The organism is Bradyrhizobium nitroreducens, from assembly GCF_002776695.1.
Lineage (GTDB): Bacteria > Pseudomonadota > Alphaproteobacteria > Rhizobiales > Xanthobacteraceae > Bradyrhizobium > Bradyrhizobium nitroreducens.
Genome location: NZ_LFJC01000003.1, coordinates 5,994,013 through 6,051,683, shown reverse-complemented (window position 1 = coordinate 6,051,683; position 57,671 = coordinate 5,994,013). Strand labels below are relative to the sequence as shown.

Sequence of the window (57,671 nt, the reverse complement as noted above, 5' to 3'; positions counted from 1 at the left end):
AAAGTCGGTCAGCAAGGTTCCCGCATTGGATATTGAAATGATTGATGTTTCGACCGCATTTGGCAGGGCAGGCGCGCGCCCTCGCAACGGGTCGGTCGCGGCCCCGCCGTTCAGGCCGTACCAGACTGGCGCAAGCGGGACAGGAAGGTCGTTCCGAAACACCAGCTCGCAGCGGTCGCCGCGCTTGAGACGGACGTTCCTGAGGTGGCTTACGGCGGCCAGCTCCCAGATTGGTGTAGCTGGCTGCCCGGGCCGGAGAATGAGGGTTGACGACCTGGCCTGAAGGGCAATCTGGGCGGACACGGGCGGGGTTGCGCCGCCCGCCAACAGCCCGGCCGCGGAAGCGCCGAGGGAGGCGCCAAGGGAGGCGCCAAGCCCGGCCAAAACGTCGCGCCGATTGGGGTCCAGGATCCGCGGTTTCATGGCCCCGATCCGGACCATGCCGCGCTGGATAAGTCCAGCCGTCGTGCCTACTTGAAGCCTGCCTCCATCAGGCCATTTTTTTGCTGCGAACAGTCAGGCGCATGCTATAAGCCCGGCCGCCCGCGGCATCGCGGCCGGTCTTGATGCAAATTCACGCGGGCGTGGCGGAACTGGTAGACGCGCTGGATTTAGGTTCCAGTGACGAAAGTTGTGGGGGTTCGAGTCCCTCCGCCCGCACCAAGCGCTTATCGCGTTTGCACGGATTACGAGACCTGCTTTCGCGCGGATGTTTGTCCGCTGGGGGCCGGTCCGATGAAGCACCGGCGGTGAGGCGATTGCCTCGCGCCGGATCGATTAATGACAGCGTCCCGACGCATGCGCGCCGGGACCGAACGAGAAGAAGATTGGACGCCATGCAGGTCACAGAGACCCTCTCGGAAGGTTTGAAGCACGAGTTCAAGATCAGCGTTCCCGCGTCTGATCTCGACGCCAAGGCCGGTGCCAAGCTCGTTGACCTCAAGGACAAGGTCCGCATCAACGGCTTCCGCCCCGGCAAGGTGCCGGTCGCTCACCTGAAGAAGGTCTACGGCCGCTCGGTGATGGCCGAGACCATCGACCAGACCATCCGCGACACCAACACGCAGCTGTTCTCCGAGCGCGGCTTCCGCCTTGCGACCGAGCCGAAGATCACCATGCCGAGCGAGCAGGCCGAGGTCGAGGAGCTGCTGAGCGGCAAGACCGATCTGACCTACACGGTCGCGATCGAGGTGGTGCCGGCGATCGCGCTTGCCGATTTCAAGACCTTCCAGGTCGAGAAGCCCGTCGCCGACGTCAGCGACGCCGACGTCGACGAGGCGATCAAGCGTATCGCCGACAGCAACCGCGGCTATGCCGCGAAGGCCGAGGGCGCCAAGGCCGAATCCGGCGACCGCGTCACCATCAACTTCAAGGGCAGCATCAACGGCGAAGTCTTCGAGGGCGGCACCGGTGAAGGCATCCAGGTCGTGATCGGCTCCAACACCTTCATCCCGGGCTTCGAGGAGCAGCTGATCGGCATCGGTGCCGGCGAGACCCGCACGCTGAAAGTGTCGTTCCCGAAGAACTACATGAACGAGAAGCTCGCCGGCCAGCCGGCCGAGTTCGAGACCACCGCGACCACGATCGAGGCGCCGCAGGACGTTGCGATCGACGACGAGTTCGCCAAGAGCCTCGGCCTCGAATCGCTGGACAAGCTGAAGGAAGCCGCGCGCGAGCGTCTGGTTGCCGAGTTCGCCGGCGCGACGCGCCAGCGCGTCAAGCGCGCGCTGCTCGACCGCCTCGACGAGGCGCATCGCTTCGAGGCGCCGCCCTCGCTGGTCGACGAAGAGTTCAATCTGATGTGGAACTCGGTCAACGCCGAGATGGCCTCGGCCGGCAAGACCTTCGCCGACGAGGACACCACCGAGGACAAGGCCAAGGAAGAGTACCGCAAGATCGCCGACCGCCGCGTGCGGCTCGGCCTCGTGCTCTCCGAGATCGGCGAGAAGAACAAGATCACCGTGACCGACGACGAGGTCGGCCGCGCCGTGATCGAGCGCGCGCGCTCGATGCCCGGCCGCGAGAAGGAGGTCTGGGACTATTACCGCAGCAACGCCCAGGCGTTGGCCCAGCTTCGCGCACCGATCTATGAGGACAAGGTCGTCGACTTCATCCTCGAGCTCGCCAACGTGACCGAGAAGAAGGTTTCGCGCGAGGATCTCTACAAGGACGACGAGGCGGAAAAGACCGCAGCCTGAAGGGTTTGAGGCAGGCATCTATTAAGGATGATCGGCGAAGGGGTCCAGCTAGCCAGATGGCCGGCTGGGCCTCTTTGTGCGAATCAGCTTCAACTGCCCGACGGATTAAGCCTTAATTCGCTCCGCACTTGTCAGAAGCGAATTGGGCTATATCTGTCGGTACGCCCTGTACCCGAGTCTTCCGCCTAAAAGTCTTCCGCTAAAAGTGCTCTACACCAACAAGTCCTGCATCACGGGACGTCCGTCGGCCTTCCGGCAAATCCAGCCCAACTGGCAGCCACGACAGGCGATGTCCACGTCCGAAAAACCTAGGTGACTCATGCGCGATCCGGTTGAAACCTACATGAACCTCGTGCCCATGGTGGTCGAGCAGACCAACCGTGGCGAGCGCGCCTACGACATCTTCTCGCGCCTCTTGAAGGAGCGCATCATCTTCCTGACCGGACCGGTCGAGGACGGCATGTCGACGCTGGTCGTCGCGCAGCTTTTGTTCCTCGAGGCCGAGAATCCGAAGAAGGAAATCTCGATGTACATCAACTCGCCGGGCGGCGTGGTGACCTCGGGCCTCGCGATCTACGACACGATGCAGTTCATCCGCCCGCCGGTCTCGACGCTGTGCACGGGCCAGGCTGCCTCGATGGGTTCGCTGCTGCTGGCCGCCGGCGAGAAGGACATGCGCTTCTCGCTGCCGAACGCGCGCATCATGGTGCACCAGCCCTCCGGCGGCTTCCAGGGCCAGGCCACCGACATCATGCTGCACGCCCAGGAAATCCTGAACCTGAAGAAGCGGCTCAACGAGATCTACGTCAAGCACACCGGCCAGACCTACAAGTCGATCGAGGACGCGCTGGAACGCGACAAGTTCCTGACCGCGAACGACGCCAAGGAGTTCGGCCTGGTCGACAAGGTCATCGACAAGCGCGCTGAGGAACCGGCAGCGGCGAAGACCCAGTAACACTACTGGGGTGGCGGCGATCCCTCGGCAAGCCCTTGGGACCGCCGGTGACTTAATCAGGTGGCGTTCACGCTATGGACGCGTGTACGCCTTGCAAAACGCAGTTTTGCGCCCTGCGACAGGCAGAAAGTTCCGCTTTCGTGCTTGTTTTTCGTGGCAATCCAGCAACGGCGGGGTGATTTCGGTCACTTCGCCCGTGCCAACGCCGGAAATCACGGTATTGTCACGGGTAGCCGGCGACCCCCGATTAGCGAATTCTTGATAGTCGGGTGACAGCATGGTTGGCTACGAATGATCGGCTATGATCGCGGAGAATCGAGCGACCGTGATTCGCACGGGATGTAATGCGTAGGGTCTTTTTTGGTACGGAATTTGCTCTACTTAAGCTTCATGCCGGCCATCGTGCCGGAATGGAGCGATCGAGCGGAACGGGATCGAACCGCGGACGGAGACATGAATGAGTAAGGTCGGCACGAGCGACTCCAAGAACACGCTATATTGCTCGTTCTGCGGCAAGAGCCAGCACGAAGTCCGCAAACTGATCGCGGGTCCCACGGTCTTCATCTGCGACGAGTGCGTCGAGCTCTGCATGGACATCATCCGCGAGGAGAACAAATCCTCGCTGGTCAAGTCGCGCGACGGCATTCCGACGCCGAAGGAAATCTGCAAGGTGCTGGACGATTACGTCATCGGCCAGAGCCATGCGAAGAAGGTCCTCTCGGTCGCGGTGCACAACCACTACAAGCGCCTCAACCACCAGACCAAGCACAACGACGTCGAGCTCGCGAAGTCGAACATCCTGCTGATCGGCCCGACCGGTTCGGGCAAGACGCTGCTCGCGCAGACGCTCGCCCGCATCCTGGACGTGCCGTTCACGATGGCGGACGCGACGACGCTGACCGAGGCCGGCTATGTCGGCGAGGACGTCGAGAACATCATCCTGAAGCTGCTCCAGGCCGCCGACTACAACGTCGAGCGCGCCCAGCGCGGCATCGTCTACATCGACGAAATCGACAAGATCAGCCGCAAGTCCGACAATCCCTCGATCACGCGCGACGTGTCGGGTGAGGGCGTGCAGCAGGCGCTGCTCAAGATCATGGAAGGCACGGTGGCTTCGGTCCCGCCGCAGGGCGGCCGCAAGCATCCGCAGCAGGAATTCCTGCAGGTGGACACCACTAACATCCTGTTCATCTGCGGCGGTGCGTTCGCCGGCCTCGAGAAGATCATCTCGGCGCGCGGCCGGTCGACCTCGATCGGTTTCGCGGCCCAGGTGATGGCGCCCGAAGACCGCCGGACCGGCGAGATCTTCCGTCACGTCGAGCCTGAGGACCTCCTGAAGTACGGCCTCATCCCGGAATTCGTCGGCCGTCTGCCCGTCGTGGCGACGCTCGAGGATCTGGACGAGACCTCGCTGAAGAAGATCCTGACAGAGCCGAAGAACGCGCTGGTGAAACAGTACCAGCGGCTGTTCGAGATGGAGAACATCGAGCTGACCTTCGCCGACGAGGCGCTTGGCGCGGTCGCCCGCAAGGCGATCGAGCGCAAGACCGGCGCGCGAGGCCTGCGTTCGATCCTCGAAGCGATCCTGCTCGAGACCATGTTCGACCTGCCGGGCCTGGAAGGTGTGGAAGAAGTCGTGATTTCCCGCGAAGTCGTGGAAGGCACGGCCCGTCCGCTCTACATCTACGCCGATCGGACCGATCGCGCCGTCGAGAACGCCAGCGCCTGATCTGGCGGCGCTGGAACGCTCCTTTTGTACCTTCAAGTGGGGCTGCGGACGAGTATCTCCGCAGCCGGTGTTGCGTCGCTTACCGCGTTGCGTAAGCGCCTGATGGCGCGCGTTTTTCAATGACTTGACACCCCCCCGGTCGATAGCCACCTAATGTCGGCGGCGAGCGAAAATTCTCTTCAAGATTCGCCTCAGTTCCGATCCGGCAAGGCCGGTCCAACCTTCGACTGGTAGGCCGGTTTGTGGATCACCTCGGCACCTTGTGGCGGTTGCGCATGAAGACGGCGGGCTGCGTGCAAGGGGGCAAACCAAAAGGAAAAGGCCATGACTAATCCAAAACCGCGGCCAACCATCGTCCATGGCGAAACGCACGCCTATCCCGTGCTGCCATTGCGCGACATCGTCGTCTTCCCGCACATGATCGTTCCGCTCTTCGTCGGCCGCGAGAAGTCGATCCGCGCGCTTGAAGAGGTGATGAAGAACGACGCGCTGATCATGCTCGCGACGCAGAAGAATGCGTCCGATGACGATCCGGCGCCCGATGCCATTTACGAGACCGGTACGCTCGCCAGCGTGCTCCAGCTCTTGAAGCTTCCCGATGGCACCGTGAAGGTGCTGGTCGAGGGGCTCGAGCGTGCGCGCGTGCAGAAGTACACTGATCGCGCCGACTATTACGAAGCAACCGCAATTGCGCTCGCCGACACCGATGCGAAGTCGGTCGAGGCGGAAGCGCTGGCGCGCTCGGTCGTGTCCGACTTCGAGAGCTATGTGAAGCTCAACAAGAAGATCTCGGCCGAGGTCGTCGGCGTCGTGCAGGCGATCACCGACTTCGCCAAGCTCGCCGACACCGTCGCCTCGCATCTCGCGGTCAAGATCGCGGACCGCCAGGGCATCCTGGAGACGCTGTCCGTCACCACGCGCCTGGAGAAGGTGCTGGGCCTGATGGAGAGCGAGATCTCGGTGCTGCAGGTCGAGAAGCGCATCCGCTCGCGCGTCAAGCGCCAGATGGAGAAGACCCAGCGCGAGTATTATCTCAACGAGCAGATGAAGGCGATCCAGAAGGAACTCGGCGACGACGACGGTCGCGACGAGCTCGCCGATCTCGAAGAGAAGATCTCCAAGACCAAGCTCTCCAAGGAAGCGCGCGAAAAGGCGCAGCATGAATTGAAGAAGCTGCGCCAGATGTCGCCGATGTCCGCGGAAGCGACCGTCGTGCGCAACTATCTGGATTGGCTGCTGTCGATCCCGTGGAACAAGAAGTCCAAGGTGAAGAAGGACCTGGAGCAGGCGCAGGCCATCCTGGATTCCGATCACTACGGGCTGGAGAAGGTCAAGGAACGCATCGTCGAGTATCTGGCGGTGCAGTCGCGCGCCAACAAGCTGACGGGCCCGATCCTGTGCCTCGTCGGACCTCCCGGCGTCGGCAAGACCTCGCTCGGCAAGTCGATCGCGAAGGCGACGGGACGCGAGTTCGTGCGCGTCTCGCTCGGCGGCGTGCGCGACGAGGCCGAGATCCGCGGTCACCGCCGCACCTATATCGGCTCGATGCCCGGCAAGATCATCCAGTCGATGCGCAAGGCGAAATCGTCCAATCCGCTGTTCCTGCTGGACGAGATCGACAAGATGGGCGCCGATTTCCGCGGCGATCCGTCGTCGGCTCTGCTCGAGGTTCTCGATCCCGAGCAGAACGGAACGTTCAACGACCACTATCTCGAGGTCGACTACGATCTGTCCAACGTGATGTTCATCACCACCGCGAATACGCTCAATATTCCCGGACCGCTGATGGACCGCATGGAGATCATCCGGATCGCGGGCTACACCGAGAACGAGAAGGTCGAGATCGCGCGCAAGCATCTGATCCCGAACGCGGTGTCCAAGCACGGCCTGGACTCCAAGGAATTCTCGATCGACGACGACGCGCTGCTGCTTCTGATCCGCCGCTACACCCGCGAAGCGGGCGTGCGTAATCTGGAGCGTGAGCTCTCCACACTCGCCCGCAAGGCGGTGAAGGAGCTGATGATCTCCAAGAAGAAGTCGGTCAAGGTCACCGAGAAGACTCTGGAAGAGCTGCTCGGCGTGCCGAAGTACCGCTTCGGCGAGATCGAGAGCGAGCCGCAGGTCGGCATCGTCACCGGCCTTGCCTGGACCGATGTCGGCGGCGAGCTGCTGACCATCGAAGGCGTCATGATGCCCGGCAAGGGCAAGATGACGGTCACGGGCAATTTGCGTGACGTGATGAAGGAGTCGATCTCCGCGGCGGCGTCCTATGTCCGCTCGCGCGCGATCAACTACGGCATCGAGCCGCCGATGTTCGACCGCCGCGACATCCACGTCCACGTGCCCGAAGGCGCGACGCCGAAGGACGGTCCGTCCGCGGGCGTTGCGATGGCCACCGCGATCATCTCGGTCATGACCGGCATCCCGGTCCGCCACGATGTCGCGATGACCGGCGAGATCACGCTGCGCGGCCGCGTGCTGCCGATCGGCGGCCTGAAGGAGAAGCTGCTGGCTGCGGCCCGCGGCGGCATCAAGACGGTGCTGATCCCCGAGGACAACGCCAAGGATCTCACGGAGATTTCCGATGCGATCAAGGGCGGCATGGAGATCATCCCGGTCTCCCGTCTCGACGACGTCATCGCCAAGGCGCTGGTGAAGAAGCCGACGCCGATCGTCTGGGAAGAGGACACCAAGGTGACGGTGAAGCCCGACGGCGACGAAGCCGCCGGCGGCCTGACCGCTCACTGATCTCGAGCGAAAGATGATAAAACGGCGCCTTCGGGCGCCGTTTTTGTTTTCGGGAGGGGACCAGGCGATGCAGATCGACGGGCAATGCCATTGCGGCAAGATCAGCTACGCGGCCGAGATCGACCCGGAGGCGGTCTCGGTGTGTCACTGCACCGACTGTCAGACCCTGACCGGCTCGCCGTTCCGTGTGACGGCTGTCTGTTCCGGGGCCGACGTCCGCCTCACCGCCGGCACGCCCAAGGTCTACGGCAAGCGCGGCGACAACGGCCGGATGCGCTTCCAGCACTTCTGCACCGATTGCGGTTCCCCGCTGTTCACCAGCGGCGAGGGCGACCAGGCCGACGATTGGGGCATCCGCTGGGGCTCGATCCGCCAGCGCGACAAATTGCGCCCCGTCAGGCAGATCTGGTGCCAGTCCGCGGCGGTCTGGATCGACGCGGTGCCGCTGCTGCCGGGCCGCCCGCAGGATTGAGGTCGGGCTTGCCCAGCAAGGGCGGGTAGGGATAAAGAGGCGGCGAGGGGCGGTTAGCTCAGCTGGTTAGAGCATCTCGTTTACACCGAGAGGGTCCGCGGTTCGAATCCGTGACCGCCCACCAGCCTTCGTTCGCTTCGCGAGCTACGGCTCGGCAAGTCGGCACACTCGGCAAGTCGGCGCACTCGGCAAGTGAGCAGAACTCGGCAAGGCATCACACCGAATTCGGTAGAGCGAAGCGAGGGAAGGTTTGTCGTCGAGGACGAATTGCACGCCGAGCCCCAAGGGCGATTTCCGACACGCCAACAGGCTCTCGCAGAATTGCAGCGGCTCGCCGCGACGCTCGGCCGATCGCCGCGCGTGCAGGAGAGCCCGCTCGGTCCGATCGCCGAGGTGCTGATCGACCGCGCCACGATCGCTACCTCGACTTGCGCCGGGTCTTTGTGGTGGACTAGATTGTGCTCATGATCCAAGGTTTCGCCCTGATTGTCCTGCCGTTTGCTGCGGTTTTGCTATGGATCGGCTTGCGGCGCACAGCTCCGCTGAGCGTTACCGTGGCGGAAGCCTTGGAATTGGGGGCGATTGTCTGGATCGGGCTTTTCGCGCTGTTAGCGACACTGTATTTCAGGACCCATTGATGATGCGACATATCCTCGAGGCCACCGCTGCTCCTCGAGGCCATCGCTGCGGTTTGGCGGGAATACCGTCCACCCGCTCGCGAAAGGCGAATGATCAAGGCCCGCTGCCGCTGGGCTTCGCGTGTGCGCGCGGCAGCCATGGAACACTATCCCGAGCAACTGCGGGACCAAAGCGCGATGAGATTTGGATGAATCGTCATCGCGCTTTAGGTTGTTGTTTGCGCATGATCTTTCCGGAAAACCGCTTCGCACTTTTCCGGATCATGCTTTAAGGGCCAAACGGCCTTCGATCACAGACCGCCGATCCACCGAGCAAAAGGTGGCGGCGGTCTTTCCTTGGGATCGCTTGCCGGTTCCCTCGGCGGTCGTTCAATCGGATCCGAAACGGGCAGCCGCCGGCACTCCACCGCCACCATGCACCTCGAGACAACCTGCCAAGACTACCGCCTCAGAGAGAGGCGGCCGAGGCCTTCTCCGAAGCCGGTTCCCTCTCAGGTCACCAGGAAGTTGCCATTGTGCAGCTGGCCGCTCGCATTCTGCAGGCTCACATCCATGTCGCTCGTTCCATCGCCATCGATATCGATCTGGAGATAGTCGTTACCCGGCCCGACATTCTGCAGATGGGCCGAAGCCTGGTTACCGCCGAGCAAAGCTGCCCCATCCACATATTCGATGTGGCCGCCGGCGACGTTGATGCCCGAGAACGTGAAGCTGTCATTGCCAGCGTCGAAATTGTGAATGGTATCGGCAGCACCGGCAGCGGAGTCTGCGGTGCTGACGAAGCGGAAGTTGTCATGGCCTGCGCTGGCGAAGATCTCGTCCGCCCCCACGCCGGCGGTAATCGTCGTGCTGCCCGACGTGTTGCCGATCGTGATCCGGTCGAAACTCGCGGAACCGTTGATGGTTTCGACATTGGTCACCGTGATGTCGAAGACATTCATGTTGAAGTTCAGGGTGTCGTTGCCGTCGCCGAGATCAATCACGTTCGCCGGGCTGCCCTGCAACGTCAGAACGTCGTCCGACGAGCTGCCGTTGAGCAGGTTCACGTTCCACAGATTGTCGAACGAGTTGCTGCCTTCGGCGAGATTCAGGACGTTCGCCGTTCCGTCTCCGAGATTGACCGTCACGCCGGACACGGTGTTCAGCAGCGTGACCATATCGTCGGACGGATTGAGACCGCCGGTGAAATCACTGCCGTTGAGATTTTCGACGCCGCTGATGCTGAGCGAATTGACGCCATTGGCGAGGGAGACCCAATCGTTTCCACCGCCCAGGTCGATGGCGATGCCGTTGACGTCATTGGTCAGACTGATTGAATTTTCACCCGAATTGCCGTTGATGTGCTCGACGCCCGTCGCGGCAAAGGCCGCGAAGTTTCCGTTCAGGACGATCGTGTCCTCGCCATCGCCGAGGTCGATCGCGACGCCGTTGGCAGCCGCGATCGCACCGGTGACGGTCAGGGTGTCCAGGCTCGCGGTTCCGTACACGTGGTTGACGTCGTAGATGTTCACGAACGAGTTGGCGCCGGCCGCGAGATACATCGTATTGTCGCCGTTGCCGAGGCTGATGTTCAGGCCCGTGACCGTCGTCGACAGCGTGAGCACGTCGTTCACGCCGGGCACCGCGCCGTAATCGGTTCCGCCGATATTCTCGACGCCAATCAGGCTGAGCGTGTTGGCACCGCCCGCGAGGCTGAGCTGATCGTTGCCGCCGCCGAGATCGACGACCAGCCCGTTGGCATTCGTCGTGAGGTTGACGAACTCGTCGCTGCCAGTGCCGGTCACGTTCTCGACGCCGGCGAGATTGAGCGTGTAGCCGTTGCCGAAGGTGCCGTTGAGCAGGACGGTGTCGCCCGTCCCCGCACCCAGATTGAGCGCATGTCCGAAGATGTTGCTTCCGACGCGAAGATAATCGTCTGCAGCCGTTCCAATCACGGGTGCTGAGTTGGAGAACTGCTGCGTCGAGAGATCGATCGGATTTCCCAAGGTACCCGCCGACTGCAGCACGATGGCATTGCTGAACTGCAGCACTTCGACATCGGTCAAGGTGTCGGTGCCGTCACGTCCCGCAACATTGTCTTGAACCTGGATCGTAGCCGCCGTCGTGATGGTGTACTGCGATTGCGTGCCCGAGAAGATCGCCATGTCGGTGCCGGCACCGCCGTCGATCGCATCGTCGCCGCCCTGGCCGGTAATGCCGTCATTGCCGCCGCCGGCATTGATCGTGTCGCCGGCACCGCCGCCGAAGAAGAACTCGTTGTTCGAGCTGCCGACCAGCAGGTCGGCCTGGTTCGAACCCTGGACGCTGTTGACGCCGCCGGCGATGACATCGGCGCCGGCCGCGCCGCTCACAATTCCCGTTGAAAGGTCGACGGAAACTCCGCCCCCGCTCGCCTGGGAATACGAGACCCGCGTATTGCCGTTACCGGTGATGGTGTCGTTGCCGAGCAGGCCTTCGAACAGGTTGAAGGTACCGAACGATCCGGCCGAGGTGACGCCGGTGAAGCCTGTGGCATTGTAGACGTCGTTCAGGCTGCTGCCGGTCGCGCTGTTGACGCCGACATAGGTGTCGGTACCGATCGAGCTGCCGCCGGTTGCAGTCCCCGCCTGCAGATTGATGGTCACCGCATCGGTCGCGCTAGAATAGATGATCCGGGTGTTGCCGTTGCCGGTGATCGTGTCGTTGCCGGCCAGACCTTCGAACTGGTTGAAATTGCCGTTGTTGCCGACGTTGTTGGTTGCGGCATTCTGGAAGCCGACGGCACCGAAATTCGTGGCCGTGAAGACATCGTTGAAGTTGGTGCCCTGGGCCCCCTCGATCCCGCGGAGCGTATCGTTGCCGATCGAGGCGTCGCCGGTCGCGGTGCCCGCCGTGAAGTCGATGGTAACAGGTCCGGTCGAGAAGTAGAGGTTGTTGTAGCTGGCGATGTCGAATCCACCGCGGCCGTCGATGAAATCGTCGCCGGCAAAGCCGGTGAACGTCTCCGTCGTCGTTGTAATGTTGCTGCCGCGGATGGTGTCGTTGAACATCGACCCCATCACGGCGTTGACACCGCTGAACGTATCGTTACCCGTGGAATCATCACCACTTGCGGTACCTGTACCGGGTGTCGCGCCGGTCTGCAGGTCAACGACCACCGCGCCGGTCGCATTGGTGAAGGCAACGCGCGTGCTTCCGTTGCCAACGATGCTGTCGTCACCTCCCATGCCGATGAATTCGTTGAAGGTCCCGTTCGATCCGGCATTTGTGCTGCCCGAGCCGAAGCCGACGGCATTGAACGTGTCGGCTTTGGTCGAGCCGCGCACGGATTCGACCGATCGCAGCGTGTCGGTGCCGACCGTTGCGGCGTCGCCCGTCACAATTCCCGAAGCCAGCTGAACGTTGATACCGCCCACTGCGGCCGGGTCGAGCGCGTAGTCCGCCCGATCGAAGCCAGCCCGGCCGTCGATGAAGTCGTCGCCGGCGCGGCCTTCGAAGATTTCCACGGTCCCCGGACCATTGGTGCTGCCCAGCAGTTGGTCCGCAGAGCCGGAGCCGACAACGCCCCCGAAGCCCGAGCCCACCAGGGTATCGGTGCCGACCGAACCATCTCCGGTCGCCGAATGCGCCGCCAGATCGACGGTCACGCTGCCCGTTGCGCTGGCGTAGGAGATGCGCGTCAGGAGCGCACCCAGACTATTCATCGCTCCCGTGATGCTGTCGTTCCCGCCGCGGCCTTCGAACTCGTTGAAGCCCGCGTTGGTGCCGGCAATGCCGGTATCGCCGGTGAAGCCGGTCGCGTTGAACGTGTCGGCATAGTCGCTGCCCACGATGGCCTCAACGTTCACCAGCGTGTCAGTGCCGACGCCTGGTCCCGTCACGGAGCCTGCCGCGAGATTTGCGGTAATGCCTCCGGTTGCCGCGACATAGTCGGCGCGGTCGAAGCCGAGGCCGCCATCGAGCAGATCATTGCCGTCGAGGCCCTTGAGGCGGTCGTTGCCGGCGAGACCGCTCAGATTATCGGCGTAGGCGGTACCGACCAGCGTATTTGCGCCGGCATCGCCGGTGAGGTGCACGCCTTGCCCCAGGATGAAGTCGGCGGCCGTGAGGTTCGCCAGCGTCACGTTCAGCAGTGTGAGAGTGTCACCATTGCCGAAGTTGATGACCGTGTTCAACCCTTGTTGTGTGGCAAGCGCCTGAATGTCGGCGAGGGTCGAGACACCGGGGATCCCCGTGAGGTCGATCTTGTCGGCGTCTATCTGCAGGAAGTCGACGATGGTGTCGGCGCCGCCGCCGGCGGCATAGACGAAGGTGTCAGCGCCGGTGCCGCCGTTCAGGACGTCGCTGCCGGCGCCGCCGCTGAGCCGGTCGTTGCCGCTGTTGCCGGACAGCTGGTCGCTGCCGTTGGAACCGGTGATCGTGTCGTCGAAGTTCGAGCCCGAAACGTTTGTCACCCCCGTGATGGTGTCGTGCCCCACGGAACCGTCGCCATCCGCGGTGCCGTTCACGAGGTTGACGATCACGCCAGAGGTCGCGTTGGCGAACTGGATCTGCGTGCTGCCGTTGCCGATGATGGTGTCGTTGCCGCCCTGGCCCTGCACGACGTTGAAGCCGGCGAACCCGGTTGCGTCGAACACATCGGCGAAGTTGCTGCCGGTCGCGCTGTTGACACCGGAGAACGTGTCGTGGCCGACCGAGGCATCGCCGCTGGCCGTTCCAGCCTGGAAGTTGACGGCGACGCCAGCCGTCGCATTGCCGTAGAGGATGCGTGTGTTGCCGTTGCCAGTGATCTGGTCGTCGCCGCCCAGGCCCTCGAACTGGTTGAAGGTGCCGTTGTTGCCGATATTGAGCGCGCCGACCTGCCCGTAGCCCGTCGCCACATAGGTGTCGGCATAGCCCGTGCCCTGAACACCCTCGATCGAACGCAGCGTATCCGTGCCGATCGACGCGTCGCCCGTCGCAGTACCCGCCGCCATGTCAACGGTGACACCACTCGTGACCGTGCTGAGGCTGTTGTAGATCGCAGTGTCGAAGCCGCCGCGGCCGTCGATATAGTCGTCGCCGCCGAGACCGGTGAAGTTGTTGTTGAAGCTGCTGCCGAGCAGCGTGTCCGAGTAGGTCGAGCCCTGCACCGCATTGACACCAGTGAAGGTATCGGTGCCCTCGGTCGCACCGGTGGCGCTGCCGGCAACCGTGACCGCATTGGTCGTCCCGATGGCGCTGGTCTCGAGGTCGACGCTGACGCTCGAGGCCGCGATCTGGTAGTTCAGACGGGTGAAGCCGTTGCCGATGATGGTGTCGTTGCCGCCGGCGCCGGCGAAGTCGTTGAAGGTTCCGGAGGAGCCGACATTGGTTGCCCCGGCCTGGCCGAATCCGGTGGCATCAAACGTGTCGTCGAAATTGGTGCCGCGGGCGGCCTCGACGCTGCGTATCGTATCGGTGCCCACGGTTGCGTCGCCGTTCACGGTGCCTGCGGCGAGGTGAACATAGATGCCCGACGTGGTCGTCGTATCCGAATTGTAGGTGACCTGGTCGTAGCCGCCGCGGCCATCGATATAGTCGTCCCCCCCGCGACCTTCATAGGTCTCATACGTGAAGGACGCATTGTTGCTGCCGTAGATCGTGTCGTTGTAGCCGGAGCCCCAGATCGTCGAGACGTTGGAGAAGGTGTCGTGGCCGACGGAGGCGTCGCCATCCGCCGTCCCTGCAGCGATGTCGACGGCAACCGCACTGGTTGCCCCGAGATAGGACAGACGGGTCACGATCTGGCCCAGGGCGTTGATATCGCCGACGACGCTGTCGTTGCCGCCGCGCCCTTCAAACTCGCTCTGGCCGGTGGCGACGCCGGGCAGACCGGTCGAACCGATGAAGCCGGCCGCGTTGAACGTGTCGGCAAAATCGCTGCCGATCACCCCCTCGATGTTGACGAGCGTGTCCGTTCCGACGCCCGCCCCCGAGGCGGTGCCGGCCGCGAGGTTGACGATGATGCCGCCCGTAGCAGCGGCATAGATGGCCCGGTCGAAGCCAAATCCACCGTCGAGAAGGTCGAGACCGTCGCCGCCCTCAAGCTTGTCGTTACCCCCGAGGGCAACGATCGTGTCGTTGTGCGCCGTACCCACCAACGTATTGGGATTGTCGTCTCCCATGATCGGCGTTCCGAACACGAAGTCGCTAGCGGTGAGATTGCCGAGATTGACGTTCTGCAAATACAGCGTGTTGCCGCCCCCGAAGTCCAGGCTCGTGTCTGAACCGATTTGTGTCGCGTGAGCCTGCACGTCGGCAAGGCTGAACACTCCGTTGACGCCGGTCAGATCTATCTTGTCACCATCGCTATGGAGAAAGTCCTGGACGTAGTCCGAACCATCGCCGGTCGCGTAGATAAAGGTATCGGCACCGGTACCACCGCTCAGATAGTCGTTCCCGGCACCGCCATCGAGGACGTCGTTGCCGGCATTGCCGAACAGGGCGTTGTCACCGCCGCCACTGGTGAGGATGTCATTGAATATCGTGCCCTGGACAGCCCTGACGCCGCCCGTGATCGTGTCATGCCCCACCGACGCATCGCCGTCGACGGTTCCTGCGGCAAGGTTGACGACAACACCACCCGTCGGATTGCCGAACGTGATCTGCGTATCGCCGTTTCCGGTGATGGTGTCGTTGCCGGCACCGCCCATGAAGTTGTTGAACGTTCCGTAGACGCTGTTGAAGCCCGTCGCGTCGTAAACGTCGGCAAAGTTGCTGCCGACAACCTGGTTGACGCCGGTGAAGGTATCATGGCCGACGCTACCGTCACCGCTCGCGGTGCCCGCCGCCAGATGGACCGTCACGCCCGAGGTGGTGGCATTGCCATACTGAATTTGAGTGTTGCCATTGCCGATGACCTGATCGTCGCCACCCAGGCCCTGGAATATATTGAAATTGTTGTTCGGGCCGACAAATCCGGTCGCGTCGTAAAGATCGGCGAAATTGCTGCCGTTGACGGCGTTGACATTGGTGAAGCTGTCATGGCCGACGGACACATCGCCCGTGACCGTGCCGGCACTCATGTTGATGGTCACACCGCCCGTAGCGCTGCCGTAGATTAGCCTCGTGCTGCCGTTGCCCGTGACGACATCGTCCCCGCCGAGACCTTCGAAATTGTTGGAAGCGCCGTTGTTGCCGACGTTGAGTGCGCCAGCCTGACCAAAGCCTGTCGCATCATAGGAATCGGCGAAGATTGTGCCCTGAACGCCCTCGATCGAGCGCAGGCCATCGGTGCCCGTCGAGGCGTCGCCGGTGACCGTGCCGCTCGCCATGTTGACGCTGACACCCCCCGTGACGAAGGTCAGGTTGCTGTATTGAGCGGTGTCGAACCCGGCGCCTCCGTCGATCTGATCGTTTCCGGCGAGCCCCATAAAGACTTCGCTGGCACCGCTCCCGTTGATGACGTCGCCAAACAGCGATCCCATCACCGCATTGACACCCGTGAAATGATCGGTGCCGACCTGCGCGATGTCGCCGGCCGCGGTACCGTGGGCCGTTCCCAGGGCGAGATCGACCGTCACGCCGTCGAGCGCCAGGGTGTACTGGATCCGGGTCGAGCCATTTCCGCTGATCGTATCGTCGCCGCCCATACCTTCGAAGTTGTTGAAAGTGCCGAACGAGCCGGCATTGGTGCTCACGCCGCTGAAACCGACGGCGCTGTAGGTGTCGGCGAAATTCGTTCCGCGCACGGCCTCGACCGAACGCAACGTGTCGGTACCGACCGAGCTATCTCCCGTGACAATGCCGGCGGCGAGGTTGACCGTAATGCCAGATGTCGTCGTCGGGTCGTTATTATAGGTCGCAAAATCGTAGCCGCCGCGGCCGTCGATCAGGTCATTACCGCCGCGGGCATCGTACTGCTCGTAAGTGCCGCTCGGATTGTCGCTGCCGCGCAGAGTGTCGGCATAGGCGGAGCCGACGATCGCGTTGATGGCGCTGAACGTATCGTGTCCGACCGAAGCATTGCCGTCGGCGGTTCCCGCAGCGATGTCGACCGTCACGGCCGCCGTGGCACTGGCATAGGATACTCGTCCCAGGATTTCACCGGACGCATTGACTGAGCCGATGATAGTATCGTCTCCGCCCCTGCCCTCGAACTCGGCCAAGCCGATCGCGGCTCCCGGAATCCCGCTGTCGCCCAGAAACCCGGTAGCATTAAACGTATCAGCAAAGTCGCTGCCGACCGCGCCTTCGATGTTGACGAGCGTGTCCGTTCCGACGCCCGGTCCAGATGCCGTGCCTGCCGTAAGATTGACGGAAACACCACCGGTCGCGTCGGCATAGATCGCTCGGTCGAAGCCCAGACCGCCATCCAGATAATCACTGCCGCCCAGACCCTGAAGCCGATCATTGCCGCCGAGGCCGCTGATGGCTTCGGCGTTCGCCGTGCCGACGAGCGTATTCGGATTGTCGTCGCCGACGATCGGTGCCGCCGGCGTGCCGAACAGGAAGTCGCTCGCCGTCAGGCTGTTCAGGTTGACGTTCTGAAGCGTGAGGCCCTCAGTCGCGCTGAACGTGATGACGGTATTGGGGCCGCTCTGCATCGCATGCGATTGCAGATCGGCAAGGCTGAAGATGCCGTAGACACCGGTCAGATCGATCTTGTCCTGGCCAGGGACGAAGTCCTGGATGAAGTCGAAGCCGCCGCCGGTCGCATAGACGAAGGTGTCCGCACCGGCGCCGCCGCTGAGGAAGTCGTTGCCGGCGCGACCGTCGAGGGTGTCGTTGCCGACGTTGCCAGAGAGACTGTCGTTGCCGGTGCTGCCGATGATGGTGTCGTTGAAATTGGATCCCGCCACGTTGAACACACCACCGGTGATGGTGTCGTGGCCGACCGAGCCGTCGCCGTCGACCGTGCCCGCAGTGAGGTTGACGGTCACGCCGCCGGTCGCATTGCCGAACTGGATCTGGGTATTGCCGTTGCCGGTAATGATGTCGTTTCCGGCGTTGCCCTGGAACGAATTGAAATTCGCGTTGGGACCGGTGAAACCGGTCGCGTCGTAAACATCGGCAAAATTGCTGCCGAACGCACTGTTGACGCCCGTGAAGCTATCCTGGCCGGTCGAGCCGTCGCCGGTAGCGGTGCCGCCCGCGAGATTGATGGTCACGCCGCCGGTCGCGTTGACGAAGATCAGGCGCGTGTTGCCGTTGCCGGTGATCTGGTCATCGCCGCCAAGGCCTTCGAACTGGTTGAAGGTGCCGTTGTTACCGACATTGGCCCCCGTCGTACCGTAACCGGTCGCATTATATGTGTCGTCGAAGTTGGTGCCCTGGATACCTTCGATCGAACGTAACGTATCCGTACCGTTCGACACATCTCCGGTGACGATGCCGGCCGCCATATTGACGGTGATGCTGCCCGTGATGAAGAAGATATTGTTGTAGGACGAGACGTCGAATCCACCACGGCCGTCGATGTAGTCGTTGCCGGCAAGGCCGGTGAACGTGTCGTTGGTCGCGCCGCCCAGCAGCGTGTCGTCGAACATCGAAGCCTGGACGGCGTTGACGCCGGTGAATTGATCGGTGCCGACCGATGAATCGCCGGTGGCAAAGCCGGTGACGAAGTCGACGTTGACGCCGCCGGTCGCATTATTGAAACCGAGCCGCGTGAAGCCGTTGCCGGTGATGAGGTCGTCGCCACCGTTGCCGGTGAACTCGTTGAACGTCCCGTTCGAGCCGGCATTGATGCTGCCCGAGCCGAAGCCGGAGGCATTGTAGGTATCGGCGAAGTTGGTGCCGCGGATCGCCTCGATCCCGCGCAACGTATCGGTTCCGATGGTCGAATCGCCGGTCACGACGCCGCCAGCCAGATTGACCGCAATTCCCGTCGTGGTGTTCGGATCGACGTTGTAGTCCACGCGGTCATAACCGCCGCGGCCGTCGATATAGTCGTTGCCCGCAAAGCCCGAATACACCTCCGCGGTGAACATCGGATTGTTGCTGCCCAGAATCGTATCGTTGTAGGCGGAGCCCCAGACGCCGTTGAAGCCCGAGCCAACGAGCGTGTCGTGGCCCACCGACGCATCACCCTGCGCATAGCCGGCTGCGAGATCCACCGTCACCGCCCCGGTGGCGCTGACATAGGAGACGCGCGTCAGCTCGGCTCCCTGGCTGTTGGTGTTGCTGATGATCGTGTCGTCGCCGCCCTTGCCTTCGAACTCGTTGTAGCCGACCGGGCTGCCCGGGACATGAGCGTCGCCGATGAAGCCGGCGCCGTTGAACGTATCGGCAAAGTTGCTGCCGATGGCCGCCTCGATGTTGACGAGCGTGTCGGTCCCCACGCCTGCACCGCTCGCCGTCCCCAATGCGAGGTTGATCGTGACGCCGCCAGTCGCGTCCGTATAGACAGCGCGGTCGAAGCCGGGACCGCCGTCGAGGATATCATCGCCGGAACCGCCGGTGAGATAGTCCCTGCCGGCGCCGCCGAACAGGATGTCGTTCCCGTCACCGCCGCTGATGCGATCGTTGCCGTCCTGGCCATCGATCAGATCATTGCCGCTTCCGCCGGACAGCACGTCATCGCCGAGCGAGCCGAACAAGGTGCTCCCGATCGGGGTCAGCACGGCATTGGCAACCTCTGTGTCGAGGTGATCGACAAAGCGGCCCGTAAGCTGATCGATGGAACCTTGATCCGTGAAGTCGGTCGAAGCCAGTTGATCGGCGGCCGCACCTTGGGCGACCTGACCGGCTTGCGCCAGCTCGGTGACGTTCGTGGCCGTCTGGATGCTGTCGTTCGCGGCAGCAACGACCTGGATAACCGTCGCAGCAGCGGCTGTGCTGACTCCGGACAGCGTGACAACACTCTGAACCGTGTTCGAAGACGCCAGATCGAAGGCCGGCGCGTTGGGCACGGTCTGGGATGCGGTAATGGCCCCCGCAATTGCTGAAATGACCGCATCCGGTGCCACGCCGACGGCCGACACCTGAGCCACCGTGCTTTGGACCTGGATGGCCGCCGCAAGCACCGCCGTCGCCGTCGCATCGCCACTCACCGCAGCAGGCACCGGGTCGTACGAGAGAAGGTCGATCGGGTTTTGGGGATCAGAGAGGAGATTGACGTTGAACGCGGCCGCAATGGCGCCGATGGCCTGGTCCACCGTCAGCGGATGCTCATCTCCTGCCGTGCTGTCGACCAAAGCGACGATCAGCGTCGTCAGCGGCGTGATGACGGTGGAGCCCTCCGGCGCCCGCAGCACACCCGCGACCTGCAAGCCCGTCGAGATATCGACACCGCCGATGCTCACGAGCGGGCCGGATCCGCCCGCCAGCGTAAAGCTGCCGTCCGCCCGCGTGGTCGTGAACGCCTCGCCGGCGTCGAGTATCCCGTTGTTGTTGGCGTCGGCAAAGACGGTCGCGCCGCCGATATAGCCGTCGATATCCAGCGCGTTGATCTCGTTGGCGCCTGAATTCACCGTCAGCGCAAGATCGGCCGTGCTCACGGCCTGATGAACGCCGTCGTCGGAGATGGCGGTGATGTGCAGGGTGAACGGATCGGGGCTGCCGACGGCATGGTTCGGAATCAGCACGACGTTCTGGATCGAGTCGCCCGTCACAAGCCACGTGCCGTCGCCGATCGCTGCGCCGTTCTGGACCGTAAAGCTCGACGGCACGCCCTCGATCTTCACCGACAGGGTGCTGCCCAGGTCGATCTTGCTTGCGGCAATGTGCAGCGTGATGTTCTGATCGGCGTTACCCGAGGAGTCCTGGACGCTCAGATTTGGCGCGTCCTGCGCGCCGTGGATGTCGAAGCTGATGCTCTTCGTGGTGCCGTCGACCGACCTGACCGTGAACGTCTCCGTCTTGACGTCGTTGGCGCCGAGATACTGGACCGCCGTGTTGTCGACCGAATAGCTGTAATGGCCATCGGCCTGCAGCGTCACCGTGCCGAGATTGCCGGACGCCGTGATCTGGCCGGCCTGGAACGCGGCCTGGTTCTGGTCGGCATCGCTGATGGTCAGTTGGCCGGATGCCGTAAGTTGGCCGTCCTCGGTGACGTCGTGCTGGGTGGGGCCGCCGATGACTGCGGCGTCGTTGATGCCGTGGATCGTGAACGTCACGTCCTTGGTCGTGCCGTCCAGGGCCTTGACGGTGAAGGTCTCGTCGCGGGTCTCTCCCTGGCCGAGATATTGAACGAGGCCGTTGGCGACCGAATAGCTGTAGGCGCCATTGGCGCCGATGGTCAGCGTCCCGAGATTGCCGGGCGCCGAGGCGACGACGGTCTGGAACGAATTCTGATTCAGGTCGACATCGTTGATCGACAGCGTGCCGGACGCCGTCAGGACGCCGTCCTCGGTGACGTCGTGCTGATCGGGATTGCCGATCACGGCTGCGTCGTTGGTACCCGTGATGTTCACCACGATGTCACGGGTGGCGGTGCCGTCGGCGGAGGCGACCGTCAGGGTGTCGGTGACCTGCTGCCCTGCGGCGAGCGGGTTCGACTTCACGGGATCGAGCGTATAGGTCCAGGCGCCCGTGGCCGCATTGAAAGTGAAATTGCCATAGGTGCCGGCCAGCGAGACCGGGACTGCGAAATGGTCCTGGCCGGTGTCGGCATCAAGCACCGCAAGCTTGCCCGACGCGCTGGGATCGCCGGCGATGCTTCCGGCCTCGGTCACGGAAATGTCCTGGCTCCCCGATACCGTGATCGTGGCCGCGTCGTTGTTGCCGGTGATGGTCACCGCGAGCGTCGACGAACCTGTTCCACCGTGATTGTCGGCATTCGTGTAGGTGAACTGCTCCGTCACCTGCTGGCCTGCGGCGAGCGCTTGCACGGAGGCGCTGGAATTGTTGAGCGTATAGGTGTAGGCGCCGGTCGCCTTGGTGACCACCAGCGTTCCATAGGTGCCGACGACGGTGATCGTGGTGCCGTTGTCCGTGCCTCCCGCCACGGCCGACACGGTGTGGGTATCACTGGCATCGGCGTCCGTGTCGTTTGCGAGCAGATTGCCGCTGGCAATCGTCGTCACGTCCTCCTTGACGGAGGCGGTGTCCGCGACCGCGACCGGCGCATGGTTGGTCGGGCCTTCGATGACGACTTCCACCTTTTCGATCGAGGCGACGGCGAGATCGAAGCTCCTGAACGCATAGTCCGCGCTGCCATAGCGCGCGATAAGGGCCTGGATGGCCGCAAGATCGGACCTGAACGAAGCCGAGTTCGCCATCGCTTGCGTCACGACGAGACGAAGTGTGTCCTGGCCCCTGCCGCCGTCGTAGATATCGACCGAGCCCACGTTCTCCGAAGCACGATAGATCAGGATGTCGTTGCCGTTGCCGCCGCTGACGAGGTCGGTGCCGGCGCCGCCGTCGATGATATCGTCGCCATTATCGCCGGAGATCAGGTCGTTGCCCGCCCCACCGAGCAGCGTATCGTTACCGTTGCCACCGAAAATGATGTCGTTGCCGGTGCCGCCATCCACCGTGTCGTTGCCATTGCCGGCGTCGATGATGTCGTTGCCCGAGCCGGCACTGATGTTGTCGTTGCCGTTGCCGCCCTGAATGAGATCATTCCCCGCCCCGGCGCCGACGGTATCGTCGCCATTCTTCGCATTGATGATGTCAGACGCGCTGGTGCCGGTGATCTGATCGTTTGCGTTGGTGCCGTTAATGATCATGGCGATTCATCTTTCTCGATGGGGCAACAGGCATTGTTCGCGAGCGCGCGGAAGCGACGTCGCGTTGTGCGGATGGAGAAATGTTCAATCGTCGAAAACGAAACGCGGTATGGACGCGACGCGTGACATCGTGCGGTCGCTCATGGTGAGCCCCTCCCGTAACCTTCTTGATTTCTTGGGTTCGCCGTCAGCCCAACGGCGTGAGTTTGAAATGAAATGGTCTTGTTATTGTTCGACGCCTTGCTCCGTTGCCCGGCATCGCCTGGATTCTCGCAATTGCAATTTCCGACCGTCGAAAAGACTTTTCTGATAATTGCAAATTGTTTCCACTGTTGCGTGACTGCGTCAAGACAGCACAGCGGCTAACCTTAAGCGGGGTGTGGACTGGACAGCGCAGCCTGGGATGCGCGCGCACCCAACCGGCGGTCGCGCCCGATTTCGGTAACCCGCGAGATCGAAGCTTTGCGGGACTGCCGCACATTAAGGGCTCCAACGAAGCGATCGCACTTCGCCCCGGATCGGGAGTGACGAGATCGCCCAGGCTGCCAATCCAGCCAGCTACCACCACTGATGGCGCCCGCATGCCGTTCGCGCCTCGCCGCGCCGAGCCTCCTGCGACACTCTGCCGCACCTCAATCTCACCGCGGATCGGCGCCGTGAGCGGAGCAGCAACACCGAAGACCATTTGGCTCTCGCAGGGCAACGTCATCTCGATTCCCGAAATGAAGACTATTCCTCGTTCATGGAATAGCGCCGGTACGTCGTGACGCATGACCCGAATGGGTCATCCGGCACCTGGTAGCGCCATCCGTGCGGACATTATCCGGTTAGACTTTGGTTTAGCGCCGACTCTCAGGAAAAACCGGCAAAGGGCTTGCGTCGGGCTGCCTCCTCGCGAAGCATGACGGGTCAGGGAAACGCACAGAAGGCCCGACATGAGCGAGTGTCCGCATGGCATGCAGCGGGAGATGCACGCCGGCTTGCAGCACGTGACCAAGGGCTCGGCGGAGGGGGACCGCGCGTGAAGGCGAGTAAGATTGACGATGGGGAGCTTTCGAAGGTCCTCGATCGACTTGGCGAGGCTGCCGTAAATCCGGAAGCCTGGCGCGGCATCATGGACGACATCTGCAAGGCGGTTGGAGCCTCAGCGGCCATACTCCTTCAGAGCGACATCAGGACGCCGGACGTCCCACGCACGGAATCGATCGCCGAAGCCACCGACTTCTACTTCAGGAATAATTGGCATTTGAGGGACCCGCGCGCCAAGGGTTTTCCGCGCATGATGGCGGGCGAGGTCGTGACCGATCTCGATGTGATGAGCGCTGAGCAGATTCGTGCCGATCCCATGTACAACGAGGTGCTGTTTCCATTCGGATACCGTTGGTTTGCCGGCATCGGCTTCTGGGCTGGCAGCGCGGCGTGGGCCTTGACGCTCCAGCGAACTGGCCGCGAAGGCTCCTTCGCGGCGCGCGACAAGGAGCTACTGGCCCAATTGGCGCCGCGCCTGACCGAAACCGCCACGCTCGCCACAGTGGTTGGACGGGCGGCACTGACCTCGATGACCGACGTCCTCGACCGGGTCCGACAGCCCGCCTTGATCCTCAACCGGGAGGGAATGGTCCTGCGCACGAACGCGGCGGCCGATCGCGGCTTCGACGACGAGATCCGCGTTAGGGAGCGGCGTCTCATTCTCCGCGACAAGCAGGCGATGACGAGGTTCGATCAGTTGATCGGCATGATCCGATCGACGCCGGACGCTGCCGCCATCCCCGCCTCTCCCATCCTCATTCGGCGGACGATGAAGCCCCCGGTCGTGTTGCGGACCCTGCCAGTGGACGGCGCGGCGCGTTCCGTCTTCCTCGGCGCGCGCGTCCTGCTAATCCTGTCCAACCTCACGCCGCGCCCGGCGCCGGACCCGGTGCTGATCGGCCAGGCGTTCGATCTCACCCCGGCGGAATCCCGCCTGGCCGCCCTGCTTGCAACCGGCACATCGATCGCCGGCGCGGCCGAACACCTGAACATCTCGCGCGAAACGGCCCGCAACCACCTCAAGTCGATCTTCTCGAAGACGGGAGTTCATCGCCAGTCGGAGCTGGTCACGCTGGTTTCGCAGCTGGGGTGAGGATCTGGTTTGTCTCCGTCGGCCGAGATCGCGCTTCCTTAAACCGCTCGCGGCCCGGGCCTCGTGCGCGGATCGCCTGGAGATCAACGTCACGCGCGCATGGCGGCCAACTCTTCGAGAAGCGCGACGGTAGCCGTCAGGCTTCTGCTCGGCGGCGTCATCTGATTGGCCATCTCGCGCGCCCGAGTGGCGCATCCTGGCGCCAGAACGGTCCGTAGATCATGTCGAAGGGTCTCCGCGGTCGTTGCAGTGAACCGACGTGAGGTACCCACTCCCAGGCGTTTGATCTGTGTCGCCCATACCGGTTGGTCGGCGCCGATCCAGAGGACAAGAGTCGGAACGCCGGAGCGCACGCTCGCGGCCGTGGTGCCGGAGCCGCCATGGTGAACGATGGCGCGGCAGCGCGGTAAGACCGTGGCGTGATTGACCGAGGGCACGATCATGACGTCCCGTGTCGGGGCCGTGCCTTCAAGGGGCAGGATTCCAGAACAGATCAGCGCACGCTCACCGAGTTCCCGGCACGCATTTGCGATCATCTCAACGGTCTCGGCCGGCTTGTCGACCGGCATGCTGCCGAACCCGAAGTAAATTGGCCGGCAGCCGGCGCCGATCCAGGAATTCACGGAATCATCGAAGCGGGTGGCGGATTCCAAAGCCATCGTTCCCACCAACGGTCTCTTCCAGCCCCATTGCGCCTCAAGTCCGGGAAAGAACACCTTGTCATAGGCTTGAATCTCCAGCGCGCCGGATTCGACGATCTGACGCACGGCACGAATTCTGGAGTGCGGAAGCCCCAGAGCCCGGCGCTGTTCATCATAGGCCGGCCGCAACAGGCGCCAATGCAACCACTCGGCAACCGACCACAGGGGCGCGACCAAACTCTGGGGTAATCGAAACGGCAGGATGTGGTTGTTCGCCCTGACGGGGAAGTAATGCAGGGCGGCAAGCGGCACTCCCTGGGCCTCGGCAACGTTTGCGGCCAGCTCCTGATAGGTCGTACCGCTGAGGATCACATCGGCGCCGGCGGCCAAACGGGTGAGGGTCGCGCTCATGTCCGTCCAGCCCTCGACGAGGTACTCCCGCGCTTGGCGCAGCACCTTGACCGGATTGCGCAACTCGAACCAGTCGTGGAAAACCTCCGCCTCGAGCTGCCGTTGGGAATCGGGGCCGTAAGAACTCACCGAACCTAGACCGGCCAACTCGGCGAACCCGACGAGATTGGGAGGCACGGCCATCCTCACGTCGTGCCCGCGGCGCTGCAGCTCACGCGCCACCGCAGTTGCAGGCTCGATGTCTCCTCGTGTCCCGTGGACTGCGATAGCAAACTTTATGGCCCGCTCCGGTTTTCGCGGTGTCGAGTTATGGCGATCGCGTCGGCGCGGCTGCCAGCGGCTATGTCTCACGCTCGAAGAAGATTTGGAGAATACGAAATCACGGATGTCAAGGGCGACCCTTTAATGCTAATTGACAGTGGTCAAGCGCATGGCTTACGGCTTTCTGGATAGGATATTTCCTTAAAAGTCTGCGCTATTTTGTTCGGAAGTCCATGATCAAACCATGACTTTGCCCCAAGCCCTGAGCGACGGCGCATCCGACGCCTCCGATCTGTCCGGCCTCGCAATCGACCGTAGCGCTGGCTCGCGGCGGCGCAGACAATTCCGCCGTACCCTGGGACGGGTCTTTCTCGTCGCGCTGCTCGTCGGTATCGCCGGCGCGATCTGGATGTGGCGCCGGCATTCGCAGATCGTCGTCGAGACGGCGGTCGTCTACTCCATCTATCCGTCGCAGGCGCTGACGCTGCTGAACGCGACGGGGTACGTCGTCGCGCAACGCAAGGCGTCCGTCGCCTCGAAGGCGACGGGCCGTCTCGAATGGCTCGGTGTGCTTGAAGGCAGCAAGGTGCACGAGGGTGAGGTGATCGCCCGGATCGAAAGCAGCGACACGGTGGCGGTGCGCGACCAGGCAGCCGCCAACGTGCAGGTTGCGGAAGCCAACCTTGCCCAGGGACGGGCGGAGCTCACGCAGGCTGAAATCGCGTTCAAGCGTTCCGAGGCCCTCGGCGAGAAGAACATCATCAGCGACTCGACGCGCGAAAGCGCCGAGGCACGCCTCGCCAAGGCACGCGCTGCCTTTGCCGGATACGGGGCCGCCATTGCCGCGGCGCAGGCCAATCTCCGCGCCTCCGAAGTTGCCGTCGGACAGACCCAGATCCGAGCGCCGTTCGACGGCGTCGTCCTCACCCGGCACGCCAACGTGGGCGACACGATCACGCCGTTCTCGCAGGCGGTCGACACCAAGGGCGCGGTCGTCACCATCGCCGACATGGACTCGCTGGAGGTGGAAGCCGACGTGGCGGAGTCGTCTTATCTCAGCATCCACGTCGGGCAACCGGTCGAGATCCAGCTGGACGCGATCCCCGGCGAGCGTTTCGAGGGCCTGGTCAGCCGGATGGTGCCGACCGTCGATCGCGCCAAGGCCTCGACCCTCGTGAAAGCCCGGTTCGTGCAGCGCGACCCGAGAATGCTTCCGGACATGAGCGCCAAGGTCGCTTTCCTCGAGCGTGAAGTATCCGAACCGGAGCGCAAGCCTGTTCTTGCGGTGCCGATGGCTGCTGTCTTCGAGCTCGATGGGCGACAGCATCTTTTCGTCGTCGAGGATGGCAAGGCCCGACTGCGCAGTGTGGATCTCGGCGCGAAGGTGGGCGACCAGATCGAGGTCCGCGACCTCAAAGCCGGCACCCGCGTCGTGGTTCGGCCGCTGGAAGATCTCGTCGACGGGCGCGCAGTAAAGCAGGCGACGAAGTGACCGTGCTTCACCTCTCCGAGGCGCGGACCGGAGAAGACGTGCTGATCGCGCTGAGCGACGTGAGCAAGAGCTACCGGCGAGGCGCACAGATCGTCCCGGTTCTTTCCAGACTCACCTTCGACATCCGTCGCAAGGAGTTCCTCGCCCTGATGGGCCCGTCGGGGTCGGGCAAATCGACGATGCTCAACCTGATCGCCGGCATCGATAGTCCGGATCACGGCTCGATCAAGGTGGGCGGCGAGGACATCACGCTCCTTCCGGAAGCAGAACTCGCCGACTGGCGCGCGGCGAACGTGGGCTTCATCTTCCAGTTCTACAATTTGATGCCCGTGCTCACGGCGCTCGAGAACGTCGAGCTGCCTCTCACGCTCACGGATCTGGGGCGGCGCGAACGCCGAGACCGCGCGCAATTCGCGCTCGGCCTGGTCGGCCTCAGCGATCGCGTCAAGCATTTGCCCTCGGAACTATCGGGGGGACAACAGCAGCGCGTGGCGATCGCGCGGGCGATCGTGACCGACCCGACGTTGCTGGTGGCCGATGAGCCGACAGGTGACCTCGACCGGCAGTCGGCGAAGGAGGTGCTCGAGATCATGCAGCGGTTGAACCGCGACATGGGCAAGACGATCGTCATGGTCACGCACGATCACCGCGCCGCCGCGCATGCGAAACGCATCATGAGCCTGGAGAAGGGCGATCTTTCCTATCTGGTGGAGCAGCGCCTTGAGTGAGTGCCGGTCATGAGCCAGTGGCTCACGCTCGTGGCGCGCAACATCTTGCGCCACCGGCTGCGCACGTCGCTGACGCTCGTCGGGCTCATTGTCGCGATCCTCGCCTTCGGCGTGCTCCAGACCGTCGTCAAAACGTGGTATGCGGGGGTGGACGGCGCCGTGCCTTCGCGGCTGCTGACCCGAAACGCCGTCTCCTTTACGCTGCCGCTGCCGAAATCCTATCAGAAGCGCATCAGCGCCGTCGAAGGCGTGCGGCGCGTCACTCATCTGAGCTGGTTCGGCGGCGTCTACAAGGATTCGAAGAACTTCTTTCCCCAGTTTGCGATCGATGCCGCGAGCTATCTCGACATGTTCCCCGAGATCCTGGTTCCGGACGATGTGCGGCGCGCCTTCCTGCACGAGCGCCGCGGCGCGATTGTCGGGCGCAAGCTCGCCAGACGCTACGGCTTCAAGCCCGGCGACGTGATCCAGCTGCGCGGGACCATCTTCCCCGGCAATTGGGAGTTCTTGATCTGCGGCGTCTTCGACGGCCGGGATCCCAAGACCGACACGTCGCAGCTCTTCTTCCGCTGGGACTACCTGAACGAAACATTGCGCGTGCGCTCCAAGGCACAAGCCGACCAGGTGGGCGTGTTCGCCGTGGACGTCGCCGGCCTGGATAGCGTCGCGGACGTCAGTCAGGCCATCGACCAAGTGTTTCGAAACTCGCTCGCCGAGACGCTCACCGAGACCGAGCGCGCGTTCCAGATCGGCTTCGTAAAGCAGACCGAGGCAATCCTCATTTCCATTCGTGTCGTCTCCTTCGTGGTGATCTTCATCATCCTGGCGGTCATGGCGAACACCATGGCGATGACGGCCCGCGAGCGGCTCCGCGAATATGCCACTCTGAAAGCCATCGGCTTCAGCCCCGGCTACGTGGCGCGATTGATCCTCGGGGAATCCATCCTGATAGCTTCGATCGGCGGTGCGATCGGCATCGGGCTCACGCCTCCGGTCGCCGCGCACCTTGCCGAGCTCTCCGCCACGCTGTTCCCGACGCTGATCGTGAGCGCCAACACTGTCATGCTGCAGGCACTTGCGGCGGTGGTGGTCGGAATCCTGGCCGCGGTCCTGCCGATGCGCAGGGCAGCCCGCGTCAACATCGTCGACGGCCTTCGGGCGTTGGGCTGACCATGCCGTTGCTGCTCTCCTACAGCTTGCGAAACCTGCAGGAGCGCAAGCTCACCAATTTGCTGACCGCGACGGGCATGGCCCTCGTGGTGTTCGTCTACGCTGCCGTGCTCATGCTCGACTCCGGACTGAAACAGACGCTCGTCGCGACCGGCGAAGACACGAATGTCATCTTCGTGCGCCGCTCTGCGGAAGTCGAGATCCAGAGCCTGATCGACCGCCGGCAGGCCAGGATCATCGAAAGCCAGCCCGAAATCGTCATCGGGGCCGAAGGCGCGCCGCTCGTATCGAAGGAGGTGGCGGTTTTGATCGCGCAGCCAAGGCGCAAGACCAGGCAGGCGAGCAACCTCTTGATCCGCGGGGTCGGTCCGGCCGCCTTGGCCGTGCGCCCGCAAGTGCGGATCGCCGAGGGGCGCATGTTTCGTCCGGGATCGAACGAGATCGTCATTGGCCGAGCCCTCGCGGGACGCTTCGAAGACGTCGAGATCGGATCGAGCCTCCGGTTTGCTCAGCGGGAGTGGAGGATCGTGGGCCGGTTCGACGCGCGCGGCAGCGGGTTCGATTCCGAGATCTGGGGCGATAGCGAACAGCTCATGCAATCGTTCCGTCGAGACTTCTTCTCTTCGATCACGGTACGGCTGGCCGATCGCTCCGGCTTCGACGCCCTCAAGGCGCGCCTCGAAGCGGATCCCCGCCTTACCATCGAGGCCAAGCGCGAGCGCATCTTCTATGAGGAGCAGTCACGCCTGCTCTCAGGGTTTATTCAGGTTCTCGGGCTCACGCTCTCGGTGATGTTCTCGCTCGGCGCGGTCATCGGCGCGACGATTACCATGTACGCGGCCGTGGCCAGCCGCATGATGGAAGTAGGAGTGCTGCGCGCGCTCGGGTTTCGGCGCTCACGGATCCTGATTGCATTCCTTGTCGAGGCGCTGCTGCTCGCGCTGATCGGTTGGGCCTTTGGAATCCTATTCGCGTCACTGATGACGCAGGTGAAGATCACGACGCTCAACTGGACATCGCTCTCCGAGCTCGCATTTCGGTTTGTACTGACGCCCGGGATCGTGCTGAAATCGCTCGTTTTCGCTCTCGTGATGGGCTTCCTCGGCGGTTTCCTGCCGGCGGTGCGAGCCGCCCGCATGAAGATCGTCGACGCGCTGCGCGTCGCTTGAACGTGAAACCTAGGTTCTCCATCTCGATCGTGGCGCGATATTCCGTCTTCGGTTATCGTCAGCTCGCCGTCCCGTATATGCACATATCCCGGAGCGCATCGCGCACGAAGGGCGCCAACTGAGCACGGGTCGTTACGCGGTCTGGCGCGTATCCGGACACGGTCATGAATAGCCGCTCGCCGACGCGGTAGCACGGGATGAATAGCACGCCTCCCAGCCGCTCGAGCTCCGAAGCTGTATAGCACTCCAGCAACGAAATCTGCAGGAGCGATGCCTCGCCGCAGGGGCGGTTCACGTCGAGCGGCAATTCGCCGATCAGGCTGCAGCCAACAGGCAGGTCCGCCCCGAGCGCCTCCCGCTCCAGGCGGCGCGCCAGCCACAGCGGCACATAGGGGATCAGCGGAAACAATGGCGATAGATCGTCGCCGTTTCGGATCAGCGAGGCCAGTGCGGCCTTGAGATCCCGTTGCAAGGTGCGCGGATCGCTGCGGCAAGCATCGGGGTCCGCCATCACCGTGATCGACCGCAGCGCGTTGCCGCGCCGATCATTCGAATGACGGTCGCTGACCGGCAACACCAGTTTCACGCGTCCTGATGCGTCCACGCGATCCATCCTGAAAGCGAGCCGTGCCGCGAACGCCATGATCAGCGTGTTGCTCGCGACGCCCAGATCCGACGCACGCTGCTGGCACACTCCTGCGTCGATGACCACCTGCACGAGCGGCACGTCCACTGCCGGCTCAAACTGAGACCGGCTTCGCGCGCCAGGCCTCGAGCGCGGCAAGCTCGCCCGCCGCTTGCCCGAGCGCTGCGTGAGAGCCACCACAGCGCGCCAAACACCAGGCAGGGCGCGCAGGCTCTCGACGCTGTCGCGCGCCAGCATCAGGGGAGACCCTCGCCAAGATGGAGGCGAGAACCCGCAGCCGAGACGTCGACCGGCCACCGCGTCGGCAATGGCTTGGCTGGTGGCCTGCATGTCGGCGATCGTGTGCGACACCAGCAGTGTCAACGCGCAGCCACCGCCTTCCAGCGCCTGGACTGCCAAGCGCCAGCCTGGACCACGCTCGGGATCCACGGGCAGATCCAGCAGCACGCGTCGCAACCTTGAGAGAGACTCGCGAGGGAGCGGATCGCGAAACCACGCCACCGGGCCTGGCACGGGGTTGGCCACCCAACGGTGCCGCCCCCATGGCAATGGTGAACGCTGCACGAGGCGTCCGAGCAATCCCTGTGCGAGCCGCTCGCTGAATTGCGTCACGGCGGTCTCATCGATCGCGTGAGGATATAGCCAAGTGACTTGCAGCGCCGGCCCGCGCCCAAGCGCCCGCAGTCCGACGAACGAGGCCTGGTCCATATAGCACAGAACGTCATTCGCCCCGGCATCGGGGACGCTCGCCCCGGCGCGGGATCCGCTCCGCCTTTTGCTGGCAGAAGCGCTCACCCCTCAGGCCCCCCGGCGTCTTGCTGCACGATGTGACCGCCGCAAATCACGGCTCTATCTCCTATCGATTGGGAATAGCCGGCTCCCGAGACGCGTCGGGATCAGGCATCAATGACCGCCTCCAGTCCAAAATCGGCAAGCGTTCGAGAGACCAGCAGGCGAAGTTCGTCCGCGGTGGTTGGGGCGGGTCGCAATTGGCAGGCCTCGATGCAAAGAGAAATAGTCTTGTTGTAGTGGGAGGCCACGACGACGAGATGACCGTGGGAACGCTCCAAGTCCTGGCGCGTGACGTTGACATCCACCGCTCGTGTCAGCACGTGCCGGCACGGTGCGCCGTCGATGCGCGCGAGCCCTTCCGGCAGCATTCCAAGATCTGAACAGCTTACCGGCAGCTCATCGGCATAATCAAACAACCTGTTCACGAGCGTCCTTGCGGCAGTGCGGGGCATCCAGGCGACGGCGGGCAGCAACGAGGTCAGGACATCGGTCTGCTTCTTCCTCGCGCCACGAAGCAGCGCCCTCGCTGCATTCACGGGCTCCAGATCCGCGGTCAGGCCTTCGGGCGCGACATTCATCATATGGAATTCGATCGCCAGAGCACGTTCGTCGGCCAGACCACGCCTTCGGCTTCTTGGGACCAGCAGGCTGACAGCGCCATCAGATGAGCGGCGACGGCCCAGATGCGATGCCAGCGACGCCACGAAGCCCGGCAGCAGCGTATTCATGCCACCACCGAGCCGCTGCTCACACGCGAACCAAACACGCGATTCAGCGGTCACCGCGACAGCTGGAAGCTCCACGATCGCTGACGGGCCGTGAAGTGCTTCTGCGGCCGTTCCGGCTGGACCTTCTCCGGAGGTGACGGGTCTCGACCAGCTCGCCAGCCCAATCCGAGCGAGCGCGGCAACTGTGCGTGGAGCGTCGGCGAGGATCTGCCACGCGTCCGACACGCACCCGGACAGCCGCCCGCGAGCGCCTTGAGGCAAGTACCGATTCGGGACGCCCGTGCCGTTCACGGCAGCCGCGATGACGCGCAAGGCGCCCATGCCGTCGAGTACCAAATGCGATCCGACGATGCTCACGGCCGTGCTGCCATCGTCGAATGGCTGAATGGCCATTCGCCCGGGGGGACCCTGGACAGGGTCCACCCGCGCGCGCGCATGCTGGTTGGCCCAGTGCAGCAGCTGCGATCGTGGCAGCAAGTCCGAGCTATGCTCGAACGGAATGGACCCTGCGAGCGGCTTCACCCAACGCGGCCTGCCCCATGGCAGAGGTGACGGCTCGATGAGCCGGTTGAATGACAGGGCGGTGAGCCTTTCGTATGTTTGCACCAGCGCATCGAGGTTCACGTCACGATCGTAGAGCCAGAGACATTGCATCAACTGGCTCCGGCCGGTGACCCTGAACAATTCGTAGGCCAGTTGGTCGAGCCAGGCGAGGCGGTGCCTTGCGTAGGTGGAGGTGCCGGCCGTGCTCGTCTCAAGCATCGAAAAACTCGCCCGCGAGCTCGTAACCGGCCAAAAGACGCTCGACGAGCGTACGAAGATGCCGAGGCTCCGTTACCACGCCAGGCTGGTAGGCAACGAAGCTCAGGGCGATGAATCCCGGTATGGCGCCGGCGAAGAGCGTGGCCACGCCTTGACGCGCTTCGATCGCTCGGCGCGCGACCGCGCGGTCGATGCCACGAAAGCAGATTCGATCAGCCGCTTTGCCATCGATCTGGAGTACGTCCTTGGGCAAGTCGCCCAAGTTCGAACACGTGACCGGCAGGTCTGCGAGCGCGCCAAGCGCCAGATGGCTGGCAGCCGAAAATGCGCGTCTGGGCACAAAGGGTACCAAGGGCAGCAGTGCAGCAAGCCGATTAGGCTCACGTCTGGTTCGCAGCAGCGTAGTCCGCAGACGCCGCTGCAACGCATACAAGCCTCCGCGCGTTTCATCGACACGCACCTTCAATGTGGCGAGCGCGACGCTGTTTCCGCCGGTGTGCGACAGACCTTCGCGCTGGTTCACAGGGATCAGCAGGGTCACTCCATCGTCGCGGACGCGACCGAGCGCCTCGGCGAACGCCGCGGTTATCGAGGCCAGGAGCGTGAGACGGGCCGCTCCGCGGCTCCGTGCCCTGGCGTCCCAGATCGACATGGGCACGCGTATGAAGACCGACGGAAACACGACCATACGGTCATCTGCGGCTGGCGACACCGGCGATGCGGCGGGTGTGTTGGACGGGCCGGGCGAGGTGTATGCCGTACGGGCCAGTTGGCCGAGCGCTCGAAATGTCGCGGGCGCGTCACGTGCAATGCGCTGGAGCTCAGCTCGCAGCGTTGTCGCGGCACGCTGCAGCGTCGAAACTCCAGGATAGATTGGAATCCGCCGTTCCCCGCGCACAGCGTCGCTCACGGCCCTTGCAATCGTCACTCCGTCTGCGATGCAGTGCGACACCACAAGCGAGACCAGCGTGGAGCCATCGGTAAAGGCCTGGCTCGTCAAGGTCCATGCAGGTCCGCGCACGGGGTCCAATGGAAGCTCCACCTGCGCGTCGGCCCACGCCTGCATCGCCTCGGGCGCAAGCGGCGCCTCAACGGTAGCTAGAGCAGCCGACGGCGGTGGCGCGTGAGCCCATTGGTGCCGTCCGAACGGAAGCAGCGCCGGCCGGATCAGCCGCGCCAGATCGCCATGCGCGAGATTGTCACGAAACCGGGTCAACGTGTCGATGTCCATGGGCCGCAGATAGCGCCACAGCACCTGAATGACCGCATGCTGCCCGAGCGAGACATGCGCGAGATACATGGCCTGATCTGCGAAGGACAAGAATGCAGCCGGCATATCCGACACGTTCGCTGGGTGCGCCGTCGCATGCGTCATTGTTCACGACCGGCATCGGAGTACGTCGGCATCAATGCCTCGGCTGCTTGACGGCATGCGCCCGCGAACGCCTTGACATAGCGGTGCATGGATGCGCGGGCTGTCTCATTTGCCGGATAGGCCGCCGTAAGCGAGAGCCCGCGTGGCGTACGGAACAGCCAGATCGCAACCTGTGCGGCGATGCCCTGGTTGATATAGACCCTCCCATTCGCCTGATGCCATTCACGGGCAATGTGCGCACTGAGCGGAGGAACGTTCACATCCATAAAGGACAGCATGACGCCGCCTGTGGCAACGGACCCCACCGTCGGCAATCCGGCTGCGAGTTCGAGCACGAGCTCGATCGGTACCTCGGCCAGGCTCAACCGTTCGTCAAAGTTGCGCTGGGCCGTCAAGGCAAGTTCAGGAAATGCTCGTTGTTGCACGTCGAAGTCGATCGGCACCACGCCCACGCACCAGCCGGTCGTCCTGAAAGCCTTTGGCGATCTTCGCGTCGTCGTGGGAGTGACGACACTGTAGCGCGACCGACCAGCCAACCCCCGTTCGGTCAGGGCCGCGCAGGCCAAAAGGCCGCCGATCGCTCGCGCACCAGCAGCGTGGCACGCGGACTCGAACGCGTCCATGACGGCATCATCAAGGATGTCCAGATGCACATACTCCGCGTGATAGCGATCCTCCAGCACACCGAGCGGGAGCGCGAAAGAGGGCATCCGCCCGCCGTTGCGGTGCAGGAACGCGATCCATCGTTTCACCTCAGGATCCGCCAGCGTCATCGCCGCTGCCCGCTGACGCTGACTGGCGCAGTAATCCAGATAGCTTCCCGGTGGTCCGAGTTGAAGCGGCCCCTCACCATCGAGCACGGCGCGATACGCTGAGCGGATCTCCGCCATCAGGAACGCTATGACGGTAGCGTCGGCATGCAAATGATCGATGCTTGCGAAGCAAGTGAAGCCCCTGTCGTGCTGGAGAATGCCAAATCGGAAGCAATCCCATGCAAACGGATGAGGAGTTGCCATGACATGTCTCTGCCAATCCTCCGCGCGCACCTCGCCGAGTGTCCTGGGCTCCATCTGGATGACCGTGGGGTCCGTGAGTACGTGCCGTACGATCGCTCCGCCGCGTTCTTCAAACCAGCTGTGATACGTGTCGTGCCTGCGCAGATGTGCCGTCACCACGTGGGTCATGGCTCTGAGGTCACACCGACCGGGTTCGTCCCACACAACGACCAGCAGCCGCGCCATCGCCTCGTGCCGCTGCTCGCACGCATGGAAGGCGTGCAGATGCTGCTCCTGTTCGTAGCTGGGTAATACGGGAGACACCGGTGCGTGTTTCGCACTTTCCATCGACGCAGCAGACGGACACCAGAGAGTCAGCATTGCCGGAGGCCCTGACCAATCGTGCAGCGGACGCAAATCAGTCACCGGCATCTGCTCCAGCATCCTGCAGCGCCTGCATGGCGCCATTCAGCGTGTCGGCGAGTGCCCGCACGGTCGTCACGTTCACGGAACGGAGCCGGACGCCTGTATCGGCCTCGAGCGCGATCAGCAGTTGGAGCGTCCCGAGCGAGTCGAGGCCGTAATCGAAGAACGAGCGATCTGGATTCACGGTGCGGCGCAGGATGACAGCGAGATGCTCGATGATCAGACGCCGCAGCAGGGCCGGCCGCTCGTCCGACGGCGCGCGCCTCAACTCCAAACGCAGGCGGCGCGCCGGTTCGCTCTCTGCCTCTGGAGCCTGCGACAACGCCGCTCCAAACGGGCTCCGCGCAGCGAGCGCCGTCAGCCATGGGGCGCCGTCGAGATGGACATAGGCGGCATACCCTCGGTCGTGCCGCAGCAGCGTCTGGAATGCGTAGGCACCGTCGCCCGGCTCGATCATTCGCGCATCGCCGCGGGCCGAGAGCTGCGCACCGGCACCAATATCCGCCCACGCCGCCCAGGCGATGACCGACGAAGGCAGCGCCTGGGCGCGCCGCCACTGTGTGAACGTATCGAGCCAACTGTTGGCGGCTGCGTACGCGGACTGCCCCGGCGAACCAAAGAGCGCGGCAACCGAGGAAAAACAGCAAAACCAGTCTAGTTGTTGCGCCAGCGTTGCCTCATGCAGATGCCAGGCGCCCTCCGCTTTGGAGGCCCAGTTCCGATGCAGCCTCTCCTCCGTGACGGATGGAAGCGTGCCGTCCTCGACGACGGCTGCACCATGCAGGACGCCGCGCAACGGCAGGCCCGTCGCGGTGGCAGCTTCGACCAGACGTCGCGCCGTCGACGGCTCCGCGATATCTGCACTTATCACCCGAACCTCGGTGCCCCGCGCTTTCATTGCGACGAGCACGCTCGTCGCGGCGTCGGCTGGCTTGGAGCGCGCGTTGACGATGACGCGACCGGCCCCGGCGGCGGACATCGCGTCAGCGAGGAAAAGGCCGAGCCCGCCAAGGCCGCCGGTGACGATGTAAGCACCATCGCGCCTGAACGGCGTGAAGCGCTCCGGTGCCGCCGGTACCCGGTAGCGGCCGGTTCTCGGAACGGTGAGCACGAGCTTGCCGGTGTGACCGGCGCCGCCAACAGTGCGAATGGCGCTGGCCGCTTCGACGAGGGGGCAGGTCGCGATGTCCGGCAGGGGCAGCCGCTGCTCCCGGGCAAGATGCATGACTCGCGACAGCAGTGCCTGAACGCGGGCCGGAGCCGTCATGCACATCTGCGCAAGATCAACGGCGAAGAACGAGAGGTTGCGCTTGAACGGAGACAATCCGAGCCACGTACCTCCATAGATGTCCTTCTTGCCGATCTCGACGAACCGCCCGCCGGCCGCAAGGAGCTCCAGGCCAGCGCGCTGCGCCGCGCCCGTGAGCGAGTTGAGGACAACGTCCACGCCGTAGCCCGCTGTGTCCTGCCGGATCTGCTCGGCGAATAATGCGGTTCGCGAGTCGTACACGTGCCGGATGCCGTCTGCGCGCAGCAGCTCTCGTCGCGCCTCCGAGCCCGCTGTTGCAAAGATCTCTGCACCGGCCGCTCGGGCAATGGCCACAGCCGCCCGACCCACGCCGCCCGTCGCCGAGTGAATGAGCACCTTGTCGCCAGGACCGATCCGGGCCAGATCCTCGAGGCCATACATGGCCGTGACAGTTGTCGTGAGAATGGCGGCGGCTTCGGCATCCGTGAGCGTGCGGGGAATCGCGACAAGCAGGCGTGCATCGCAAGTCAGAAAGGTGCCCCAGGCTCCCCCGCAGCAGAGCCCGGCCACGCGGTCGCCGACGCGAAATGCCGAAACGCCAGGTCCGACCGCGGTGACAATGCCGGCGTAGTCCAGGCCAAGTCCCTGCGGGCGACCATCGAATGAAAGATAGCGGCCAAGTGCAACCAGCACATCGGCGAAATTGACACTCGTGGCATGGATAGCGACCTCCACCTCGCCCGCGCCCGGCGCACGCCTCTCGAAGGCCGCCATCTCCAGGCTCTGTAGGTCACCGGGCGTACGGATTTCCTGGCGTAGACCCTCGCGGGCCGCGTCGCGGTCCACCGTTCGGCGATCAGCGCGACCAAGCGGACTTCGCTGCAGTCGTGCGACATACGCGCTCGCTCCGCGGATCGCCGTTTCGTCTTCGCTCGAGCCGCTCAGCAACTGGGACCGAAGCGATGACACGTCCGCCTGCGAGTTCACGTCGATCTGCGTAGGACGGAGTGCGGGAAATTCGGCGCCGATGGCTCGCAGCCACCCACGCACACCGGCGTGCGCGAGCCGAACGGCATCGTCCGGCAGTACGCGTTGGGTCATACATGTGACGACGAAGAGGCGGGGCAACCGCTCGCATTGCCTCAATGCGTTGGTCAGATAGAGCAGGCTGCTTATGTTCGCCCGAGATGCGTCGGGACTCGCCGGCTCATTGCCGCGTGGCAAGACCACCACCACGCCTCCAGGGCGATGCAGACGCAGAGCCTCCTCAATCTGCTCGCGCCATGCGTCCCCCTTCCCCGCCCCGGCGCTGCTGAGGATGCGAGACTTGAACCCTTGCTCGCGCAGGCTTCCATCCAGATCCAGCATCAAGCGATGCCCCGCATCGTCGGCATCGAGCAGCAACCAGGCACCATCGTCCGGCCTGACCGTGGCAGGAGGGATGCCCCATGGCTGCCAGCTTATGTCGAGCAGGCGCGAGTTGCAGGCGACGGCGTCAGCATGCTGTTCAGCCGCGCCGCTCCCCATTACCAATCCATCGACGCTGAGCAGCACGCGACCGGACGCGTCAAGCAATTCAATGTCCGCCTCGACCTGCAGCGCGTCGATGGCGACCAAGCGAGTCATGCAGTGGGCGGCGTCCGCATCCGAGCAGTGGAGCCGGAGGCGCCGCACCGAGAGCGGCAGCAGCAAACGCCCGCTTGTCTCTGAAACGACCCGGGCGAACGCCCCGACGGACTGGAAGCACGCGTCAAGCAGCACGGGATGCACCGTGTAGCCACGCCCGCCCGTTCGGAGCGAACTCGGAAGCCGAAGATCCGCAAGGAGCGAGGCGCCGTCCGCGGACAAGGCCAGGCCGGCAGCCAGTGCCCGAAATGACGGTCCGTACTGGATACCCTGCGAGTCGAACCACCGCCACACCGCGTCGGTGGCAACGGGCGTCGCGTGAGCGGCGCGCAGCGCGGCTAGGTCGTACGTGGCAGGCGGCCCTGCAGAGGCTGTTGCCCCATAAAGCCGGGCGCTTGCATGCACCCGCGCTTCGCTCATCGCCTGGCTCTCCAGCCTGAATTTCAACTCACCCGGTCGGTCCGACACTGCCGTGCAGACGATCGGCACCGATGGCTCCAACCGCAACGCATGGTCGAACGTGATCGTCTGCACTTCGACGAGCGACGTACCAAGGGCGGTGCGCGCCGCAGCGAGCGCCATTTCGCAGAAGCCGGCGCCCGGGAAGAGCGGCGTTCCGTTGACCCGGTGGTCCGCAAGCCAGGGGTGAGCATCGAGGCCAGCCTCGCATGCCCAGATGTGGCGTTCCGGCTCTTCGTGCAGGACGCGGTGGACGTTCAACAGCGGATGCGTTGCCGCCACGTGATACGGACCTGCGGCCGGCGTCGCCGGCGCAAGGAACAGCGGAGTGTGCGTCCAGGCCGGCAACGGCAGGTCAAGCAGCTGGCCCTCCGGATACAGGACATTGAAATCGATCGAGGCCCCCGCGACATGGATCGCGCCCACCAGGTTCAGAAGCCCGTTGGGCATGGACTCGCCGCGCGACATCGACGGAAGCGCGCGGACTGCGAAGTCCGTTGCGGCAGCATTCTCCAACACCGCGCGGGTCACGATCGGGTGCGGCGAAAGCTCGACAAAAACGCGATGGCCATCTTCAAGCGCCGCCTGCACGGCGGGACGGAAGCGAACCGACTGCCGAAGGTTGTCGATCCAGTAGGCGCCATCGCAAACGGGGGATTGGCGCGGATCAAGCAGCACGGTGGAGTACATCGGTATGCGCGGATTGTGCGCAGTCACTCCCGCGAGACGCTCCGACAGCTGCGCGAGGATCGGTTCGACTTGCGACGTGTGTGAGGCCACATCGACCGCGACCTCGCGGGCGAACAGGCCTTCGGCTTGCCACGCAGCCACGAGGCCTTGCACGGCCGCGACGGAGCCCCCGACGACCGTTGAAGCCGGCGCAGCCAGCACGGCGATCTCGACATCGTCGATCCGTCGGCGCGCCAGATCTTCGCGAACCGCCGCCGGTGCCATCCCAACGGCTGCCATCGCGCCGGATCCAGCGAGCGTTTGGCACAGCATGGCGCGATGACAGATCACCCGCACGCCATCTTCGAGCGAGAGTGCGCCGGCCACGACTGCCGCCGACACTTCGCCCATCGAATGGCCGATCAGTGCCGACGGCACCACACCCAGGGCTTTCAACGACGCCGCCATCGCGACCTGAAATGTGAAAATGGCGGGCTGGATACGCGCGATGCCCTCGAGTTGCGCGGGCCGACGCAGGGTATCGGTTACCGAGAAACCGCCGATCGCCCGAATCAGAGGCTCGATGGCGGCAACCATCCCGGCGAAGGCCGGGTCGATATCGAGCAGTTCCGCACCCATCGACTCCCACTGCGAGCCCTGTCCGGAGAATACGAAGACGGGACCGCGGCTATCATGGTCGGCCCAATCCGCATCGATAGACTGATCGGCTGCCAGTCCGCGCAATTGCGCCGTCAGGTCGCAGAGCGTCTTCGCAACGAGCGCGTGCCGGACCGGCCGGTGCCCGCGTCTGCAGGCAAGGGTCCGTGCGACGTCACCGGGACGATGACTGACGGCGTTCGCGTTCAGCCAAGCCACGAGGCGCGCGGCTGTCGCACGAAGCGCCTCTGGCGATGTGGAAGAAATTGGAAACAGCCACGGCTGCTCCTGTGTTCGGGCGGCCTCTGGTGAAAACGACAAGGCAGGTGCCTGAGGAGCCTGTTCGAGCACGACGTGCGCGTTCGTGCCGGACATGCCGTAAGACGAGACGGCTGCGCGGCGGAGTCCGTCGGCGCCAGTCGAGGGCCAGGGCACAGTGTCGGTCGGGACGAAAAGCCGCGTCGCGATCGGCTGGAGATGAGCAGGCAGCCGATGGAAGTGAAGTGATCGCGGTACGGCGCCGTGCGCCAGTGCGAGCGTCGCCTTGATCAGACCAAGGATGCCCGCCGCCGATTCCGCGTGACCAAGATTGCTTTTGAGCGAGCCAAGAGCGCAGGGCGACTGCCGTCCATACTGCGTTGAAAGACTGTGGAACTCCTCAGTGTCGCCCACGGGCGTACCAGTGCCGTGCGCCTCGATCATGCCGACGGATGAGGGGTCAACCTGTGCTTCGGCAAGTGCCCGATCGATGACCGCGATCTGGGCCGCGCGGGAAGGTGCGAGAATGTTGTGCGTGCGTCCGTCCTGGTTGACCGCGCTACCGCGAATGACGGCAAGCACCCGGTCGTTGTCGCGCAAGGCGTCGTTCAGCAGCTTGAGCATCACCACGCCACAGCCTTCGGCGCGCACGAAGCCATCGGCGCGCTCATCAAACGCATGACACCGCCCAGTCGGCGACAGCATACCGAGCCCGGACGCCGAGGCGAACGTTGCGGGCGAGAACATCAGCATGACCCCGCCGGCAAACGCGACGCGGCACTCGCGCGCGAGCAGGCTCCGCCGAGCCGCATGCACGGCGACGAGACTGGACGAGCAGGCCGTGTCCATGGTGATAGCGGGCCCCGTAAGCCCCATCGCATGGGCGACCCGCCCTGACGCCATGCTGAAAGGCGTTCCCGTGAAAGCGTAGGCCTGGCCCATCGCACCTGCGTCGCGCGTAACCTGCATGTAGTCCTGGTGCGAAAGGCCGAAGAATACGCCGGCTTCCGTTCCAAACAGGCAGCGCGGATCGCGGCCGGAATGTTCGGCGGCCTCCCAGGTGACCTCGAGCAACAGCCGGTGCTGGGGGTCCATGGCTAGGGCCTCGGGTTCGCCAATGCCGAAAAAGCGATGATCAAAGCCCGATGGGGCGTCCAGGAACGCGCCCCAGCGCGAAACCGAGCGGCCCGCCACGCCTGCCACGGCATCGTAGTAATCGTCGGCATTCCAGCGCTGCTGCGGAATCTCGGTAACGAGGTCGGTCCCTGCCAGCAGCGCGGCCCAAAAGGCATCCGGCGAATCGATATGGCCCGGAAGCCTGCAGCCAATGCCGACAACAGCAATCGCAGTCACAATCAAGGCCTTATTCTGGGGAGAAGACTTTTCGGTCCAAATCAATACATGCGTAATAGGTTATTGATCGGTCGATCAATCGTCCAGCCCGCAGACTGCTGGGCCCGGAAGCCTACCAAATTGTATCCCAACGAGTTTGACTTCATTCCGCTCCTCGACGACCTGTCAGCGCCTTGCTTCGGATCGGCGCCGAGAACGCTGCCGTAATCAAGAGCCGCCCAAGGCACAATGCCAACCGTCTTGGTGCGCCTCCCGCAAACGGTGCGAATGAAACAGCCTGAGCTGGCAGCCAAAGCTGGCATCTCTATCCCGCCGGCAGCAAGATAGCTTCCGAGAGCACCTTACCCAGCGACGCTACGTAAGGGCTCTGCAGCATCGAATGATGCGTACCCTGAACAACGGTCTTGTGGATCCGGGGCGCCTGAACAACTCGATCCCAACCATAGAACCGGTCATCCAGGGGATTTTCCGCCGCCGTGAAAAGCTGGAGAGCGATCGGAATAGCCGCCCCAACGTATCTGCTGCCCGCGCGCTCGCGTGTCCGCGACTGCGCAATCATGAGGCGAACGTCCTCTTCTGTAGATGACCAGGGCAACAAAGCCTTCTCACGACATTCTAGAACCATCGAGCGAAAGTCGGACTGATGCATTCGACCGCCCGTCCGGCTGCCAATGTAGTTCCGCAGGAATACGACGTCTGACGTCTTCGACGGGGAGCTCGGCTGCCCGTACAGCGCGTCGATCAATCCCAGGAACTGTACGGTCTCGTTTTCATCGACGAGCTGTCTTGTGATCTCGTAGGCCAGTATTCCGCCGAACGACCAGCCTGCCAGGCGGTACGGCCCGCACGGGCGAATGGACCGTATTGTCCGGACCAAGCTCCTACCGATCGCCTCGATCGTGCGTGCCGATGCGGCTCCCACTTCGCTCATCGTCAAACCATACACGGGGAAGCCGCCGCGAAGGTGTCGGGTAAGGATCGGACCATAGACCATCTGATTAAAGAGATCCGGCGCGAGGAATAGCGGAGCGCCGCTTCCCTCAGCACGAAGAGTAATTGCAGCGCCGTCGCTCGCGCGGTTATCAGTGCCAGCCTCCTCGCGTACGAGCAGCGCTATTGTCGGGCTTGCGAACAGCTTGGCCAGCGAGATGTCGGTGCCCCGACGACTCAATTCGTTGACCAGGCGCACGGCTAAGAGCGAGTGGCCGCCAAGCTCGAAAAAATTGTCGTCACGTCCGACGCGATCGATCTCCAGAAACTCGCTCCAAGTCTGCGCCAACATCTTCTCCAGCCTGCCACGCGGGGGCTCATAGGCGCGGGATCTACGCGAATGGCCTGAAGGCGCGGGCAAGCTGCCCCGGTCCAGTTTCCCGTTGAGGGTCAACGGCAGCGCGTCGAGCACAACAAAGGTCGACGGCACCATGTAGTCCGGCAGGTGCTTCTGGAGATGAGTTCGCAAGTCGTCCGACAACGTGCCCGTCGCTGTCGAACGGCTCTCGCGCCCTCCCCGCCGCTTTACGGATGTCCCGCGGTGCTCCACCACATAGGCCACCAGGCGAGGATCGTCGGCACGATCTTCGCGCGCGACGACCACCGCCTGCCGCACCGACGCATGGCCCATCAATGCTGCCTCGATTTCACCAAGTTCAATTCGGTAGCCGCGCAGCTTCACCTGAAAATCGTTTCGCCCGAGATATTCGATACTTCCCGCTGACAGTAACCGTCCCAAATCGCCTGTCCGATACATCCGCGCGTCCGGGTCGGTAGCGAACGGCTCGGTGACAAACCGCTCCACGGTCAGCTCGGGTCGATTAAGATAGCCGCGCGCCACCCCCGTGCCGGCGATATAAATTTCGCCGACGACTCCGATCGGGACGGGAGCACGGTGCTCGTCGAGGACATAGATCCTCGTGTTCGAGATTGGTCGGCCGATCGGGACGACGGTCGACGGATGCACCGGCTCCTTGATCGCGTGAGCCGACGACCAGATTGTTGTCTCGGTAGGCCCATAAACATTCCAGCATGCCGAGGTTCGCCGGAGCAATTGGTCGGCAAGATCGGCCGTCATGGCCTCGCCGCCACACAGCGCGCGGAGACGTGGCTCTCCCACCCAACCGCTCTCGATCAGAGCCCGCCAGCTCGCCGGAGTTGCCTGCAAGACCGTGATCTGCTCCCGCAGCAGCAGATCCATCATCCGTCTCGGATCGCTGCTCGTCTTACGGTCGGCGATGACAACTCTGGCGCCGACAAGCAAAGGCATGAGCAGCTCGAGGCCCGCGATATCGAACGCTACAGTGGTCACCGACAGCAAGCGATCAGCCGGATTCATACCGACGAGCTCGCTCATGGATGTCAGGAGATTCACCAGCGACCGATGCTCGACCATGACGCCTTTGGGCCGCCCGGTCGAGCCCGACGTGTAGATGACGTAGGCGAGACTTTCGGGTCGCAATCCAACCGCAGCGGGCCGAATATTGCTCTCGTGACCATTCGTCCAAAGCGCCTCATTGTCGAGATCTATCACCGGCAGGCCTCCCGTGTGGCCCTCCAGGATTCCCATCGTCTCCGCATCCGACAGTATTGCGCGTGGCGCACAGTCCGCCAGCATGTCCGCCAGCCGCTTGATCGGAAGGGTGGAATCCATTGGGACGTAAGCCCCACCTGCCTTGAGGACCGCGAGCAGAGCCACGAGCATCTCGGCACCGCGCAGGGCGCAAATCGCGACGCGATCATCCGGCTTGACGCCAAGTCCGCGCAGGTGGTGAGCAAGGCGGTTCGACCGCACGTTCAGCTCACGATACGTCAGCTCGTGAGCTCCGCCAACGACCGCCACCGCATGCGGCGTGCGCCCCACCTGCTCCACGAACAACTCGCCAACACACTTCTCAGCAGGATAATCGACCGTCGTTGCGTTCCATTCGGTGATCAGGTGACCGTGCTCGAGCGCATCCAGAAGCTTAAGCTCCGAGACGCGCTTGTCCGGATCGGCAGCGATTGCGCTCAACAAATTCTCGAAGTGGCCCACGATACGTGCGATCGTATCGTCATCGAACAAGTCCGACGCATACTCGAACCATCCGCGTATCCCGGAGGAGGCTTCGTACAAGGTCAATGACAGGTCGAACCTTGTCGTGACGTGCTCGGTGGCGACCTGACTTACTCGCAGTCCCGGAAGATCGAGCTGGGCCGGGGGGCCGTTCAGCAGGATCAAGGCGACTTGGAACAGCGGCTGGCGGGACAAATCACGATGAGGTTGCAGCGCCTCCACCACCCTTTCGAGCGGCACATCCTGGTTCTCATAGGCGGAAAGTGTCGTTTCCTTCACGCGCTGCAGCAAATCGCGGAAGCTGGGATCGTCAGACACATCCGTGCGCATGACGAGCATGTTCACGAAGCAACCGACCATAGCCTCCAGCTCCGGCAGCCCGCGACCAGCGAAGGGAGAGCCAATGAGAATGTCCCGTTGCCCGCTATAGCGCGCCAGCAGCACCGAAAATGCCGCCAAGAACACCATATAAGGTGTCGCCTTCTCTTGACGCGCGAGAACGCGCAGGTCCGATGAAAGCTGTGGCGTCAGGCTGAAGCCGCGGCTTGCACCTCGAAAACTCTGGATCTGTGGCCGCGCGCGATCGGTCGGCAGCGCCAGCGCCTGGGGCGCGTCTGCGAGCTGCCGCTTCCAGTAATCCAGCTGCCGCGTCTGCATTTCGCCCCGAAGCCATTGGCGTTGCCAAAGCGCGTAATCCGCGTATTGAACCTGCAAGCTCTCCAGGGGCGACACCTGTCCCGCTACTCGGGCTGCATACAGGGCTGTAACCTCGGCCAACATCACGCCGATCGACCAGGCATCCGATATGATGTGATGCATGTTGACGAGCACGATGTGCTGGCTCTGTGTCAATCGAAGTAGCGTGACGCGAAATAGCGGCCCGGCCGACAGGTCAAACAAGCGCTGTCCATCCTCCGACATCAAACGCCCGGTCTCCGCCCGCCGCTCGTCGTCTCCAAGCGTCGAAAGATCGACCGTATCGAGGCGGAAGGCTCCCGCCTCGTCGACCACCTGAAAGCCGCGGCCGTCCACTGTCTCGAACCTGGTGCGGAGGCTTTCGTGACGTCGCACGACTTCTCCGAAACTCTGCTCGAGAGCGAGAGCATCCAACGCTCCTTCGAGTTGCAGCATCCAGGGCATGTTGTAAGCCGCGCCCACGAGCCCAAGCTGCTCAAGGAACCATAGCCCTTCCTGCGCGTGGGACAGCGGCACCCGACTGCCAGCCGAGCGCACTGTCAGTGGCGGCGGATCCGGCAGTTCGAGGGGTGGAGAACGAATATCCGACATCACTCGCAGCTCACGTTGATTGTCCGAACGAAGACGTGCTTCCCGGCTCAGAACAAGCCGCTCGCCTCCAGCGCGTTGCCCACATGCCGCATCTCGGCTTCGTCGGCGATCATGTCGAGCATGATCGTCGTAAGGCCCTGGGCCGCGAACGTTCTGAGTTTTTCACCGATCTCCGCATAGCTGCCGACCAGATAGGGACAATCCGCCTGGAAGGTGAGAAACGGCAGTAGCCAATACCCGTTGTGTTGCATCTCGGCCGTCTGTCCCTCAAAGAGCCGCCGCTTCCACACCGAATCCGTATTCTCCATCGTAAGCGTGAGCAGTTCGCGACCCTCTGCACTGTCGCAGAAGCGCTCACGCGCGGCCCGGCGCGCGGCCTCACGGCCCTGCCGTGCAAAGATCCCGAAGTTCAAGCCGGGCGCCTTGATGCCGCGGTCGTGATCCGGCGGTAGCATTTGCATCTTGATACAACCGGATTCAGAGGCAATGCGCTGGGCAGCGTCGGATTGGCCGGCAATCAGGAATTCGGGCAGCAGGTTGGCCGGAGGCCGGTAGTGAAGATGCAGGCCGGACGCCGTGTAGAAGTTTCCGCGAAAATCGACCGGGCGGGAGCTTTCAAGCAGCAGGCGGACGACTTTGATAAACTCGCCCAGCCTGACATACCGGTCGGCGTGCGCACATTGGTCGCCCAACGCCTGCAAGTCGCTCACGGCGGTACCGGTGATCATATTCAGATACAGCTTACGCCCATAGAGCTGCGCAAAGGACGACACCAGCTTGGCCGCGGTGAAAGGATGCATGTAGACGGGGTTGACCGCGATCAACGGCGAACTGCGCTTGGTTTGGGCCACGATGTGCTGCGCCATCGCCCAAGGCTGGACGAGCACGTCATTGCCTTCGAAGAGCAGGATTCCCGCGAGACCATGGAGATCCGCAAAACGCGCGACGTGCATCAGTTCGTCGACATATTTGCCGGGATCCCGATTGCGCGAAATGGCGGGAAAGACACGAAGACTTGCATTGTTCATCTAGGCGCTCCTGGACGGCGGCCAGCGGCGACGGCGATGGGCGTCGAACGCGAACCGCGCCGCACGATCCGGCTCCGCCGGCGACAGGATCGCGCGTAGACGCTCAGAGCCCGTCGGGAGTCGAGGACATCGAGCAGTCCGCTATCGAGGCCGATCCGTTCGTGTGCCATTCCCCCGCCCCAAAACGCCTAATCCTGGGCATCCGGCATCTGCTCGATCGCATTCTTCCTGCCGGCTTTCGCCTTTGACTTGCCGGAGTGCGGGACTGGTGAGCCAATGCCTGCTCCCGCATTGCGAATGGCATCCTGAAGCTCGCGCTTGCGGCGTGCGAGCAGGTCCCTCACATCGTCTTCCTGCTCGGCCGTCATTTCGGCCCGTGCAAACGATAGTGCCGCCGGACTACTTTGCTCGTCTTTTGAAAGCAACGCAGCCTCAGTGGGCACCTTTACACCGCGGGCCTCGTCGACCCATTTGGCGAGCGCCTCGATCGTTGGCAGATCGAAGATCGTCCGGATCGGCAGCGTCACCCCGAAGGCCTGCTTGATGCGGGCCATCGCACGGCCCGCCAGCAGGGAGTGACCGCCGAGGTCGAAGAAATCGTCGGAGACCTTGATATCGCTCACATTCAGCAGGTCACTCCAGATGTCGCGGATGGCCTTCTCGGTAGAGCGGGACGGCTCGACCGCCGGAGGCACGACAATCGGCTCCGATCGGGGGGACGCGGCGATTGCTGCGCGATCGACCTTGCCGTGCCCATTGAGGGGCATCCGCTCCAAAAACAGGAAGGCCGACGGCACCGCCTGGCTTGGCAGCCTGGCTTTGAGAAATTCGCGTAGATCGGTCGCGCTCGGCTGATGCGCGCCCGTGGCAACGACATGGGCAAACAGCTTGATGTCGCCACTTGCCTCACGGCGCGGCTCAATCACCGCGGCGCCGATCCGTGGATGATCCAGAAGGACATGCTCGATTTCCTTGAGCTCGACGCGATAGCCGCGGACCTTTACCTGATGATCAGCCCGACCGAGACACTCAATGGTTCCATCCACGCGCCAGCGCGCGAGGTCACCCGTACGATAGAGCCGCGCGTGTGCACGATCAGTGAAAGGATCGCGCTGAAAACGCGCGCTGGTCTGCTCGTTGTCTCCAACGTAGCCTCGGCCCACGCCGTCGCCGCCGACATACAGCTCGCCGGTCACGCCAATCGGCAATGGTTGCAGCCTGGCGTCAAGAACATAGAGTTGGACATTCGGCAGGGGGCGACCGACGGACACGACGGACCCTGTTGGGGCCGCATCCAAACGATGCAGCGAAACATCGTCGGAACATTCCGATGCGCCGTAGGCATTGATCACCGGCACGCCCGGAAAATGTTGGAACCAGCTCCGGCAGACATCGGTTGGCAGCGGCTCGCCCGTCGAGATCAACAACCGAAGGCCCGCAAAGGCACGATAGATTGCGGTCTCATTCACCCGCTCAAGGATCAACCTGAGGAGCGACGGAACGATCTGCAGGACCGTGACGCCTTCGCGATGCATGTCTTGTGCGAGTAACAGGGGATCCTGAACAATTGAATCTGCGCAGATGTGGACACGCGCGCCGGCGGTCAGGCCGGCCAGGAACTGCCAGACCGAGATGACGAAGCTTTGCGGCGCCGTCTGAGCGATCACGTCCTTATTCGAGAGGGCGAGCTCGGACACCAGCGAAGCCAGATGATTCGACAAACCCCGCTGCTCGATCATCACGCCCTTCGGCGCGCCCGTCGAGCCAGATGTGTAGATGAGGTACGCAAGGCCCGATGGCGCACGTGCTTTCATCGGCTTGCCCTGGCCGCGCCCCTTGATGTCCTCGAGCGTCGCACAGGGTAGATCAGCAGCCGAAGAGAGCGATAACATCTCATCGAGCCGAGCGGCGCAGCTGCGCGAGCTCAAGAGCAGCCGGGGTCGCGCGGACTGGATGATTGCGGCAAGCCGCGCAGCAGGCTGCGCCGGGTCCAGACAGAGAAATGCCGCGCCGGCACGCTGGACCGCGATCATTGCCGCAAGCAGGTCGACGCTCCGCTCGGCGAGGAGCGCGACGATCATGTCCTCCCCGACGCCCTCCCGGGCCAGCCGCTGCGCGATGGCAAGGCTTCGGCTGGCGAGCTCGTGATAGCTCGATTTGCCGTAGCTGTCGCTGGCGGCCGTCATCCTGGGATCACGCGCCACCCGACGATCAAAGCGCTCGATGAAATTGCCACGTCGGGCAAGGCTTGCGCCCTTCCAGTCCTGGAGCAGGCGTTGCCGTTCCACCGAACCGAGCAAAGGCAGGCGGGATATTTTCATGTCGGGATCGGTCACGATGCCCTGAAGCAGCGATTGGAAATGACCCGCCATCCGCACAATCGTGTCCGCGTCGAACAGATCGGTGGCGTACTCGAAGAATCCCGAGAACTGCCCGTCGGTCTCAAGGAGCTCGAGGGTGATATCGAACCGGGCAACCGCCGGGTCGATCTCGATCCGTTGCGTCGACAAGCCAGGGAAACGGCCGGCCTCGACCGCGGCGTTTTGCAGGATGAACATGATCTGAAATGGTGGGCTGCCGTCCCGGCGCGATGCCTGGAGCGCACGCAAGACCGTTTCGATGGGGACATCCTGATTGCGATAGGCATCGAGCGTAACCCGGCGTACGCGTTGCAGCAGTTCGCGAAAGCTCGGGTCGCCGGACAGGTCTGTCCGCATAATCACGCTGTTGGCAAATATGCCAATGAGCGGCTCGGCTTCGATCTGGTTGCGATTGGCGATCAAGGAACCCGTAGCCACGTCCTCATGACCTGTGTACCGACACAGAAAACACTGGAACGCGGCCAGCAGCGTCATGAAGGGGGTAACACTGTTGTGCTGGCCAAGCTCCTTGATCCGGACGGACAGCGCCCGCGGAATCTTGACGTAGTGTCTGGCGCCGCGCCCCGTCCAGCTCTCGCCGCGGGGGCGATCAGTGCGAAGCGGCAGCGTGGTCACACCATCCAGCTGCTTGCGCCAATAGTCGAGCTGTTGGCCGGCCGCCTGCGTCCGCGCCCACGCCTGTTGCCAACCGACATAGTCCTGATACTGGTATCTGAGATGGGGAACCGATGTCCGCTTTCCGTCTCGCCCGGCCGAGTAGTGAGCCGCGAGCTCCTGCCATAACAGCCGCTGTGACCAGCCGTCGGTCGCGATGTGATGCAGCGTGACGATAAGAGCGTGATCCGTCGCGTCAAATCGTAAGAGCGTTGCCTTGAACGGCGGCTCCCGTTCGAGATCGAAACAATATTGGGCAACCTTCATTGCCTCGCGCCGGATTGCGCCCGACCGCTTTCCGCCCGCATAGCCGGCCAACCTGATCTGCTCGAGCTCCGGCGAGACGCGGCCGACTTTCTGCAGCGGCTCACCATCAGCCTCGGAGAACGTAGATCTTAGGACCTGGTGACGCCGGGCAACGGCCTTGATAGCCGCTTCCAGAGCCTTCACGTCGAGCCGGCCAGACAATCGCGCCACCTCAACGACATTGTAATTGTACTTGGTCGGATCGAGCTTACTGAGGATGTGCATCCTCTGCTGCTGGAACGAGAGCGGGCCGGCCCCCCCATCGGATGCAGCCCTCCATTTGGGCGCGGCTTCCTCATGGCGGACCGATGCCGCCCGCAATCGGGCCGCTAGCGCCGCGATCGTTCCGGCGTCAAAGACATCGCCGAACGTAAGGTCGACCCCGAACTGCTCGCGTAGGCGCGACAATACCTGCGTCACCGCCAGGGAATCGGCGCCAAGCGCAAAGAAATCCTGATCGATCCCGATGCGGTCCACTTCGAGGACCGTGGACCAGATCGCGGCGAGTTGGGCCTCCAACGTCGAGCGAGCCGCGACGGTTGGCGCTCCGGGACTCGAGGCGATCAAGCCGGGGAGCGCGCTTCGCGTGATCTTTCCGCTGGCCCCCTTGGGAATTTCGTCGACGATGTGGATCAAGCTCGGTACCTTGTAGGCGGCGAGCCGGCTTGCCGCCAATTGCCGCATCTGTTGCGGCGTGACGTCAGCACCCCGCCTCAGCACCACGACCGCCGCAACGTTTTCACCGAGCCTGTCGTGAGGGATACCGAAAGCTCCGGCCTCTAGGACGTCGGGGTGCGTCAGCAGGGTTTCCTCGACCTCGAGCGGCGAAACCTTCTGGCCTCCCCGGTTGATGACGTCTTTGATGCGTCCGACGATAAAGAGATAGCCGTCCTCATCGAGATAACCGAGATCGCCGGTGCGCAACCAGCCGTCCCTGAACGCTGCTTTCGTCGCCTCCTGGTCATTGTCGTAACCACGCGTGATGGTCGGACCGCGCAGCATGATCTCGCCATGCTGGCCGCTCGCCTGTAAGCAGCCGTCACCATCCATGATCGCGATGTCCGGGCCGGAAGCCACGCCGACCGAGCCGGACTTGCGCAGATGCTGGGGATTGGCGGCAATCTGCGAGGCGGCTTCCGTCATTCCATAAGTCTCGACAACCGGAACCGCAAACAATGCTTCAAGCCGGTCAAGCGTTGCCGGAGCGAGGGAGGATGAAGCAGAGCGGATGATGCGCAAGGAGCTCCGCCCCGCCGCGCGACCATCCACAGGCGCAGCCGCTATCACTGCGCGATGGATGGTCGGTACGGCCGTATACCAAGTTGGCTGCAAATCCCTCAGCCAGTTGAAGAAGGACGCTCCGTCGAAGCCTTTCGTGCATATCACGCACGACCCAGCGGCAAGTGCGGTCAAGAGTCCAGAGATCAGGCCATGCGCATGAAAGAGCGGGAGCACGTTCAGCAGCCGGTCGGCCTTTGTTAAGGACAGAACGGCTCCAGCATTCCTGGCGGAAAGGCAGGCACTTGCCTGGGTAATCGGCACCATCTTTGGACGAGCGGCGGTGCCGGAGGTGAGAAGGACGAATGCATCGTCATCCGGACCGACTTCTCCGGCTGCTACTCGTGATCCACGAGTGCTGCTGGAAAGCTCGAAGTCGACTGCTCTCGATCGCGAAGCCACGTCGAGAACCGGAATTCCTAATGCCTGGGCAACATTTCTACTCGCGGGCTTCGCCTCACCGCTTGTGACGAGCGCTGCCAGCTTCAAATCGGCAAAATATCGCTGCAGCTCATCCGGCGTAAAATCAGGATTGATCGGCACGCAAACCGCTGCGGCGGCTATCACAACCAGCGCGATAGCGTTTTCAGCACCACGCGGAAGCACAACTGCAACGCGATGGTGACTAGCAATGCCAGACTGCCGCAGCCGCTGTCGGACACGCTCCGCGCAAACCCAAAGCTCCGCATAACTGACGGAAACACCTAACGAATCCATGATGGCGTTTTGCGTGGGCGCGGTTCGCGCATAGAACTCGAGCAGGCCAGCAATGCTGGAGAACGTGTCGCGATCCGACGGCGATCGCTGCGATGATGCGACTCGAGCGGCCAAGGTCGTGCCTTTTCTTCGGGCCTGAGCTATCGTGCACGACGATATCGTCGGTGATCGGAAGAAGCAAGATGAGCGACATCGCGGCTGCGCGAAAACGTTACGTCGAGCAAATCAAGAAGCGTGGACGAGTTTCATCATCGCGATTGCTTGATGCGTTCACATCTGTTTCGCGCGAACACTTTGCCGGCCCAGGGCCTTGGCGGGTGCGAGCCTCCGAAGGTCGCGAATATGAAACCACGCCAGACGCCGATCCGGTCCATCTCTACGATGACGTACTGGTTGCGATCGACGAAAAGCGACGGCTGCACACCGGCCTTCCCAGCCTCTGGGCCAATCTGTTCGAAATTCTCGATATCAAGGCCGGCGAGCGGGTTGTCCAGATCGGGTGCGGCCTCGGCTATTTCTCGGCGATCCTGTCCGAACTTGTCGGCCCGCATGGCAAGGTCCTCGCGATCGACTGCGAAAAGGAGTTTGTCGCCCAAGCAAAAGCGAACCTGCGCGGCTACAGGAATGTCCGCGCGCTATGCACTGATGCGTGCCGCAATATCGGAGAACCGGCGGACGTCATCGTAGTCCACGCCGGCTTCACGCACCCCCACCCGCTCTGGCTGCAGTCGCTTCGCCCTGACGGACGGCTCCTGGTGCCACTGACCAAACATAACCGCGAAGGAACGGTGGTGAAGGTCACGCGAAAAGTCGATGGATTTCACGCGGAGGCGGTTAGGCGCGTCGAGATATTCCCCTGCAAGGGGCGCGGCGAGACCGAGCTAGACGAGCAGGTCGCCGATTGGTGGGAGCAGGCCTCCGTTCTCGCGCCGGTTCGCTTTCAGGCAATCGAACATGGCCTTCCTTCGGACAGTTGAAAGCCCACTCCACCGGTTTGCCGATCCGATCGAGATTTCGCTTGCCTGTACGCTCGGCTTGGATTTCAATTCTGTCAGGGATTGTGGCGCGGTCTGAGCAGGGGATCAACCTTGACGATCATCACCGACGACGTCGCGGACCAATGGTCCGTGCGAACTCCTTCGATCGCAAAGGTAGCGTGGGCGAGTGTGCTGGGTACCGCGATCGAGTGGTACGACTTCCTTATTTATGGAACGGCCGCGGCGCTTGTATTCAACAAGCTGTTCTTCCCGGCATTCGACCCTTTGATCGGCACCGTGGCCGCCTTTGGCACCTATGCCGTCGGGTTCGTCGCCCGCCCGATCGGCGGCGCGATCATCGGTCATTTTGGCGACCGCATCGGACGCAAGTCGATGCTGGTCGCAACACTGCTGATGATGGGAATCGGCACGTTCTTGATCGGCTGCCTTCCCACCTATGAGGAGGTAGGCATCTGGGCGCCTATCATGCTGGTGGCGCTTCGCTTTGTTCAGGGCATCGGGATCGGCGGCGAATGGAGCGGCGCGGTGACGATGATGATCGAGCACGCGGGCAAACGGCGCGGATTTTGGGGCAGCCTGGTGCAGGTGGGCTTTCCAATGGGGGTGGCCGCCTCGACAGGCATCTTTGCGCTCGTTACGCAGCTACCCGAAGCGAGCTTTCTGAGCTGGGGTTGGCGCGTGCCCTTCCTTCTCAGTATCGTCCTGGTCTTGGTGGGGCTGTTCGCAAGATATAGCCTGACGGAAACGCCGGAGTTCAGACAGGTTCTCGAGCGAAAGGACGTCGTAAGCCAACCGATCTTCGAAATCTTCCGACGCGACTGGCGCAACCTTTTGCTCGCCATCGGCATCACCGTATCCGAGGTCGGCTTGGCTTATCTCCTGACCGTGTTCGTGATCACCTATTCGACGACGAAGCTTGGAATGCCGCGGCAGACCGTCCTCAATTCTGTCGTCTATGCGGCCCTGGTTGAGTTCGTGACGCTGCCGCTGGCGGGGTGGCTATCCGACATCTATGGCAGGAAGACGCTTTATCTCGCCGGCGCCATCGCCTCCATCGTTATGGCTTTTCCCCTGTTTTGGCTGCTCGACACAAAGGATGCCACCATCGTGACGCTCGCGCTGATCGTCACGATGACCTTGACCCACGCGCTGCTGTTCGGACCGAAGGCCGCGTACATGCCCGAATTGTTTGGCACGAGGCTGCGCTACAGCGGTGCCTCGCTCGGTGCCAACATCGCCGCCGCGCTTAGCGGAGGGCTTTCACCGCTGATCGCAACTGCACTGCTGGTCTGGACCGGCGGGGCCTGGGCAATCTCCATCTTCATCATCGCGCTTTCCATGCTCACGCTGGTGTCCGTCCTTGCCGCACCGGAGACTGCCCGGCTTCCGCTCAAGTACTGAGACCAGCGCCAAAAGTTCAGTTTGGACTCCGCTACTCGCTCCTCTGGTGATCCGATGCACGAGCCGATATCCAAGGCGAAAGCGCGCATCGCACCCGCGGGGCTCGCATTCCTTGCCATCACATCGATTGGCTGGGGCAGCAACTGGCCCGCGACCAAATACCTGCTTGGGCAGCTTCCACCGCTGACCTATCGAGGCGTCATGGGGCTCGTCGGTGCGGCGCTGCTCGCAATTCTGGCCGGGCTTCGGGGCCAAAGCCTTCGCGTGCCGGAAGGCATGTGGGGCCGCATCATTCTGTCGGCGACCTTCAACGTCACCTGCTGGATGGTCCTGATCGGGTTTGCTCTACTCTGGTTACCCGCGAGCGAGGTCGCGCTGATCGGCTACACCATGCCGGTGTGGGCCGCGATCATTGCCTGGCCGGTGCTCGGCGAGAAGCCGACCGTGTTGCGCACGACAGCGTTGTTCATGGCGCTCGCAGGGCTTGCGACCATCATGGGCGGCAATGGCATCTCCGCGAGCTGGGAAAAGCTTCCGGGCATTGTGTTGGCTCTGGGCGGCGCGATCGGATTCGCATTCGGCACCGTCTTCGCCAAGAAACTGCCGATCCAGATGCCGCCGCTCTCGTCGGCTGCCTGGCAGATCCTGATCGGCTGTCTTCCAATTACTTTGATCGGACTTGCGATTGAAACCACTGACGTTTTCGCCATTACGCAGCTCGGCTGGATCCTGATCGTCTATGTGACGATCATGCAATATTGTGTCGCCTATGTGAGCTGGTTCGCGGCGCTGGCCCGGCTTCCGGCTTCGATCGCCTCGATCGGCACGATCGGCGTTCCCGTCGTCGGCGTGGTGGCATCCGCAGCGACCCTGCACGAACCGCTCGGTGCCGGCCAAATCGCCGCCCTTCTGTTCACGCTCGCAAGCGTCGTGCTGGCGACCAGGTCTTAAGCCGACGTGAGAATGCGTCCGTGCGATGGAATCCCACAGAGGTTTTGCCAATGCCCTTTGGCTGTGCCTCCCTCGAATGGGGAGGCCAGCAGGAGATCGCCGTATTCCAGACCATCCGGATCACGTCGAATCTATCTCGACTCCTTTGCTAGCCCATGTCTCCGGAGTATAGACCTCCTCGGACTCGCCGGTCAGCGCTTGCCCGGGGAGCTTGCCGCAATCGACCTGGATATCGACCCCTAGCGTCATGCGGCACGCGGCCGTCTAGGGCGATGGTGCAGGAACGGGCGATAGATCTCGCAGAAATTGAAGGCCATGCATTACGCCATGATCGCCTGCAGCCCCGTCGGGATGAGCGCAACGCCCCTGCTCCGCGAATGAGCACAAATTGCCTCACAATTGTCATGGCGCTTCCACTGCATCGCAATATACTTCGTTTAGCAATCAGAAATGTCAGGCGAACCTTTGATGATCAGACATGCGACCCGCATGCTGGCCATAATGTATTGTGTTTGCGGCCAGCCCGCCTATTCAAACTACGAAGCCCAAGCGGTGACGCCACCGTTGTCATTTTCACAATTCTGCATTCAATATCCCGAGGACTGCCAGCGCCACGACGATCGCAGGATCCGAGACTTCCGCTCCTCAATTCAGCGTTGGCGAGAGCTCGCCCAGATCAATTCAACGGTGAATTTCGGCATAGCGCCAAAGGATCCGCCGGCAAGCCGACGCGACGCGGAATGGCAGATATTTCCTGACGAGGGCAATTGCGGGGATTACGCCGTCACCAAGCGGCATTTGCTGCTGCGATCCGGCTGGCCCAGCTCGGCTCTCCTCCTCGCAGAGGTCGTCATCCGAGCAACCGGGGAGCACCACCTGGTGCTGCTCGTGCGCGAGGGAAAGGCGGTCCTTGTACTCGATAATCTGAGCCCAGTCGTCACGCCGCTCGTGGATGCGTTGGGCCGATATGTCCTCGTGCGGGCGGAATCGGGAACAGAACCCCAGCGTTGGACGCGCGAAGTTGCTGCTTTCTAGCTGCCAACCGGCCAGCGGCTGAAGATGCCCCTCGTGATATCGCCTTATTCGCAAGCGGCCCCACGGTAACCATGGCATGAATTCCAAAGTATCTGGCAGGCAGCGGGAAGGCCGTTAATCTAAGCTCGATATTCGGGTGATTCACCCTCCCTAACCAAGTCAATTTCATGTAAGCACAAGTCTCAAATTTGGGATTGATATGACAAAGAAACGAGCTCTGATTACTGGCGTTACCGGCCAGGATGGT

26 protein-coding genes and 2 tRNA genes (1 of these 28 running past the window's edge) are annotated in these 57,671 nt (G+C 63.1%); 17 read left to right on the top strand and 11 right to left on the bottom strand.

Annotated elements, in window-relative coordinates:
* Positions 1-423: the beginning of a multicopper oxidase domain-containing protein gene (locus TSA1_RS28950; protein ID WP_100181395.1), read on the bottom strand. The gene continues 906 nt to the left of window position 1, outside the view; the window shows 423 of its 1,329 coding nt (coding positions 1-423); its start codon is at positions 421-423; its stop codon lies beyond the left edge, outside the window.
* A 155-nt stretch (positions 424-578) separates the two neighbouring features.
* Between TSA1_RS28950 and TSA1_RS28945 the strand changes: the two genes are divergently transcribed.
* From TSA1_RS28945 to TSA1_RS39390, 8 genes are all read left to right on the top strand, one after another.
* Positions 579-663: transfer RNA gene (locus tag TSA1_RS28945), tRNA-Leu, on the top strand.
* Positions 664-836: 173 nt separating this feature from the next.
* On the top strand, positions 837-2,198 hold the full coding sequence (tig, locus tag TSA1_RS28940) for a trigger factor (RefSeq protein WP_100179301.1): 1,362 nt from the start codon (positions 837-839) through the stop codon (positions 2,196-2,198).
* 319 nt (positions 2,199-2,517) lie between these two features.
* Positions 2,518-3,153: an ATP-dependent Clp protease proteolytic subunit gene (locus TSA1_RS28935; RefSeq protein ID WP_100179300.1), complete on the top strand. Its 636-nt coding sequence runs from the start codon at positions 2,518-2,520 to the stop codon at positions 3,151-3,153.
* Between the two features lie 457 nt (positions 3,154-3,610).
* Positions 3,611-4,882 (top strand): ATP-dependent Clp protease ATP-binding subunit ClpX, encoded by a 1,272-nt coding sequence (gene clpX, locus TSA1_RS28930; RefSeq protein WP_018642420.1) that lies wholly within the window; start codon positions 3,611-3,613, stop codon positions 4,880-4,882.
* 324 nt (positions 4,883-5,206) lie between these two features.
* The gene (gene lon / locus TSA1_RS28925) at positions 5,207-7,630 is read left to right on the top strand and encodes an endopeptidase La (RefSeq protein ID WP_100179299.1); all 2,424 of its coding nucleotides are present in this window, start codon (positions 5,207-5,209) and stop codon (positions 7,628-7,630) included.
* 67 nt (positions 7,631-7,697) lie between these two features.
* Positions 7,698-8,102, top strand: coding sequence for a GFA family protein (locus tag TSA1_RS28920; RefSeq protein ID WP_100179298.1), 405 nt, complete (start codon positions 7,698-7,700; stop codon positions 8,100-8,102).
* 47 nt (positions 8,103-8,149) lie between these two features.
* Positions 8,150-8,226 (top strand) — tRNA-Val (locus tag TSA1_RS28915).
* A gap of 340 nt (positions 8,227-8,566) precedes the next feature.
* Positions 8,567-8,740, top strand: coding sequence for a hypothetical protein (locus TSA1_RS39390; protein ID WP_161497275.1), 174 nt, complete (start codon positions 8,567-8,569; stop codon positions 8,738-8,740).
* 491 nt (positions 8,741-9,231) lie between these two features.
* Here the strand turns inward: TSA1_RS39390 and TSA1_RS39385 are convergent, their stop codons facing one another.
* Positions 9,232-22,353 carry a VCBS domain-containing protein gene (locus tag TSA1_RS39385; RefSeq protein ID WP_161497274.1) on the bottom strand — a complete coding sequence of 4,374 codons (13,122 nt, stop codon included), beginning with the start codon at positions 22,351-22,353 and terminating at the stop codon, positions 9,232-9,234.
* Positions 22,354-23,374: 1,021 nt separating this feature from the next.
* On the opposite strand from TSA1_RS39385, the gene TSA1_RS28900 reads away from it, so the two are divergent.
* On the top strand, positions 23,375-24,475 hold the full coding sequence (locus TSA1_RS28900; RefSeq protein WP_161497273.1) for a helix-turn-helix transcriptional regulator: 1,101 nt from the start codon (positions 23,375-23,377) through the stop codon (positions 24,473-24,475).
* A gap of 89 nt (positions 24,476-24,564) precedes the next feature.
* Here TSA1_RS28900 and TSA1_RS28895 read toward each other — a convergent pair whose 3' ends face one another.
* A complete protein-coding gene (locus TSA1_RS28895; protein ID WP_210421907.1) occupies positions 24,565-25,878 on the bottom strand; it encodes a glycosyltransferase in 1,314 nt (437 codons plus the stop codon).
* 154 nt (positions 25,879-26,032) lie between these two features.
* Between TSA1_RS28895 and TSA1_RS28890 the strand changes: the two genes are divergently transcribed.
* The 4 genes from TSA1_RS28890 to TSA1_RS28875 are packed head-to-tail and all read left to right on the top strand — an operon-like array spanning position 26,033 to position 30,347.
* Positions 26,033-27,280, top strand: coding sequence for an efflux RND transporter periplasmic adaptor subunit (locus tag TSA1_RS28890; RefSeq protein WP_100179294.1), 1,248 nt, complete (start codon positions 26,033-26,035; stop codon positions 27,278-27,280).
* Positions 27,281-27,318: 38 nt separating this feature from the next.
* The gene (locus TSA1_RS28885; RefSeq protein ID WP_245448441.1) at positions 27,319-28,008 is read left to right on the top strand and encodes an ABC transporter ATP-binding protein; all 690 of its coding nucleotides are present in this window, start codon (positions 27,319-27,321) and stop codon (positions 28,006-28,008) included.
* Positions 28,009-28,017: 9 nt separating this feature from the next.
* Positions 28,018-29,178 (top strand): ABC transporter permease, encoded by a 1,161-nt coding sequence (locus tag TSA1_RS28880; RefSeq protein ID WP_100181393.1) that lies wholly within the window; start codon positions 28,018-28,020, stop codon positions 29,176-29,178.
* 2 nt (positions 29,179-29,180) lie between these two features.
* Positions 29,181-30,347 (top strand): ABC transporter permease, encoded by a 1,167-nt coding sequence (locus TSA1_RS28875; RefSeq protein WP_100179292.1) that lies wholly within the window; start codon positions 29,181-29,183, stop codon positions 30,345-30,347.
* Between the two features lie 58 nt (positions 30,348-30,405).
* Here TSA1_RS28875 and TSA1_RS28870 read toward each other — a convergent pair whose 3' ends face one another.
* The 8 genes from TSA1_RS28870 to TSA1_RS28835 all read right to left on the bottom strand — a co-directional run bounded on the left by TSA1_RS28870 (position 30,406) and on the right by TSA1_RS28835 (position 53,153).
* Positions 30,406-31,440 carry a hypothetical protein gene (locus TSA1_RS28870; RefSeq protein ID WP_145984386.1) on the bottom strand — a complete coding sequence of 345 codons (1,035 nt, stop codon included), beginning with the start codon at positions 31,438-31,440 and terminating at the stop codon, positions 30,406-30,408.
* Between the two features lie 449 nt (positions 31,441-31,889).
* The gene (locus tag TSA1_RS28865; RefSeq protein ID WP_100179290.1) at positions 31,890-33,275 is read right to left on the bottom strand and encodes a hypothetical protein; all 1,386 of its coding nucleotides are present in this window, start codon (positions 33,273-33,275) and stop codon (positions 31,890-31,892) included.
* Complete coding sequence (locus TSA1_RS28860; RefSeq protein WP_145984385.1) at positions 33,268-34,575, bottom strand: hypothetical protein; 1,308 nt, start codon at positions 34,573-34,575, stop codon at positions 33,268-33,270. The genes TSA1_RS28865 and TSA1_RS28860 overlap by 8 nt, the downstream gene beginning before the upstream one ends.
* A 71-nt stretch (positions 34,576-34,646) precedes the next feature.
* Positions 34,647-36,089: a condensation domain-containing protein gene (locus TSA1_RS28855; protein ID WP_161497272.1), complete on the bottom strand. Its 1,443-nt coding sequence runs from the start codon at positions 36,087-36,089 to the stop codon at positions 34,647-34,649.
* On the bottom strand, positions 36,064-42,387 hold the full coding sequence (gene pks2, locus TSA1_RS28850) for a sulfolipid-1 biosynthesis phthioceranic/hydroxyphthioceranic acid synthase (RefSeq protein ID WP_210421906.1): 6,324 nt from the start codon (positions 42,385-42,387) through the stop codon (positions 36,064-36,066). The genes TSA1_RS28855 and pks2 overlap by 26 nt, the downstream gene beginning before the upstream one ends.
* A 259-nt stretch (positions 42,388-42,646) precedes the next feature.
* Positions 42,647-46,675, bottom strand: a complete 4,029-nt coding sequence (locus TSA1_RS28845; RefSeq protein ID WP_100179288.1) for a non-ribosomal peptide synthetase — start codon at positions 46,673-46,675, stop codon at positions 42,647-42,649.
* A 47-nt stretch (positions 46,676-46,722) separates the two neighbouring features.
* Positions 46,723-47,703 (bottom strand): LLM class flavin-dependent oxidoreductase, encoded by a 981-nt coding sequence (locus tag TSA1_RS28840; RefSeq protein WP_100179287.1) that lies wholly within the window; start codon positions 47,701-47,703, stop codon positions 46,723-46,725.
* A 188-nt stretch (positions 47,704-47,891) separates the two neighbouring features.
* On the bottom strand, positions 47,892-53,153 hold the full coding sequence (locus TSA1_RS28835; protein ID WP_100179286.1) for a non-ribosomal peptide synthetase: 5,262 nt from the start codon (positions 53,151-53,153) through the stop codon (positions 47,892-47,894).
* 68 nt (positions 53,154-53,221) lie between these two features.
* Here TSA1_RS28835 and TSA1_RS28830 point away from each other — a divergent pair, with 68 nt between their 5' ends.
* The 4 genes from TSA1_RS28830 to TSA1_RS28815 all read left to right on the top strand — a co-directional run bounded on the left by TSA1_RS28830 (position 53,222) and on the right by TSA1_RS28815 (position 57,424).
* Positions 53,222-54,016, top strand: a complete 795-nt coding sequence (locus tag TSA1_RS28830) for a protein-L-isoaspartate O-methyltransferase family protein (RefSeq protein WP_100179285.1) — start codon at positions 53,222-53,224, stop codon at positions 54,014-54,016.
* Between the two features lie 120 nt (positions 54,017-54,136).
* Entirely contained in the window at positions 54,137-55,438 is a 1,302-nt protein-coding gene (locus TSA1_RS28825; RefSeq protein WP_245448597.1) for an MFS transporter, read from the top strand.
* A 54-nt stretch (positions 55,439-55,492) separates the two neighbouring features.
* Positions 55,493-56,389 carry a DMT family transporter gene (locus tag TSA1_RS28820; protein WP_100179283.1) on the top strand — a complete coding sequence of 299 codons (897 nt, stop codon included), beginning with the start codon at positions 55,493-55,495 and terminating at the stop codon, positions 56,387-56,389.
* Positions 56,390-56,857: 468 nt separating this feature from the next.
* The gene (locus TSA1_RS28815) at positions 56,858-57,424 is read left to right on the top strand and encodes a transglutaminase-like cysteine peptidase (protein ID WP_100181390.1); all 567 of its coding nucleotides are present in this window, start codon (positions 56,858-56,860) and stop codon (positions 57,422-57,424) included.
* The last annotated feature ends 247 nt before the right edge of the window (positions 57,425-57,671 follow it).

What these genes read in the sequence shown, in the direction of transcription:
- TSA1_RS28920 (WP_100179298.1), top strand. Translation starts at nt 7,698, where the DNA reads ATGCAGATCGACGGGCAATGCCATTGCGGCAAGATCAGCTACGCGGCC.
- TSA1_RS28855 (WP_161497272.1), bottom strand. Translation starts at nt 36,089, where the DNA reads ATGCTGGAGCAGATGCCGGTGACTGATTTGCGTCCGCTGCACGATTGG.
- TSA1_RS28865 (WP_100179290.1), bottom strand. Translation starts at nt 33,275, where the DNA reads ATGCTTGAGACGAGCACGGCCGGCACCTCCACCTACGCAAGGCACCGC.
- TSA1_RS28890 (WP_100179294.1), top strand. Translation starts at nt 26,033, where the DNA reads ATGACTTTGCCCCAAGCCCTGAGCGACGGCGCATCCGACGCCTCCGAT.
- TSA1_RS28860 (WP_145984385.1), bottom strand. Translation starts at nt 34,575, where the DNA reads ATGTATCTCGCGCATGTCTCGCTCGGGCAGCATGCGGTCATTCAGGTG.
- TSA1_RS28845 (WP_100179288.1), bottom strand. Translation starts at nt 46,675, where the DNA reads ATGTCGGATATTCGTTCTCCACCCCTCGAACTGCCGGATCCGCCGCCA.
- TSA1_RS28840 (WP_100179287.1), bottom strand. Translation starts at nt 47,703, where the DNA reads ATGAACAATGCAAGTCTTCGTGTCTTTCCCGCCATTTCGCGCAATCGG.
- lon (WP_100179299.1), top strand. Translation starts at nt 5,207, where the DNA reads ATGACTAATCCAAAACCGCGGCCAACCATCGTCCATGGCGAAACGCAC.
- TSA1_RS28935 (WP_100179300.1), top strand. Translation starts at nt 2,518, where the DNA reads ATGCGCGATCCGGTTGAAACCTACATGAACCTCGTGCCCATGGTGGTC.
- TSA1_RS28815 (WP_100181390.1), top strand. Translation starts at nt 56,858, where the DNA reads ATGATCAGACATGCGACCCGCATGCTGGCCATAATGTATTGTGTTTGC.
- TSA1_RS28830 (WP_100179285.1), top strand. Translation starts at nt 53,222, where the DNA reads ATGAGCGACATCGCGGCTGCGCGAAAACGTTACGTCGAGCAAATCAAG.
- TSA1_RS28880 (WP_100181393.1), top strand. Translation starts at nt 28,018, where the DNA reads ATGAGCCAGTGGCTCACGCTCGTGGCGCGCAACATCTTGCGCCACCGG.
- TSA1_RS28820 (WP_100179283.1), top strand. Translation starts at nt 55,493, where the DNA reads ATGCACGAGCCGATATCCAAGGCGAAAGCGCGCATCGCACCCGCGGGG.
- clpX (WP_018642420.1), top strand. Translation starts at nt 3,611, where the DNA reads ATGAGTAAGGTCGGCACGAGCGACTCCAAGAACACGCTATATTGCTCG.
- TSA1_RS39390 (WP_161497275.1), top strand. Translation starts at nt 8,567, where the DNA reads ATGATCCAAGGTTTCGCCCTGATTGTCCTGCCGTTTGCTGCGGTTTTG.
- tig (WP_100179301.1), top strand. Translation starts at nt 837, where the DNA reads ATGCAGGTCACAGAGACCCTCTCGGAAGGTTTGAAGCACGAGTTCAAG.
- TSA1_RS39385 (WP_161497274.1), bottom strand. Translation starts at nt 22,353, where the DNA reads ATGATCATTAACGGCACCAACGCAAACGATCAGATCACCGGCACCAGC.
- TSA1_RS28875 (WP_100179292.1), top strand. Translation starts at nt 29,181, where the DNA reads ATGCCGTTGCTGCTCTCCTACAGCTTGCGAAACCTGCAGGAGCGCAAG.